The organism is Synergistaceae bacterium (assembly GCA_031272035.1).
In the GTDB taxonomy this organism is placed as follows: Bacteria; Synergistota; Synergistia; order Synergistales; family Aminobacteriaceae; genus JAISSA01.
Genome location: JAISUO010000045.1, coordinates 1 through 43,685, shown reverse-complemented (window position 1 = coordinate 43,685; position 43,685 = coordinate 1). Strand labels below are relative to the sequence as shown.

Here is a 43,685-nt window from a genome sequence, read left to right as displayed (position 1 = left end):
GTGTAACCGGCCTCTCCGTTGGATGTCAAGAGCAGAAATGGCATAACATAACCCCCTTTGTTGCTGATAAATTCTGAGAATTTAACAAATTATATCACGCGACGCGAATTATTGCGCGCGCGAACGTTTTCGTCAGCCGTCGGCCGGCGCGTCGTCTCCAAAATTGAGTTTCAGCTGTCTGTATTCGGCGCCGTCCAGTTCTTCCGCGTTGCTCACGGTCAGCCCCATCAGCCGTATCCTTCGGGTTTCGCCGAAATCCACGGCGCTCAGAAGCTCCTGGCTGACGCTCCAGAAGGCGTCGAACTTTTTTATGCTCTTTGAAAGGGTTTTGCGCTTCGATGTCTCGCGGAAATCGGCGTATTTGACCTTCAGCGTCACCGTGCGCCCCGTGAAGGTGTGGCGGGAAAGTCTTTCCCACAGCTCCCTGGCGATGGCCCGCAGTTTTTCTCTCAGCGTCGTTTCGTCGCTCAGGTCCGTCATGAAGGTATGTTCAGCTCCAAGGGACTTGCGAACGCGGCTGGCCTCCACCTCTCTGTCGTCCACCCCTCTGGCGTTCAGGTAATAGATATGCCCGATTTTTCCGAAAAGGCGGGTCAGCGTGGCTTCGTCGTACTGTTTCAGGTCGTTGCCCGTGTGGATTCCCAGCCGGTGCATTTTTTCCGCCGTGACTCTGCCGACGCCCCAAAATTGTTCTATTTTCAGGGTCTCCACAAATTTTTCCGCCTCCTCCGGCAGGACCACGAAAAGCCCGTCCGGTTTTTTGTAATCGGAGGCGATTTTGGCGAGGAATTTGTTGATGGAGATTCCCGCCGAGGCGGTGAGGCCGGTGGTTTCCCGAATGCGCTGCCGAAGCTCCCGGGCGATGCGCAGTGCGGAGGACTCGCCTTTTTTGTTACGGGTCACGTCCAGATAGGCCTCGTCCAGAGAGAGGGGTTCCACCAGATCCGTGTACTCGAAAAAAATTTCCCTTATTTGATGGGAGATTTCGCGGTAAACCTCGAAGCGGGCGGGGACGAAGATGAGCTGAGGACATCGGGCAATGGCCGTCAGGGAGGGCATGGCCGAGTGAATGCCCCATTTTCGCGCCTCGTAGCTGGCCGCCGCCACGACCCCGCGCTCGGCGCCGTATCCCACAGCGAGGGGTTTGCCCCGATATTCCGGGTGGTCCCGCTGCTCGATGGAGGCGTAAAAAGCGTCCATGTCCACGTGGATGATTTTTCGCAAGGCCGTGGCCTCAGCCGGGCATGGGAAGGACGGGGTCGGCGAGTTTCAGTTTCATTCCGGTGTGCTCCAGAACCTGTTCCACCGTCACGTCGGGAGCCACCTCGCAGAGCTGCATTTCTCCCTCGATTCTGCGCACGACGGCGTATTCCGTCACGATGACGTCCACCACGCCGATGGCCGTCAGGGGCAGAGAGCATCGCTCCACCAGTTTGGGGCTGCCGTTTTTGTCCAGGTGGGTCATGGCCACGTAGACTTTTTTCGCGCCGTAGACGAGATCCATGGCGCCGCCCATGCCGGGGGTTCGCTTGCCGGGGATCCACCAGTTCGCCAGATTGCCCTCTCCGTCCGCCTCCAGTGCCCCCAGCACCGTCGCGTCAAGGTGCCCGCCCCGAATGATGCCGAAGCTCATGTCGCTGGAGATGTAACAGCCTCCCGGCAGGAGGGTGATGCAGTGCCCCCCCGCGCCGATGCAGCGCAGGTCGGGCTCCTCCGGTTTGGGGCCCGCGCCGATCACCCCGTTTTCCGTGTGGACCAGCAGGCTCACTCCTTCGGGCAGAAAGTCGGAAACCAGCGAGGGGATTCCGATGCCCAGGTTGACGAAGCTGCCGTCCTCCAGGTCCAGGGCGATACGTCGGGCGATGCGGTAACGGGCGGTGTTTTCGTCAAGTTCGGGAAGCATAGAGGCCCTCTCCTTTCAGGACCAGAGCGTCGATGAAAATTCCCGGGGTCACCACGTCGTTGGGGTCGATGGCGCCCACGGGAACGATCTCGTCCACCTCGGCGGCCACGTATTTCGCGGCGGTCGCCATGACGGGAGAAAAATTGCGGTTGGTTCCGAAATAAGTCAGATTTCCGACACTGTCGGCGCGAAAGGCGCGGATGAACGCCACGTCGGCTTTCAGGGGCGTCTCCAGAATGTATTTTTTCCCGTCCAGCTCCAGGGTCCGCTTCTTTTCTTCGTACACCGTCCCCACTCCCACGGGGGACAGAAAGCCGGCGATTCCGTAGCCGCCGCAGCGGATGCGCTCGATGAGCGTTCCCTGAGGGACCAGCTCCAGCTCCAGCAGATTTTCGTTGAAAAGTCGCTGAGTTTCCCGATTCAATCCGATGTGGGAGGTGGTGAGCCTGCGAACCTGTCTGTTCACGATGAGCCGCCCCTGCCCGATGCCTTTGGGGTGCTCGTCGTTGACGTAGCAGGTGTCGTCGCAGATCAGATACAGGTCTTTCGTTCCCGCCTCCGCCAGCGCGTCCATGAGGGTATAGGGGACGCCGCCGTAGTTGAATCCACCAACCATCAGAGAACAGCCCGGCGTGACCGCCTTCACCGCCTCCTCCGGCGACAGAACAGGTTTGATCCGTTTTTTAGCCATCTCGAACACTCGTCCTCATAAAATGTATATACGAAACTCTGAAATCCCGTTGAGGATACAATATTGCGGACCAGTTGTACAGTCCGGAGCGTGCAGTCTCAGACGCGGTAAAGGGTCGGAAATAAAAAAGGCCTCCCGGAAGAGTCGGGAAGCCTTTTGGGTGGGGCGGGTTCGTGTCCCGCTAAAAAACGACGGAGGTTCTGAACTGAATGCGATGGTCGTCCGTGTAGCCGGAGCGTTCCGCGTCGTCGTTCCAGTCGGCGTTGATATAACCGAGGCCGAAGGCGACCGCGGGATTGTATTGATACTCAAAGCCCACTCCCCACTGGAGCAGTTTGGCGTCCGCGGAGCGGCCGGAGGCGCTTTCCCCGCCGCTGTCCAGGGTGTGCCCCGCCGCGTAGAGCCAGGTGCGCCATTGATCGTTCCACTGCTGAATCGCTCCCACGCGCCAGATCGTCGTGTCATTGCCGACGAACCCCGCTCCGCCGTCCCGGGTGTTCCAGCGGTCGTCGTCCACCAGGGTCAGGGCGATGTTGCCGTAGGGCAGATAGAAGCCTTCTTCCAGCTTTCCGTACTCCAGCCAGAGGCTCGTAAATTTGAGGGCTTCCTGCCCGACGCTGACGATGGCCTTCCAGGCTCCGGCGCTGTCCGTATTCACGTCTTTCCACGCGCCGGAGGAATTTTCCTCGAAGCTGCTGTCCTGGTGGTAGTAGATGCCGCGAAGCGCGATTTCGGGCCTGAAATTATAGCGCAGGCCGGCGAAAAGGGTCCAGAGGTTGTCAACTTTGCGCTCGTGACTTTCGAAGGGGACGACAGACGAATCGTCGCCGAAGAAGGCCTGAGCGCCGACGTCGAAGCCGATCTGCTCCGTAAACTGGAACTGCCCCAGGGCGATCACCTCCCAGACGTTGAAGGCGTCGTCCGCGGTCCAGGCCGGAATGTCGTCGGGCCGCGCCACGTAAAAGCCCACGGACCCCAGAGCGAAGGATTTGTCGAAGCCGATCCCGTCCACCGTGCGGTCGGTCAGCCAGGCCTCGTTGGCGATGTCGGTCATCCCGCCGGTCTGGAAGCGATAGTCGCCTTCGAAGTCGCGGTCGAAGCGCCCCACGGTCAGAGTGGAGTCCCAGACGAAGGGGGTTTCGACGTAGAGCTTGTCGAAGGTGATCGTCTTGTCCTTCCCGTCCCCGCCGTCCTCCAGCCGGGCGTAGAAGTAAAGGCCCTCGTCCTCGCCGAACCATCGATGCAGCTCCAGTCGGGAGAGGCTGAGGAACGAGTTGCCGTCGCCCTCTTCACTGTCCCAGTCCTCGATGTCCAGGCGCAGTTCTCCGCTGATTTTCCATCCGCCCAGCCGGTCTTCGATTTTCTTCAGACGTCCGTCGAAGGTATCCACCTTCACCCCCAGGGCGTCCAGCTCGTCCTTAAACTCCACCACGAGTTTTTTGAGCGTCTCCGCGTCCTGCCGGGAGGCCTTCGTCATGTCCACGACAGCCAGCGCGCGGGCAATCGCGGAGGCCATCTCGTAGCGGGTCGTCGGCTGCTTCCCCCTGTACGTGCCGTCCGGGTAGCCGGACAGGATCCCTCGGGCCGCCAGAGTCCCGATGGCGTCATAGGCCCAGTGTCCCGACGGAACGTCAATGAAGGGGTTCGTCGCCGCGGGAGATTTTTGAGGGAACAAACTCAAAATGCACAACACGCACAAAACTGAAATCCAAAATTTTTTCACATCGGTCCCTCCATCTTTTTATACAGATTATTCTTATGGATTACCACGTTTGAATCAGGGCATATGGTACTGTATAAAGTATGGTTTGTCAAACATAAAGCAGAGAAAAAAATAACCCCTGAGCGAGGAAGCGGCCGAGGGAGCAAACGTCCCGGAACTTCAGGGAAACAGCACTTTGCGCCCCTGTTCACCCGCAAGGGCGAGTTTCAGCTCATTGAAGGAGGGCTCGGCGAGAAGCATGGGGGTGCAGCGGCTGCGGGAGATTTCTTCGATTCGATGGGCGTCGGACGACCGCACGAGGGTGCGTCCGGCGCAGCGTTTCTTCCAGCCCTCCAGGGCGGCGTGGGAGACGTGAGGGGAAAGCTCGACGGCGGAGCAGGGGAAGGTTTCGGGGAGCTGCCCCAGGACGGCCTCGTAGGAGAAGGAGGGGCGGTCGAGGTGGGCGGGGATGACAATGGCGCCGGCGGCAAGGGCTCGGGCGGCAATCTCATCGATCGTGTACTGCGCCCCCTGAATCAGCAGAATCGGTTCCTGTTCCAGAACGTCGTTTCGAGCGTCGATGACGAGCTGCCAGCCGAAAATCTCCTCCTGGTTGGGTATGGGCGGCATACGCAGCCACAGCCAGTCCTTGAAGGTCTTTGCTTCTTCTTCGCTTCTGAAGAGGGTGACGATGTGGATGTCCTCCATGCTCTGAATCTCCATGCCGGGGAGCACCACAGGGCCTCGGCCGCCCTCAAGGGCCGCGTCTCGCAGGGCGGCGAAGTTTCCCGTGTGGTTGTGGTCCGTCACCGCGATGAGGCTGATGTCCTCCTCGCGGCAGCGGGCGATGATTTCAGGGGCGCCCATGCCCAAATCGGCGCAGGGGGACAGGACGGTATGCAGGTGGAGATCGACCAGGAAGCGGGAAAGTTCAGGAGTTTCCGGCATTGCCTACGCCCAGTGCCCCCAGCCGGCAGCATAGCTCGTAAGCGCCGAGAGGGGTGGTGGCGAGAGCGATGTTTTCCTCGGCGCATTTGGCAGTCAGGTCCTCCTGAGGGGCGCGGTTCGAGGCCAGGATCACCAGCGGCAGCTCCTTCAGCACGGCCACGGCGGCGACGTTCAGGTGGACCTGAATCGTCACCCAGGCCCAGTTCTCTCTGGCCTCCCCCAGAATGTGGCTGAGGAGGTCGCCCACGATCACGTTCTCAATGGGGCGCGCGGGGTCCCCCGGACAAATCACGTTCAGCGCGAGGGCGCTGCAGAGTTCTCCTGTGGTTTTCATTCCTGTACCCCCTCTCTGCCGTCGATTTCATGCTCTCTGAGAGACGTGGGAGTCTCCGGATTTTTGCCGCAGAGTTCGAAAATTTGCGTGCTCAGGTCGGTGATGCGTTCCTTGAGCTTGAAAATGCAGTTTGTGATTTCGCCCTCGCCCCGGGCCAAATCCTCGGCCATGGCCCGGCAGGAAGGATGTCCGCAGGACCCGCAGTCGATTCCCGGCAGGGTCGTGTAAATTTCGTTCATTTTCCTGAGGCGCGTCATGGCCTCCTGGATGTCTCCGGACAGAGATTTCTGTTCCAGCGCCTGTATGGGGGCGCTGAAACGCCACAGGTCGGTGGCGTAGAGCTCCAGAAGCCGTTCCCGCTCTTCTTTGTTCAGGGTCCAGTTGATGTTCAGGTTCTGCAGGCGCACCAGGGACATAAACCGGGATTCGGAGGTAGCCACGCCGCCCAGGCACCCCTGGTCGCACATGCGGCATTCCAGGTATTCCACGCAGCCCAGCCGTCCCAGCTCCAGTTCGTTCAGCAGGTCCTGCACGTTGCGGATTCCCGTGGCGACGATGGAGGTCAGAGGGCGTCCCATCGTGGCGGCGATGTGTCGGGTCTCTCCGCCGTGCAGGGCCCACATCAGCCAGCGTCCGTGGCGTTCGAAGGACCGGGGCAGCTCATTGCCCGCCATGCCCTCGCTGATCAGGGTTCGTATCACCTGGCGTATGATGACCACGTGGTCGAAGTTGCTTTTTACCCGTCCCGCGGGGAGACTCTGGAGCTGGGACATGGCGGGGCAGGGCGCGATGAGGGCGACGCTTTCCCCGCGGCCCGTGGTGTTCCGCCAGTAGTCGATGCCGATCTCCAGCGGGGACTCCACCCCGACGAGGTGGCGGATCAGCTCCGGATGGTTGAGCTGAATCAGGCGCAGGACGGCGGGGCAGTAGGTGGATATGAGAGGAAGCTCCTCTGGTTTGCGTTCGTTGATCTGACGCCCGATTGCCAGAGCGGCTAGGTCGTAGGCGGTGGAAATGTAGTCGGAAATATCCTCGAACCCCAGACGCGTGAGGGAATCCTGCAGAGCCCCTGTCCTGCCGCTGGAACCCGTTTGTACGTAAAAGGAAGGGTCAGCCGTCAGCAGGAGATTCTGGTTTTTTCGAATGGTATCCCAACTGTCCTGCCGGACCTCAATGGCCTTCCAGGGACAGACCCGGATGCACTCTCCGCAGCCCATGCAGAGCTCGTCGTCGACGCGAACCATACCCTGAAAAATTCTCATTGCCCGGGTGGGGCAGCTTCTGATGCATTTCGTGCAGCGCCTGCAGGCGCTGTGTCGTACCGCTATGCCCAGGGACAAGGTTCAACCCTCCTTCTCCTGTTCGAAAACAGGCCTGTTTTTCTTCAGATTTTATTTTCAGGTTTTTTGCAGCAGAATCTCGGATTTCAGGGTTGTTCCCTTTCCCACCTCGGAGGTGAGTTCAAAGTTATCGGAATTGCGTTTTATGTTGGGGAGTCCCATGCCCGCGCCGAAGCCCATTTCCCTTATTTTGTCGGAGGCGGTGGAAAATCCCTCTGTCATTGCCTTGTTGATGTCCGGTATCCCCGGTCCGGTATCCACCGCCAGTATTTTGATGCTTCCGGGCCCCACCTCCAGGGACATGCTCCCGCCTCCGCCGTGGATGACCAGGTTCATTTCGGCTTCGTAGGCGACGATGGCGGCCCTCCGGATGAGGTCGGAGGAGATCCCCAGCATTTTGAGAACAGCCTTGATTTTTGTAGAGGCTTCACCGATGGCGACGAGTTCGTTCCCGTCCACGACGTAGCTTTCCACATATGCGGAGGACACGGGAAACGCCTCTATCGTTTTGGGATGCTGCAGGGAGCGAGTCCGGTGTTATAAAGCCGTCCGGCCGACTCGAACATGCTCATGCAGGTTACGAGAATGGGCATCTCCGCCTCCTGAGCCAGGTGCAGCAGTTCGTCGCAGGGCATTTTCCCCCGGACAAACACGATGGACGGAATATCCAGCATCTGAGCGGTCCTGAAAATCTGTACGTTGGTCAGACCGGTCAGAAGCAGCACGCCGGGCGATGCAAAGGCCAGCACGTCGCTCATAAGATCCGACGCGTATCCTTTCTCGATTTCTATCGCGTCCAGACGTTCCTGCCCGTTAATGACTTCTGCTTCCAAAAGGTCTCTGATTGCACTGAGCTTCAGCTTCATACGCGGCTTCCTCCCCCAAATTATTCAGTACTCGTAGTATCCCAGTCCTGTAACGTCAATGCTGTCCAAAACGAAAAAGGAGCGATCACGAATTTCCAGAATGCTGACTCGACGCCGCAGAGGCCGATGAGTCGTCGGGTCGATGTCCAGCGTCTGATTGCCGAAAGGAATGCTTCGCGCCCTGGAAAGGTTGCGGAGAAGGGCTTTCAGGTCCAGCGGGCTTCCCTCGTTCAGACCTGACAGGGCTCCGGTCAGCCAGAGCACGAGAGCGTTGGCCCGTCCCGCCGCCACAGTGTCCGCGACCGCCACGGCGCTGGAGCTCCAGAGGTCCCGCTTGACCTGCTCGAAACCGCCCCGGGCGTCGAGGTATATGTTCTGGTCGGCGAAAATCATGCCTTTGTAGGAAAGAAAGGATTTGTCCGGCGGTCCGTCGTACCAGAGCCGGTAGGGAGACAGGGTAAAAGTCAGGCCGCGCCAGATTTCCGCGCTGGCCATTCTCCCTGCGCAGCTGATGATGATTCCGTTGCTGCTGTTCTGGATTTCCTGGGACAGCATGTCGAAGGTATCCGAAACGGAGGGATCGGTCCAGAAGGGCAGGGGCTGGAAGTTCGCCGCTCTCAGGAGGTCCAGCGTGATCTGAGCCTCCCGGGCCTCGTTCAGAGTGAAGCGGGCTCCCATTACGCCGATGCGGGCGGAGGGAGGCTGGGTTTGCGCGGCGTAGTCCACAAAGGCCCTGCAACGGTAATCCCGAAACAGGTCCAGCGCAAAAACACTGGGAAAGAGCTGCTTCCCTTCCCAAAGGAAAGCCTCCTCTCCTCCGGCCAGCAGCAGGGGGATGTCCCTGGTCCGCATCTGGGCCGTCAGCAGTTCGTCCGCGGCGGAGGGGGCGAAGCTGAATATCCCCACCGTCCCCTGGGTCAGGGGCGGGGAAAAAATTCCCGTGTCGATGGTGGCTTCGTCAACGGGCGGAAGGAAGATGAACTGCAGATCGTGCCCGAGAATGCCGTCTCCCTCCTCTGAGATCCTGTTCTGATGCCAGAGGAGGGTTTTTCGGATGGAAATTCCCGGCTCCTTCTCCCATCCCTCCTCCGGAGGAACGACCAGAACGTCCCAGGTCCAGGATGCCGGGTCAGCCGCCAGGGCCTTCCCTGCCGCCAGAATAAAAAAACAGACAAAGAAAGCCCTTCCTGCCATCGTTTTTAGAAACGTTTTCAGAAACGATTTTCGCTGGGAACTCCTCATTCCGGACCCCTCCCTGATAAAGCTCATACCTGCTTATAATACAATAATAAAAGGGGTTTTTCTCCGGAACCGGAAAAAACGCAAAAAGAAAACGCGTAATTGGCGAAGTCCCGAAGCCGGAACCGTCGCCCGGTGTTACGGCGTCACTGCCGGTTTGGGGCGGGCCGTTTTATTTGACCGCGGCCTTTAACTGCGCGATCACCTCTTCGGTGATGTCCGTCCCCCCGTAGTAGGCGGCGTCCTTTTCCAGAACCACCGTGATTTTTCTCTTTTTCGCCACGGCGGTGACCGCCTCCAGACACTCTTTGTTGATGGGGGCCATCAGCCGGGCCTCCTCCGCTTTCATGCTCAGAGCGCCCTCTTCCAGAATGCGCCGCCTTTCCTCGGGATCCGTGATTTTTTCCAGGGACGCCCGAAGCTCGGCCTCACGGGTTCGGGCTTCGTTCCCCACTTCATGGGCGACCCGTTCGAAGTTCGGGTGCTGGTACAGGATCTTCTGGGACTCAATCACTCCTACCGTGTCCGCGGCGGCCGCGATTTTCGCCGGGAAAAACGCCGGCATCGCGCAAAGGAAAACCGCCAGGAACAGTTTTTTTGTCCAGTTTCGTTTTAGTTTTAAATCGCTTTTCAGATGTGTATTCAGATTCAGGCTCGATTTCAGAGTTGACATCAAAAGAAAAACCTCCTCAGTTATGGGATGCGACGCGGCCGGAGGGTAAAATTCCCCCGGAAAGAAGCCGCTCCATCAGGGCGGCGATACCGTTTTCCGCTGCCGCGGGAAAAACGACGTCGGCCAGAGCGAGCACTTCGGCGTCCGCGTTTTGGGGGACCGCCGCGATGTCCGCGCAGTTTAGCATCGTGAAATCGTTTTTGTGGTCGCCGGCCGCCACGATAACTTCCGGCCTTTCCGGCAGATCCTCGATAAAACGCTCCAGAGCGGCTCCCTTTGAGACGCCTTTCGGGAGAATGTCCAGAAAACGGTCTCCCCCGGAGAGAACTTCCACTTCGCTGAAAGAGCGGAGCAACCGCGTTTCCACGGCGACCCTGTCACTGGCCGGGAGCCACAGGGCGAGCCGGTAAACGGGGTCCGGGGCAAATGGCTCCTCGATGCAGCGGACGGGCACTCCTCCCTGACGATAAAACGAAATCGTTTCCACGTCCCTTTCGCGGCAGTAAATGACCTCGTCTCCGGCGACCTGGACCTCGAAGGGTTCGTTCCAAAGGCTGCGGAGAAGCGCCGCCGTCAGAGCCGGGTCCATGAGGGTGGAGCGGATTTCCCGTCCGGCGGGGGTCATGGTCCGGCCTCCGTCGTAAAGAAGGGCCGGCTGAGTAACGCCGATGGCCCTCATGTGGTTTTTCGACATTCCGAAGGTCCGGCCCGTAGCGATCATGATATCCCAGCCCGCTTCCCGAAGGCGGGCGCAGGCGCGGCAAACCTCGCCGGAAACCGTCTCTCCCACGGTAAGGGTATCGTCAATATCGGTGACAAACAACTTCATAAAAAACTCCCTCCGCTCGAAACATGAAAAAATAAAGCTGCGCAGACAGGCGCAGCCTTCGATTTCTATGCCGAAACGGTTATCCTGTTATCTCTTTATCTGCTGAACAACGTCCAGAGTGATGTCCAGTCCGCCAAAATAAACCGAGGCCTTTTCCAGCACGATGGTCACCTTTTTGTTCTTGGCCACAACGCGCACCGCCGCTTCGCAGTCCTTGAAGATCGGCGTCATCAGGCGTTCTTCTTCTTTGGAGAGCTCCACCCGCTTGGCCTGGACGACCTGAGCCTTTTTGGAGGGATCCGTCTCCTTCTCCGCCGCTTCCCTGGCTTCGCTTTCCTTCTGCCGGCCGATTTGCTGAAGCTGCTTTGTCACTTCCTCGAACTTGGGGTGGCTTCTGACGATTTCCTGGGAATTGATGACGCCGATCGTGTCCGCCGCCTGCGCCGCGCTTCCCGTCAGGAGAATCAGAAGCGCCGCCGCCGTCATAAGGGAGACTCTCGTCCAAAGCCCGCTCCGCTTCTCCATCCGGTTCGCCATGTTACCAAAAACTTTACCCACTATGAGTTTCTTCATTACAAAAAATAACCTCCTCTGAAAACTGTACGGCAAATTATCGTTCCTCTCACCCTGAGGCCTTTTCTTTTACCGGACGAATTGTATCATACACCCGATTGCCATGCCCGTTTTTTCAGATTGTTTCAGACTCGCCGGTAATCGTCCTCCACCCGGACGATGTCGTCCTCTCCCAGGTATTCGCCTCCCTGAATTTCCACGATTTCAAGCTCGATTTTTCCAGGGTTTTCCAGACGATGGAGGACGTTTTTGGGGATGAATACGCTTTCGCCCTCGTGGATGAACCGCACCTCGTCGTCGAGGGTGACCCTGGCCGTTCCCCGCACCACGACCCAGTGTTCGCTGCGGTGGTGGTGGTACTGGAGGCTCAGGCGTTTGCCCGGCGTGATGACGATGCGTTTGATCTTGAAGCGCTCCTCTTCGCAGAGGATTTTGTAGAGTCCCCAGGGGCGCGCGCTTTCCGGGGCCTGGACGGCCTCTCTCCGTCCCTCCGTCTTCAGCCCCTCCACGAGAGAGCGCACCTTCTGAGACGAGCCCCGCCGTGCGACGAGAAGGGCGTCGGGCGAGTCCACCACGATCAGATCCTTCACGTCGATGAGGGCGGTCAGGCGGTTGCGGGAGTCCACGAGACAATCCGCGCTGTCCTTCAGGATGACGTCTCCGACGGCGGCGTTTCGGGAGTCGTCCTTTTCCAGCAGGTCGTACAGGGCGTCCCAGGAGCCTACGTCCGACCACCCCGCGTCCAGCTCCACCGCGGCCACACGCCGGGCCTTTTCCATGACGGCGCGGTCGAAGGAAATGGAGGGCAGAGCGTCGAAATTTTCCCGGAGCGACTTTCCGCCTTTCTGAAACTCCGCGAAAAGTTCGGGAGACGCCTGGGCCAGCTCTCTTTCGAGGGTCTTGAGGGTGAAAACGAAAATCCCGCCGTTCCAGAGGTACTGTCCGCTTTTCAGGTACTCTTCCGCCTGTTTGGCGTCGGGTTTCTCCACGAAACGCTCCACCTCGAACCCCCCGTCGAGGGACGCTCCCCGTTTGATGTAGCCGAAGCCCGTTTCCGGTCGGGTGGGGACGATTCCAAGGGTTACGACGTACCCGGCGGACGCGGTTTCCACCGCCCTGTCCATGGCCGCGTCGAAGGCGGCGACGTTCTCCACGATGTGGTCGCTGGGGGTGACCACGACGACGTCGTCCTCCATGAGACCCCGCTCCCGCAGGATTCCGCAGCCCAGCAGAATGGCCGGGGCCGTGTTGCGCCCGGAGGGTTCTTCGATGACGAAATCCTCCCGGACGCGGGCCACCTCCCTGGCCTGATGGGCCACCAGGGCGCTCCACCGGCTTCCCGCCACCGCGTAAAGGGACGGGAGCGGCACGGCTCGCAGCATGCGCGTCACCGTTGACTGCAGCAGGGTGTCGTTGTTTCGCAGGGACAGAAACTGCTTGGGCAGTTCCTCCCGGGAGCGGGGCCACAGCCGAACGCCGCTGCCTCCCGCCAGAATGAGCCCGTAAATATTGGACATTTCCTTCTCCTTTACGATAGCGAATCGGCGCCGCTTTACAGCTCCAGGAGGTCCTCCGTTCCGTCCCGCACGAAGCGGATCCCCCGTTCCAGCGCGGCGCTGCAAAACGCCTGATCTTTCATCATGCGGCGGACGGTGCACTCCCAGACGATAAGGACCCGGATTCCCCGCGTCTTCAGCTCTTGCAGCACCTCCAGATCCCGCCGGCGGTTCCCCTCCAGTTTGGGCAGCCAGAACTCCGGACGGGAAGAGGGAGTGTACGCGTATCTGCAGCCCGGATGCCGGTGCCAGTAACATCCGTGGACGAACACCGCCACCCGGCGGCCGGGGAAATACAGGTCGGGCTTTCCCGGCGTTTCTTTGAAGTTCGCCCGGTAACGCAGACCCCGCCTGTGAAAATGGGAGCGAATGAACATCTCGGGCGCTGTCCGTTCGCTTTTGATCCTCGCCATGTTGCGGCTTCGAGCTTCCACAGATTTTATATCCATTTCGGCCATCCTTTTTCACAGCTGTACTCAATCATAGCATTGTTTGCCGCGGCATGGTTTGCGGCAGGGTTTTTCACCGGGGGAATTTCCCCGTTATTTTTGATTTTTCACATTGACTTTGACGTTGACGTCGACTTTTACGGCGCTGTATTTGACCCGTCCGTCGGGGAGGACGTCCACCCGCATGTAATGGTGGAACGAGGCGGGAGTGCCTCGGTCGTAAAGGCCGCCGCCCCCTCCTCCCGTGATGATAAAGGGCGTTTGTCCCCATCTGCCGGTGTAAAACGAGTGGATGTGCCCGGTGAAAATCATTGTGACGCCGTATTTGTCCGCAAGCGCGTTCAGGCGGCGGACGTTCTCCGGTTTGCCGCTCATGTCGTGAAGGTTTTTTCTGTTGGGCCTGGGATCGGCCAGGGGGCGATGCATCATCAGGAAACGGCGGGCGGAGGCGCGGGATTTTTCCAGCTCGCCCTCCAGCCAGAGGAACTGCTCTTCCGTGAGGGACCAGTCCTGGCCGTTATCCAGCACGATGAAAGAGGTGCTCCCCACCTGAAAGGCGTAATAGTGGGGGGAGCCGAAAAGCCGGGAGTAGAGCGCCGCGTTTTTGGATTTGAAGTGATCGTGATTGCTGGCGCAGGTGAGGAAAGGCAGAGAAAGTCCCCGGACGTGGCGGAAAAAGGTGTCCTCGTACTCCGCTTCCGTGGCGTAGTCCACCAGATCTCCCAGGTCGAAGGCGAAAAGCAGGTCCTTTTCTTTCAGAATTGCGGGAAGCACTCTGGGAAACTTCGAGTTCGGCCCCTGGGTGTCCCCCAGGACGACAAACGAAAAGGCCTCCCGATCCCTGGGAATCCGCTCCAGATTTTCCTCGTTCCACGCCGCCTCGCCGGGGGCGGAAAAGAGCGTGAGGCCGGCGAAGAGAAGGACAAAAAGGAAAAAAACAACAGGAAGCGCCGCGAAGGGAAAAAATTTCGCGGCGCGGATTTTACTTCTGCCCGGGCGTCGAAGGTTCACTTTTCGGCCGCCGCCGGAGTTTCTCTGTAAGTCAGGAGGCTCACCAGAACGATAAGGACGCCTGTGATCACGAACGAGGGCGGTCCCTGGTGCAGGCCGAAGAAGGGCTTGCCTCCGTTATACCAGAGGAAAGTGATGATGGAGCCGCCCAGGATTCCTATCAGGATTCCCTGATGCGTGGTCTTTTTCCAGTAGATGGCCAGGATCAGCGCCGGCCCGAAGGAGGCCGCGAGCCCGGCCCAGGCCAGCTGGTTCAGGCTGAACACGGAGTCCACCTCCATGAAGGCCAGAATGAACGCCACGACGCCGAATATCCCCGTGCAGAGCCGGCTGAAGTTTTTATAAAAGGCCTCGCTCTTCACCACGTTTTTGAAGAAGCCCTTCCGCAGCACGTTGACGGAAATCTCAGCCGTGCCCTGAAGGAGCAGGGAGGAGTTCGTCGACATGATGGCGGCGAAAACCGCGGCCAGCATCAGCCCCCCCATGAAGTTGGGGAAAAACTCGTAGATGAACGTGGGCGTGGCCAGCTCGGCGTCCGGCATGGCGGGGAAGAGGATGCGGCAGCAAAGGCCGAGAATCAGCGGGAAATACTGCCGGATGGTGTTGAAAAGGATGGCGATCAGCGCCGCTCCGGGTATTTTTTCTTCGGACTCGATGGCGATGAACTTTTGCAGACCCTGAGGCTGTCCCAAAAAGCCGATGGCCACTCCGCCCCAGAGCCATAGCGCCGCGAAGAGCGGCCACCCCATTTTCCCTCCGGACCAGGAGACCAGCAGGGGATCAATGGAATGCAGCTTGCGGATGAACTCGCTGACCCCGCCCAGATGGGTGACGGCGGCTATGGGCATCAGGAGGCACATGCCCACCATGAGCACGCCCTGGAACGCTTCGGCCCAGTAGGCCGCCGTCACGCCTCCATAAACCACGTAGAGCATCACGAGAAGCGAGGAGCCGATGATCGCCGTCATGTAGTCGATCCGGAGGGCGATGGCCGCCTTGCCCGCCGCGATGATGTTGGAGCCCAGGTAGGCGAACATGAACACGGAGACGATGAGTCCGCTGAGGATGCGGATGAGCCCCGTGGGATCTCCCCGAAGAGAGGCCAGAAGGTCCACCGTGGTCATGGACTTGTGCTTCGTGGACAGCCTCTTGACCCTGGGGGCGATGAAGCGCCAGCAGAGGAAGTCGCAGAAAGGCGCCAGAATGGCCTGGTAAAGGGACAGGAAGCCCATGTGGTAGCCCAGCCCCACCAGTCCGATGAAGGCGTAGCCGCTGGCCAGAGTGGAGGCCGTGGCGAAGCCGCTGACGATGCTCCCGAAGCCCTTCCCCACGATGTAGTCGCCCTGGCTGTCGATGGGACGCATACGGTTGGAAAGGTAGCTGATGCCGATGGTGATCGCGAAATACAGAATGAGTCCAACGACGACGCCGCTCATTTATCGGTCCCTCCTTTTTTGCTGGTGAGGAACCAGTAAATCACCAGCAGCGGTGGAATCAGCGGACCGATGAACACCACAAAATACTCGCCGAAACCCAAAAGCTCCATAACCCGTCACTTCTCCTTTCTTATCTTAATTTTCCTTAATTTTAATTATGATCACGATTATTCACCGGAAGAGCGAAGGGGATGCGCCCCGCTCTTCTGGAATTTCCGTCAGTCGTCCAGGTGAAGCTGGATGACGCTTTTGCCTCCGATGCTGATCCCCTCCGGAAACGTGATGGTGATGTCGTTGTTCCCCTCGGGAATGACCTCGCTGCCCTCGATGCGCAGGCGGCAGTCGTGTCCCGGCAGCACGTACCGGGCGATGCTTCGGACCTTTTCGATGCTCTTCCGGCTCACCTCCGCGGCCTGGGTCATGCCCACGCTTCCCGTCCTGAGCTCCGCGCGGTTTTTGACGGCGTCCCCCGATATGACCGTCCGCCCCTCGGGGTTGTCCACCACCAGCGAGCCGCAGCCCGGAGTGTGTCCCGGCGTGTGACAGAACGTAACTCCCGGCAGAATCTCCTCCCCGTCCTTTTCCAGAAGGACCTTCCGGAATACCCGCAGCAGGGGCAGGACACCCTCCTGCACCACGGGATCCTGCGTGGTGTTGGCGTAGTCCCACTCCACTTTTCCGGTGTAGAACGTGGCGTGAGGAAACAGTCCGACGCTGGCGATGTGGTCGAAATGCAGATGGGTCAGGAACACGGAGTCGATGTCGTCGCAGGAGAGATGCCGTTCTTTCAGCGCCTCCAGAAGCCACAGCCGGGCGCCGTGTCCCCCCGTGTCCACAAGGCACAGGCGATCCTTTCCCTTCAGAAGGGCGATTGTGCTCCACCCCAGAAAAGTGTTGCTGGCTTTCCCCGGAAAACCGTAGTACAAAACGTCAATTTCCACCAAAACCATCAAGCCCCCTGTTCCATTTTAAAGTTATGTTTTGTTCAGAATGCCCGCAATTCTTTCGTCGATTTTGGAGGGAGTGAAGTCGATCAGCTCGTACTTTGAAATGCCGTTCAGGTAAAACGGATCTTTCTTCATGATGGCGTCCACTTCTTCGGCACTGTTGACGTTGAAGAGGATGACGCCGCCGATGGGAGGCGTGCGTCTGCCGAAGAGCACGATCTGACGGGATTCCATATATTTTGTCAGATACGCCCGATGCTCCGTCACGAAACGTTCCACTTCTCCGATGGGTTTTACGTAGGACACAACGACAAGAATCATGGACATTTCCTCCTTTGAATTAAATAATAATGATACGATATAAGAATAATGAACTGTAGAGGTTATTATAATACAGACGGCGTTAATTGGCCTGTGATTGTCCTGGACATTTATACAATCCGGCGTTCGCACAAAAATACAATGTGCTTTTCGCGGGGAAAACGTACACTTTTCGCGATGGATGATGGCGCTGCCGATGAATGGCGACGATGCTGACGATGATGAAAAAGGAAACGGGAGGAGTGTCCGTCGTGAAAATGTTTTGGAAAAAGATGAATAATATAGATTGGGAAAGGCTGTTGCTGGCGATTATTTTTTGCGTCGCCGTGATATTCTGCCTGCTGGAACCGATGTGGGACGTTCTGTGATTTACGGAAGCTGAAAATCAGGGGCTGAAATCAGGAGGAGGAAGTGTCTCGTGAAAACCATAAAAAGGCTTTTCGTTTTGCTTATCATAGCGGGGATTGTGGGAGGCGGGGTCTGGTATCGTTTTTTGAGAACTCAGCCCTCCCGTTACGTCTGGATAACGCAGCCCGTGACCCGGGGGAGCATCTCGGCCACGGTAAGCGCCACAGGGCGTCTCAACGCCGTGGAGATGGTGGAGGTGGGGACGCAGGTGTCGGGGACGATCCGGGAAATTTACGTGGACTACAACAGCTCCGTCAAAAAAGGCCAGGTGATCGCGCTGCTGGATCCCGACGTCCTGATGTCGCAGGTCGAACAGGCGAAGGCCAGCCTGACCCTGGCCGAGGCGGGGGTGACGAGCTCCCGGGCCTCCGTCACGGATGCCACCCGCTCCTGGACGCGCAATAAAGAGCTCTGGGGCCGTAACCTCATCGCGAAGAGCGAGCTGGACGCGTCGGAGACGGCGCTGACCCTGGCGAAGGCGAACCTGGCGGAGAGTTCGGCGCGGGTGGTTCAGGCCAAAGCCCAGCTTCGTCAGGCGGAAACAAACCTCGGTTACACGAAAATCGTCTCGCCGGTGGACGGAGTCGTCATCTCCCGTCAGGTGGACGTGGGACAGACGGTGGCGGCCAGCCTCCAGACGCCGACGCTTTTTTCCATCGCCCGGGATTTGACCCAGATGCAGATCGAGGCCAGCATCGACGAAGCGGACATTGGACGCATTGCGGAGGGGCAGAAAGCCGAGTGCCGGTTCGACGCCTGGCCGAAGCAGACTTTCGAGGGGACGGTGACGCAGGTGCGCCTGAACCCCGAAATCGTCTCGAACGTGGTGACCTACGTGGTCGTTCTGAAGGTCAGCAACGAGGAGATGAAACTGAAACCCGGCATGACCGCCAACGTCACTGTCGTCACGGAACAGCGCGACGACGTTTTGAAGGTGCCCGCCGCCGCCCTCCGCTTTACCCCGCCCTCCGACGCCGTAGCCGCCGGAGATCAGAAACAGGAAAAGGACGCCGGGGGAGTGGCTTCGCCTCTGGGTATGCCGCGTATGCCTCCCCGGGGAGGCCGGGGACAGAGCAAAAACGATGAGGTGATGGTCTGGGTCGTGGAAAACGGGCGTCTCGTGGGCAGCCTGCCGGTGGGGACTCAGGGAATCAGCGACCGCACCTGGGTGGAGCTGGTGGATACAAATTTAAGGGAAGGGCAGGAGCTGGCGGTGGCCTTCAGCAAAGAGGAAGGCGCTTCCGGAACGGCCCTGGCGGGAACAAAATGACGGATGAAATGACCCATACTCAGACGCAAAATCGGACTCAGCCCCCTCTGATCGAGGTGCGGGACCTGGTGAAAATCTATCGCACAGGGGATGTGGAGCTTCACGCGCTGGACGGAGTTTCCTTTTCCATCGATTCGGGGGAGTTCGTGGCGGTGATGGGACCCTCCGGCTCCGGCAAGTCCACGACGATGAACATGCTGGGCTGTCTGGATTCTCCATCGAGGGGCGAATACTGGCTGGACGGGCAGGATGTGGCGAAGCTGTCCGGCGATGCCCTGGCGGAGATCCGCAACCGCAAGCTGGGGTTTGTTTTTCAGGGGTTCAACCTTCTGCCCCGTCTCGACGCCCTGAACAACGTGGCGCTTCCCCTGGTCTACTCGGGGGTCTCCGCCGCGGAGCGCCGGAATCGGGCCAGAGATGCCCTCGAACGGGTGGGGCTGGGGGATCGCGCCCATCATCGCCCCAGCCAGATGAGCGGCGGACAGCAGCAACGGGTGGCCATCGCCCGGGCGCTGGTGGGACGGGCTCCTCTGATTCTGGCCGACGAGCCCACGGGCAATCTGGACACGAAAATGAGCGAGGAGATCATGAACCTGCTGGTCGAGGTCAACGACGAGGGCAAGACGGTGGTCCTGGTCACTCACGAGCCGGATATTGCGGAGTACGCCCGAAGGGTGCTTCACTTCAGAGACGGAAAGCTGGTCTCGGACGAGCGGCGGTCGGAAGCGCGGCGGGGTCGGACGATGCCGGCGGGGGCGAAGGAGGTCGTGTGATGTTTGAGATTCTGCGTACCGCCGTTTCCTCCCTTCTGGCGAACAAGACCCGTTCCCTTCTGACGATGCTGGGGGTCATCATCGGGGTCAGCGCCGTCATCGCAATGATCGCCATCGGTCGAGGCGCCAGCATCCAGATGGAAGGGGTCATCTCCGGCATGGGAAGCAACATGATCATCCTGCGCTCCGGGGCTCCCCGCACGGGGGGCGTAAGGCAGAGCGCGGGCAGCGGAGCCGCTCTGACTCTGGCGGACATCGACGCGATTCGGGACGAATGCTGGTCCGTGCAGGAAATAGCCCCTCAGGTAAGCGTGGGGACTCAGCTCATCTATGAAAATCAGAACTGGCCCTCGCAGGTGACGGGGACGACTCCGGGTTTTTTTGCCATCCGGGGGCTTTCCGTGCGGCTCGGGCGTCTTCTGGATGAAGAGGACGAACGAAGCGCCGCCAAGGTCTGCGTCATTGGACAGACGGTGGCGGAAAATCTTTTTGGAACGGCCGATCCCGTGGGGGAGGTCATGCGGATCAACCGGATTCCCTTCGAGATAGTGGGGGTTCTGACCGCGAAGGGGCAGTCCTCCATGGGGCAGGATCAGGACGACACCGTCGTGGTGCCCGTCACCACGGCCCAGCGCCGGCTGGTGAGAAGCGCTCTGGCGGGCTCCGTGAGCATGGCCTTCATTCAGGCCAGGGACGCCAGCATGATGGACAGCGTGATCTCGGAGGTCTCCGCTCTGCTGCGTCAGCGTCACCGCATCGAGAACGGCCGGGAGGACGACTTCGAGCTGAGGAATATGACCCAGATGCTGGAGTCCCTGGCGCAGTCCACTCAGGTGATGTCGCTTCTGCTGGGGGCGGTGGCCTCGATTTCCCTTCTGGTGGGAGGAATCGGCATCATGAACATCATGCTGGTCTCCGTGACGGAGCGGACCCGGGAGATCGGCATCCGCATGGCCATCGGAGCCCGGGCCTGGGATATCCGGATGCAGTTTTTGCTGGAGGCCCTTCTGCTCTCTCTGGCGGGGGGTTTTCTGGGCATCCTCCTCGGCTTTGGCGCGTCGAAGGGCATTACGGCTTTTCTTCAGTGGCCCACGTCCGTTTCAACGGGGGCCGTCGCCCTGGCCGCGGGGTTTTCCGCCTGCGTCGGGGTCTTCTTCGGCTTCTATCCCGCCTGGAAGGCCTCTCTGCTGCGACCCATCGACGCCCTGCGGGCCGAGTGACGCCAATTTGGGTTGATGCCCTGAGGCTCAGTTTCCCTCGGGCTCGCTGACCAGGTCGATGATCGTTACCTCCGGAGGGGTGAGAAACCGGAGAGGGGGTCCCCAGAACCCGACTCCGTTGCTGACGTAGACGGCGCTTTTCCGTTCGGACCGGCCTTCCGCGTCAGGCGGGGCTGAATGGAACGAAAGATGCTGAACGCTTTTGTTGAGCCGCGCGGCGAGATAACCGAAGGGCCAGATTTGACCGCCGTGGGTATGTCCCGAAAGCTGCAGGTCGAACAGACCGATGGTCTCCGGCAGAACCTGAGGCCGATGTTTCAGGAGAAGCACAAAGGGCCCTTTCGGAAAAACAAGCCCCTCCGGCAGGCGTTCCCCCTGGGTTATGCCGATGCCGGATCGCGCCGGATCGTCCAGCCCCATCAGGGTGATGTCCCCCGCCATGACGGATTGCCCGCGAAGAACGGTCAGCTTCGCTTTTTTCATGAAGGCCAGCGCGCGGTCAATCCCCGAGTAGTAATCGTGATTGCCGGGCACGATGAAGGCCCCGTATCGGGCTCCGTTGGAGGCCAGCTCCGCCGCGTCCGCGTCCCGTCCGGCCATGTCGCCGTCCACCAAATCTCCCGTTATCACCAGCAGGTCGGGTTGGGCGGCCCGGACGATTTCCATCAGGCGCTTCAGCCGTCCCGATCCGTGAAGTCCCCCCAGATGAATATCCGTGAGGTGAACCAGCCGCAGGCTTTTTTTCTCGCCGGAAGGAGCGGGTTTTGAAGGAAGGGGTTTCGACGTGGTCAGGGTCACGTACACGGGGCGGACGTTCCAGGCTTCGAAGAAACTGTACCCCACGACAAGAATGACGAGAATCAGCGTTCCGGGAACGCGTCGGGCGGGGATGAAAAATCGGGCTGTGAAGGTCGTGCCGGCCAGAGCGTCGACCAGGCGCGAGAGCAGGGAGAGCAAATCCGTAAAAAGAAAAATCATGCAGGCCATGCCGACAATGGCGACCCAGGTGAAACCCAGGGAGAAAAGAACCTCTCCCCATCGACCGCTGGTCACTCTTCCCGATCGGGTGATGAAAGGAAGAACTCCCCAGGCGACAGCCCACAGGAGGTAAAAAAGATTCCACCGTCCTCCTCCGAACCCCGAACGCAGCTTCAGGTACAGATAGAGATTGGTGAGAACGATGAAAATGATGACGCCCCGAATCAAAGGGATTTCCGCCCTGAAAAGTTTCGAAACCTACCGGGGAAAGCTCAGAGCTTCGTCCAGACGGTCCATGAACTCGTCGAAGTCGACGCTGCCCTCGGCGGGGTCGAAGGCCACGGTGCCGTCCCGTACCGAGACGCTGCCGGAAAAGCCCTGGATCTGCTCCTGAACATGAGTCTCGAAGGAGGCCAGCTTGCCCGCCACTTCCCGCCCCATGTCCAGCGGAGTTTCGGGCATGGAAACGAGAACGTCCCTGGGTCCCACGAGACAGGGGGTGTCCGATTCCCGAATGTTGGCGCGGATGAAATGGCACCAGGCGTTAAAGATGGCATCTTCTTTATCGGGTTCTTCTTTCACGCCTTCGGGATAGCTGAAGGTCATGCGCATCAGCGTGGCCGACAGAGGACGCTGGTAACGCCGGGCCCGATACAGATCGCCGCCCACGTTTTTGACGGCGTAGGGCCGGGTGTACAGCGAGGTGTCCGGGTCGATGAAGGCGGCGGGGTCCTCTCCTCCCGTGGAGACGGTGACGCTGGCGGCGGGCGCTTCTCTCTGCTCCACCAGCAGATAACAGCGCCGGCTCTCCTCCATGGGAGAGTATAAAATTTCCCAGTTTTTCCCCTGGAGTTCAATATTTTTCTGATCCTGGGGCAGCAGGTATGAAATCTTTTTTCCTTCCGCCTGTTCCCGGATTCGCCCTTCCAGCTGCAGCAGAGCCTCGCTGACAAAAAGCATGGTCCCCGTGTCGTCCGTTATGGCGAAGGCGAAGGGCAGCGCCGCCAGTTCCGGGGTCACCTCGTAGAGCATGGAGCGAATATGACGATGGTAGACCACCAGCAGGGAGACCACCCCGCAGATGGTCATGGTCACTCCCAGCCACTCCAGCCGCGAACCCAGAACCAGAGACAGGGGAACCAGAAGAAGACCCTGAGAGCAGACCTGCACGGGCAGCAGCCCTCTGTAAAATTCCGTGTGGATGAAAATGCCGTAAAGAATGGAAAAAACGACAAATAGAAGCAGAGTGAGTCCCCAGAGAGAGGGATTCACCTCCATCGGCTCGTTGCCCTGCGTCCATCTCGCGATAATAAATGTGAACACCGCCACAAACGGAGGCAGAAAAACCCACTGGATGGATATGTTGTGTTCGCTAATACTGACTTTACTCATTGTCACACACTCCGATATCGTCCGGCAGATCGCTGAGTCCTCTTTTGTTACGGCGATAAATTTGACGCATAATATATGGACGCATAAAAACGACCTCCTGTCACTTCGGTGGAAAACGTTTCTATCATACAACAAAAGCCTGCAATAGAAAAACGACATCCGGCACGAAGCCCCCATATTTTGCTTCAGCAATTACGGAAAGAGCCGCTTTTGCTTTTAGCCCTGGCATGAGGTAACATCTGTATCCGAATAATTGTGAACAGGAAGAAAAGGTTGTCCCGGTGTTGTAAAAATCCCCTGCGAAGCCGAAACTGAAGGGTAAGGGTGACGTTTTCGGGACATCCTGAGGGGCGTTTGACGGAGCTCATGAATTCTGGTCGCAGCAGGTTCCGACGCGTCCTTTACGAGTGCGGACGGCGGGGTGGAGGAGGAAAAATGGAAATGAAAATGACGGAAGACGAAGGGGACGGAACCCGTAAGGTCGGGCTGGGGTCCGACGTTCGGGAGGAACGTTCACGTCGTTCCGTGAAGTGGCATCCCTGGGGAAAAGAAGCCTTCGATGCCGCGGCGGAGGAGGATCGGCCCGTTTTTCTCTCGATCGGCTCTCCGTCCGATCACTGGGGCAGAGTCATGGAACGGGACTGTTTCAACGACCCGGAGGTGGCCGATCTTTTGAACGACACCTGCGTTTCGGTTCGAGTGGATCGTGAGGAGCGCCCCGATCTCGCCGACCTGTTCACGGAGATCTGCCGCATTCAGAACGGCAGCGCGGGATGGCCCCTCAGCCTCTTCCTGACCTCGAAGGGGGAGCCTTTTTTTGCCGCCACCTTTCTGCCCAAGCGGACCACAGGACAGGTTCCGGGGCTGGCGGACATCGTCCCCCGGGTGAAATGGCTCTGGCTGATGCAGCGGGAAGACGTCGTTCGCGGCGCGAAGAGCCTTGTGGATACGATTTCGGCGAAGTTCACCTTTGCTTCGGGAGGGCGTATCGGGACGGTTCACGTTCGCAACGTCATGAAGGAGCTTAAACGAACCAGCGACGCGATTTGGGGGGGGTTTGGACCGCCTCCGAAACGGCATTGCGCTCCCGCCCTGCTCTTTCTTCTGGAGTACGCCAGAAAAGAGTCGAACCTCGACCGGGACGAGGCTTTAGCCATGGTGGACACCACGCTGCGCAAAATGTGGAAGGGCGGCATTCACGATCACCTGGGCGGAGGGTTTGCCCACAGCGCCGCCGACGAGCGGTGGATGGCCCCCCATTTCGAAAAACTGCTTCGGGACCAGGCCATGCTGCTGCGAGTGGCGGCTGTCGCTCAGGAGGTTCATCCTGACGAGTTCTACCGAAGTTTTGCCGAGGATATCGTCACCTGCGTCACCCGGGATTTCACCTCTCCGGAGTCCTGTTTCCTGACCTCCATCGCCGCCGACAGCGAGGGGGAGGAAGGGCGCTTCTATCTCTGGACGGACGAGGAAATCCGCTCCGCGCTGCCTTCGGGAGACGCAGGTCTGTTCTGTGCGGCCGGCGGCATCCTGCCCGGAGGAAATTTCTGCAACGAGGTTTCCGGCGTTCAGATGGGGCGCAACGTGATTTACGAGGCCCTCTCCGTCAGCGATCTGGCGCGGCGTTATGGCATTCGCGCCCCCGAAGTGGCCAAACGTCTGGAAAACGATCGACGGGCGCTTCTCGAAGTTCGAAGCCGCCGACCCGCTCCCGAGGTGGACTCCCGGGTTCTGATGGAGGACAATGGGCTCATGATCGGAGCTCTCGCCCGGGCCGGACGGGTGTTCGAGAGGAAGGAATGGATCCTTGCCGCGGAACGGGCGGCGCTTTTCCTGCAGAAGGTTCTCGTGGACCCCAAGGGCCAGTGGCGTCGTCGTTACCGCCGCAAGGAGGCCGCCGTTCCCGCTCTTCCCGGCGACTACGCCGCGCTGATGTGGGGCGTCATGGAGCTCTGCGAGGCCGCGGAAACGGATCGGCAGAAAAAAGACTGGACGAAATACGTCCTTGACCTTGCCACGGGGCTGGAGATCCATTACCGGGACGGGGAAAAGGGCGGATTTTTCCTCTCCGGAGAGGACGAATCCTGCATTTTTTTCAGGCGAAAAACCGCCGTGGACGACAGTTTTCCCTCGGCCAACGGCATGGCCATGATGGCGTACGTGGCCATGGCCCGGGTTTTCGACGACAAAAAATACGCCCATGCGGCAGGTGAAATCGAGTCCTGCTTCGCTCGCATGGCGGTTCTTCAGCCCATCGAACACGTTTCCGTCGTCACGGCCTCGATGCTGCTGCGGGATCTGAAATACGTAAAAGCTCCCAAAGATGCCGCTCATGAGGATCCGGATCAGGAAAAAACTCAGGACAAACACGAACTCGACGGGTTGGAACCGAAGAACCCCAAAGATCGAGAAGAGCCGGCAAACCTCAGAGAATCCCGCTATCGCCGGGAACGCAGAAGCCCCAGAGACGGAGCGGGAGGCTCCCGCCGGGTCATACACCGGGAGCAGTGAAACGCAGGACGGCGTGAGCGCGTAAAATAAAACGACGCGACAGCCGAAAAGTAAAAGAAAATGACGAGTTGCGACGGGAGGTTTTTTGATGTGAAAAAGACCGGGATGCGAAAGACCTGTAAAAAGGCTCGAATAACGGTATGGGCGTCTGTTCTTCTGATGATTTTGTTCGCGGCGGAGTGCCGGGCGGATTATCAGTTCGACGATCTGTACGGACCCAGCGGAGTGGGCGCTCAGTGGATGGCCGTCACCACCAGCATGACAACGGGGGGCAACGCGACGTTTCGCGCGCCTCTGGACACTGAGGGGAATCTCGCGCTCTCGCGCGCGTCCGTGTACCTCACCAACGGCAGGGGCCTGGCGAGCTCTCCCAATGGCGACGGATGGGGGATTCATACGCTGTTTCTGGTGATGCCCGGCAACAATGGCAGTATGCGGGTGAGTTTCGACTGGCTTCCGCGGGTTCCTTCACCAGGGGAGTCCTTCACTCAGGATGTTCTGGTGGACAACGCCTCCTATCAGGTGGTGAAGACCCCTCTGACCCAGTCCAGCGCGCCGGACAAACTCTTCGACCTCTCCTTCCTCAAAACCGTCGACGCGGGGAAGTACGGCAGCGTTCGGGGGAATTTCATCTTTCACCAGAACCCCAACGACCTGCCCTCTCAGACCCTCCAGGTCCCCTTCATCGTCGCCAACGTCTACGATGGCACGGCGGAGGGAAACCCCCTGCTCTTCCGGTCCACCATTCGGGAAACGGCCACGGGAACCGGAAATGGAGACATCGTCGCCCATGATCGCTTCACCTGGAAGGTTGTGGATGACCTGACTGTCGGGACGGACACGGACTGGGTCTTCGTTCCGATCTCGAAGCTGCCCGTGGACAGCAATGCCGTCAACTATCGCATGAGCACGGAGGTCGTCAACTACACGGGCATCCGCTACGCCATGCAGCGGTACGATGGCTACGTCTGGAACCCCATGTACCCGAGCCGGTGGGCTTTCGACGTTCCCGCCCAGACCGACGTCCCCTCGACTCTTTATCTGGACGAACTCAGCCATATCCCGCCTGGACTGGTCACAACCTACAACCAGAGCTTTAACGTCGTCAGCGGCGTTCGTGAGACCATGCACATGTATCCCGTGGACCCCGCCTCCGGATTCCGCAACCTCACCATTTCCCACCGCTCCATCTTCGGATTGGACCTGGGGACGGGCAGAGACTCCGCGTCGCCCCACGGGTACAGCGTGACGGGATTCAGCCTGCTCTCCGCCGGAACGAATTTTCTGTCCAATGTGGCCAGTGCGCTGGGCGTCTCAGAAGCGCAGATGCCCGAGGGGACCGACGGCGTCATGGGGGGCGCCGTGAGTTACGCCTGGGTGGGAGGGGACGCCATTGGGTCCTTCTCCGTGAGCGCGCCCGTGCCGGGACGCCTGAGCGGCGCGAGTCGGGCGGGAATTCTGCCGCTCCACGTCACGTTCAATCTGCCTCGCTCGAACCAGCTCGTGTACCCGAAATGGGATGAACTGCTCAAAGAGTGGCGCGAGACGGGCGAGATTCGAAATACCTTCATTTCCTCCTTCGGCCTCTATATGCAGGACGCCTTCGGAAACAACCTGGACCTGACGGACTGGCTGAGAAATCAGGGAGCCTACACCAAAACGGTGAAGGTCTTCCTCGACGAACAGCGGAGCGTCCTGACGGTCAGTTTTATCGTTTTGCTTGCGGATGGGCCGAGATCGGTGGTGCGCCTCGTGAACGACACGACGACGGCCACCAGCAACAGCTTTATTGTAGCGATGGACGGCAGCGGCGACAACAAATGGGAGATGACGTTCTTCGTCGCCTCCAACGGATACGTGTCGACGGACCGTCCTCAGTCGAAAAGCAGCAGCGGCGGCGGCTGCAACACCGGGTCGGCGGGGTTTGTTCTACTGATGCTGCCGGTCTGCATCCCCGTGATTGTGAAACGGAGGGGTAAAAAATGAAAAAATTTCTTTTGGCGTGCCTGCTGGTCGCGGCGCTTAGTGACAGTGCTCACGCGGCGACGGCGGTTGGAACTGCGGCGGATCTTATTGAAGCCGTTACGGGAAGCGGTCCCACCTGGCTTACGCCTCAGCCGGCCATTGAAATTACCGCACCCATTACGCTTACGGCTCCCTTGACTGTTGCCGACCCGATTGTTTTTACCGTCAGCGGAACGGGATCTCTGAATGCGACGAGCGGAGGTGGGCTCAACATTACGGGCTCCGGAACCGTGGCGTTCAATGGAGTTCCCTTTCATGGCAGCACGGGCGCGACAATCGTGACTGTCGGGAGCAGTGCGGGGACGGTCACTTTTGGAACCGGCACGAGCTTTCAAAATAACACGGGCGCCTCCGGAGCAGCAGGAGCTGTAAGGATTGACGGCGGAAAAGTAACCTTCACCGGAACCTCTTTCACCAATAACACGCTGGCGACAGGCGATGGAGGGGCCGTCAACGTCAACGGAGGGGAGGCCACTTTCAACAACGTCACTCTGACCAACAACTCCGCCACGGCAGGCAACGGCGGCGCTGTCCATGTGGCGGCCGGCGCAAAGGCGACCTTTACCGGAACACTGAGCGCCACGAACAACAGTGCGGGCGCATCGGGAGGCGCGATCAATTCCGCGGCGGATATTACTCTTCCAGGGGGAACCTTCAGAGACAACACTGCCGGCGCTTCAGGTTCAGGAGGGGCGGTCAACGTCGTCGGGAATCTCACCGTTACGGGAACCCCCACGTTTACGGACAACAGTGCCGGGACTTCGGGAGGGGCCGTCAGCGCCACGGGGACGCTGACCCTGGCCGGAGGTTCGTTCAACACGAACAGCGTCAGCAACGGCAGCGGCGGAGCCATCAACGCCAGTTCTGTCACCGCGTCGAGCGGCGTCACCTTTGCGGATAACACGGCTTCTGTCAATGGCGGAGCGATTAAAGCGGGTTCTGTCACTCTTTCGACAGGGACGTTCACCACGAACAAGGCGACGGGAGGCAACGGCGGAGCTATCGACGCGTCTTCCGTCACCGCCACGGGCTCTGTGACTTTCACTGGAAATGAGGCGGGGACAACATCGGGCGCGGGCGGAGCGATTAATTCGACCGGGCCCGTTTCTCTTGCCGCGGGAAGTTTTCAGGACAACAAAGCGAGCGGGGGAGCTGGCGGGGCCATCAACGCGGGAAGTACCGTCACCATCACGGGAGCCGCCTCCTTCGTAAGCAACCTGGCGGGAGCCGGTTCGGGCGGGGCCATCAACGCGCCTTCAGCGACGGTGACTCTTGCGGGAGGAACTTTTACCACGAATAGGGCGACGGGCGCGGCGAGCGACGGCGGAGCCATCAACGGCAAGATTGTCAACCTGACGGCCGCCGGAACATTCAGTCAAAATACCGCCGGACAGAACGGCGGAGCGATTACGGCCAATGACAGCGCCTCCCTGTCCGGCAGCGCCTTCTCGTCGAATACGGCGGGGCAAAACGGCGGCGCGGTGTATGTCGCGGGAACCGTAACCCTTGCCAACGGCGCGAGTTTTGTGGACAACAAAGCGCAACTGGGAGACGGAGGCGGGATCTGGACCGGAGCCGGCATCGAACTGCCCCAGGGCGCCGGAGTGACCTTCACGGGCAACAGCGCCGATGGAACAACTGCGGCGGGCGGCGACGGCGGCGCTGTTTATTCCGGGAAGAAGATTCGATTTTATGGAGCGGTGTTCAAAAACAATCGCGCCCTTGCCGGCAGTGGAGGCGCGACCAAGAGCGGTGAGGACAGTACGTTTGTCGATTGTATTTTCGGCGGAACCGCCCCGACGGATATAAACACCGCGGAACTGTCCGGAGGGGCGGTGGCCAGCGATGGAGGCGTCATCGCGGATAACTGCAATTTCATCGGCAACACGGCAAAAGAGTTCGGCGGAGCCGTTTATTTCCAGTCCGGCACGAACAATCGTTTTGACAAATCCTATTTCGAAAAGAACCAGGCCGGTAAGGACGGAGGCGCCGTTCATATGGGCGCGAACAATACTTCCGTGGCCTTCAGGCGATCCCTGTTTACCGGAAATTCATCCCTTGACGGCACTTCGAGCGGCGGCGGAGGCGGCGCTGTTTTCGTCCTCGGCCCAGCCACCTTCGACAGTTGCACCTTCACTCTGAATACCGCCACGGCTGCCGCGAACTCCACCGTTGACATCAAGGGCGGCGCGGTTTACGCGGTGGGCAATGTGACCTTCGCCTTCACCAACTGCACCTTCACCCGGAACGAGGCCCGAAGCTCCCAGAGAAACAGCCTGGGCGGCGCGATTTACGTTTCAGGCGAGACCAGTATGCTGTACTGTACCGTGACCAATCAGAACTCCGCCACCTTCAGCGGCGCCAACAGCAACGGCCTGGGCGGCGGCATCTACATCGCGGGGGGGACATTTTCCATTACCGCCAGCGCCGTGGCGGGCAACGCGGCCAGTTTCGGAGCTGACATCTTCCGGGTGGGCGGCGTCACCATCAACACCGGCGGATACAACCGCCTGGGAGAGTACGGTATTATCTCTCAATCCCAGCCCACCAATTATCCCTGGGCATCCGACAGCAACGTTCGGGGGAACAATAAGACGCAGGACCAGACGGGCGTGTCGCAGAGCTCCATGTTCGGCAACGGCGCTCTTGCGGCCAACCCCCCAACATCGAACCCCAACGACATCATCATTGGAGCCGCGGGAGCCACTCACGATCTGCTGACCGTCGCGCTGGTGACGGGAACGGCGGACAACCCCGCGCAGGACCAGATTCCCAATCGGGAGGGAAACCTTTTCAGCTCCCGGGTGGACCAGCGCAACCTGGATCGTCCTCAGCCCAACCCCAACGGCCTTTTCGACGTGGGAGCCTATGAGGCGGAGCAGGCCGGCGGAGGCGGGCCCACCCCCGATCCCGACCAGTATTATGTCGAGTATGTCAAAATGAGCGGCATCCCCAACACGATGGTGAAAATCGGCCAGACCTGCAGCCTGACCGCGACGGTCTACCCCACCCGGGCCACACAGGGAGTCACCTGGTCCAGCAGCGACCCGACCGTGGCCCGCATTGACCAGTTTGGCAACCTCGTTTCCCTGAGACGGGGGACGACGACGATTGCCGTCACCTCGGTGGGCATCATGGCGGACGGCAAATTGGCCACGGATTCCGTCGTTCTGGTGGTGACGGACGAAATGTCCTACACCAACGTTCACCCTGATGTCTGGATCCGGCTGGGAACTTTCAACAACAGTCTCCAGCCGTACAACGAACAGGTTTACTTCGTGGACGCCAATCCGGCGACCGTGAACGCAGCCTCGTTCCAGACCACTTTTAAAGCCGCTTACGGCGTGGAATCGACGCAGGTCACGGAGCTCCAGAACGTGAGCGTGATCACCTTCGACTCGAAGTCCACCTACACGGGAAGCAACTGGGTTTCCACGAAGCCCTCCATCGGCGTTTCTCTGGCCGCTCTGTCCTCTTCCGGCGGGTCTGTTCTGCCGCTGGAGTATACGTGGAACCTGGACTGGGACGAGGTCAGCGGCATCCTTGGCAAAACGGTGACCACGGTCGACAACGCGACGGAGCTTTTCCAGAGGCTGAAACTGGTTTTCGAGAGCGTGAACGGAGCGACGACCCCTGTGGTGGACGCGGACGGAGAGTATGGTATTGCCGCGTCGAAGGCCGTTTCCAGCGGAGCTCTGACGATGACCAACGGCAACAACGGCCTGACCCTGAAGCTGAAGGTTCTGCCGGGTGATGTGGCAGGTAACGGTAAAGCCGCCCTGATCGACAACACGCTGGTTGTGGCGGATGGCGTGATGGATGGGACGATCAGCGGATCCATGTGGCTTCTGAAGCGAACCGGAAGCTCCGTCAATGGCGGCGGCGGCTCTTCGGGCGGCGGCTGCAGCGCCGGATGGGGCGCGGTATTGCTGCTGCCGGCGGTTCTTTTCGCCCTCAGAAGGAGGTATCGGTAAACGTGAAACGAAATTCGCGTTTTTCAGCCTTCGCGTTCGTTTTGGCGCTGGTGCTGTGGACCTCCGGCGCGGCCTCGGCGGCGTCCACCAATCCCTATCATTTCTCCTGGTACCAGCTGAGAGACGTCAGCGGCGAAAAGGACGGGCATACCGTCGCCGGGTCCCAGTGGTTTGCCACGGTTACGGACTGGCACTGGGTTGACAGCGCCTGGGTCGCCTACAGAGATACCGACGGAGGCGAGGCGCCGGAGGCCCCCATGGTCACTTCAGCGGACCTGGTGTCGGACTTCAACGGCGTTTACCTCAAAGACCCTCAGGATGAACTGGCCTGGGGGGACGACGTCAGCTTCGACCCCATCGAGTCGGTCTGTCTCGTCATCACGGAGGGACGGGGTGAGCTGAACGTCAACTTCGGCAACAATTACGCGCATCATATGCCCTACGGCACAAGTGAGCCCGCGATGGAGGACGTTCTGCTGTCGGTTCCCGACTACGTCACGCGGGTGACTCCGGATACCCCGACGCTGGTTCCGGGCGGAAGCTGGCTGGAGACGAACATGAGGCTGCAGTCCGAATCCCCCCAGACCTACGGCAGTTCTCTCGGGTATCTGACCTTTCGTCAGTCGGCCAGCTTCGACACGGCCTTCACGGGGTATCGCGAGTCGATAAAAATTCCGCTGGTGGTGGCGAACGTTTTTGACGGTCCGGCTTCCGAGGCGGGAAACGAGCTGTATTTCGACATGACGGTGCTGAATGGAACCGAGCCCGTCACCCGCCAGAAATTCCGCTGGGGCGCGGCTCAGAACATGACCCGCGACATGGGCACTTTTTTCATGATCCTCGCGTCCAGCGACGCGGCCCCCCGATACGCTCTGAGGACGCGGGTCACCAACAGAACGGGGGTTCGTTACCGTGTCCAGCGCTATGATAACATCGGCAGCGGAGGATACGAAGAAATCTGGCCCCAGTACTGGATGTACGACCTGACTCCGGATCTTTACGCGACGCTGCCGGCTTCCTTCGAGCTGGACCCTCAGAGCCAGATCGCGCCTGGCCTCATCACCACCTACAACAGTTCGATGGATATGACCTACGGCTCCAGCGAATCCCTGAGACTCTATCCCTACCAGGGGGCCGCCGCGCCCAGCGACCTGCGCCTCACCTTCCGCAAGGTGGGGGGGATGCTGCGACAGGGGACGAAGAGCACCACGGGAGCGACGGTGACGGCCTTCAACATGACTTTTGCCGACGTGGCTGAGAACAGCGACAACACGAGGGCGGAAATCGCCAAATACGCGGGGGGATCGCCCTCCATGCCTGTCGCCAGCTTCGATTTTTCCGGAGTTTACGATCGTTACATCAAGGCCGACGCGATTTCGTCTTTCCAGATTTTCGTCGATATGCGGGATCCCTCGGCGGATGTCACCGCGTCCGGAGACGTGGTGAGCTCGAACGACGTGCCCGCCGTTTCGTCCGGCGTTGCGCTGCTGCCCGTCCATATCCGGATGCGCGTCTCCCGGAAGGAAGCCCCTCTTGTGAACCAGTGGGACGCCATCGAAAACGCCGACAGCGTCATCAGCGCCCTGGCCAACATCTGCGCGGTGTGGGTGAGGTCGGACGCCACGGCGGAGCGGGACATGAATCTGTTCACGACCCTGCGCAACAGGGGATACAGCGTGGAAAGATGCGTTCAGGCCTTCACCTATGAAGATTTTGTTTACATCGATTTTATCGTCCTTATCGCGGACGCGGTCAGCCAAAATACCGGAAAAACGGCGTTCTGCGAGGTCGTCCAGGACGACGGCGTTCCCTACATCCTGATTGGCGACGGGGCGGCGGATGGAAAGATAGATCTGAGCTTTTTCGTGGCCCCCGCGGGAGAAGCCCCGTCTCTGGATGACCCCGCGACTCCTACCACCCCTGTGTCTCCGGGGTCCGGGGGAGGCGGCGGCTGCAGTGGAGGCATCCCGGCGGGCGCGGTTCTGCTTCTGCCAGTTCTAAGTACGATCCTTCGCAGACGTCGAAAGTAACTTTACGCCAAATTTGAGTAGTAGTAAAAAGCGGCAGCTGCCTGACTGCGGGCGGCTGTCGCTTAATTTTTATTCGTATATCAAATATTCTGTTATTTTGTGTTTTAAATAAATTCTGCAAAAACTGCTATAATGCAATTAGTATTCGTTCAAACATTACAACGATTCAAAGAATCAGAGGAAAGGTGTGAGTTCAAAACAGAGGGCGGTATTGAGGTTTTCAAAACTGGATTCAGGTAATTGGACACAGGAGTCACACACAGAGAATAAGGAGGCAATACCTGCAATGAGAGAAGTGAAGAGAGGACTGACGGGAATGAGGGGCGCGCTGTTTTCCGTGCTGCTGCTTTGTCTGTCGCTGCTGCCCCTTGATGCCGCAAGAGCTTCGGAATACGTGACGGTTTATCCCAACGGTGTATTCAGCGAGCTCACCACGGCCAATTATCTCAAAGATTCGGCGACCAGCAATATTTCCCTGGCTTACAGCACACAGGACGGCCTCGTGGAGTTCGACCGGTTTGGATACCTTATCCCCTGTATCGCAAAGAGCTGGGAAATTTCCGATGATAACCTCACCTGCACCTTCCATCTCAGGGACGACATCAAATGGTACACGTGGGAAGGAAAGGAATACGCCCCTCTGGTGGCGCAGGACTTCGTCGACTCCGCGAAGTGGATTCTCACCAAGGCGAACGCTTCGTCGCAGAGCAACACGATCTACACGTCCATCAAAAACGCCCGCGAGTTCTACGAGGGCAAAATAACGGACTTTGGAGAGGTCGGGGTCAAAGCCCTGGACGACCACACGCTTCAATACACGCTCCTCAAGCCAATTCCTTACTTTATCAAACAGCTTTCCTTCACGGCGTTTTTCCCTGTGAACGGCAAATTCCTCGCGGAGAAGGGCGATCGTTTCGGGTCGTCGAAGGAGAATCTGCTGTACTGCGGGGCCTACCTGCTGACCGAGTTCGAGCCCCAGCAGCGAAGGATCCTCACGGCGAACGACGGGTACTGGAACAAAGAGGCCAACGAAGTCGAGGAAATGGTTTTTATCTACAACGCCGAGGCGTCGGCCCTTGGGCCGGAGCTGTTCCTTCGGGGAGAGATCAATGACTTCGTCCTTCCGGGCAGCATCGTTGACGAATGGATGAAGGATCCGGCGAAGAAGGCCATGATGTACCCCAATAACCTCACCAACATGTCCTATTTTCTGGCTTTCAACTTCGAGCCGAAGTACGAGGAACAGTACGCGCCCGCCGACTGGGCCGTGGCGGTCAATGACCTCAGCTTCCGCAAATCGCTTTTCCACGCCTTCGACCGGGAGGCCGCCGTTCTCACCGTCGAGCCCTTCAACCCCAAACGCAAACTGCTCAACACCTTCACCCGCAGAGGGCTGGTCAGCCTTGCCGGCGTGGACTACACTCAGCTGGGCGGGTTGAAGGAATATTCGGATAACGAGTCCTTCAATCCGGAAAAGGCGCTGGAGTACAGAGACAAAGCCCTGGAATCTCTCAAAGGGCGGGTGAAATTTCCGATCAGGGTCGTGATGCCCTACGCGACAAACAACGTGGACACGGCCAACCGGATGCAGATCATCGAACAGCAGATGGAAAAACTGCTGGGCACGGATTACATCGATATCGTTCTCGTTTCATATCCGGCCACCGGCTATAACCAGGAGGTCCGCGTGCCCGGGAAATTTTCGATGATGGAGAGCGGCTGGGGGCCTGACTTTGCCGACCCTTACGGCATGATGGTCCCTCTTATGGCGGCCAGCACGAATCGCTGGTTCAGAACGGACAGGGCGAAGGACCTGCAGAGCGCCGACGGCCATTACAGGCTGGAAACGATGTTCGAGGAAGCCGCGTCCGAGGTGAAGGACATGAAGCGCCGCTATGAGCTTTTTGCCGAAGCGGAGAAGCTGGCGCTGGACAACGCCGTTCTGATCCCGTTTTACACGTCGGGCGGCGGATATCGGGCTTCCCTCCTCGACCCGTTTTCGGGGCTTACCGGACAGATGGGGCGTTTCGGCGCCTTCAAGATGAAAGGTATTAAAATGCTGGAAAAGCCGGTGGGAATGGACGATTATCCCAAAGCCCTGGAGAGATACGAGAGCGAAAGAGCGGCCGCGGGCGCTGCCTTGAAATAGGCCCCGCTTTTTGTGGCTCGTCATGCCGGACGTTTCCGTTCCAGGACCATGTTCTGGCGGGGCGTCCGGCTGATTTGCCGTTAATTATGGAGACTGTGATGTGATATGGTTAAGTACGCGTTGACGAGACTGCTGCAATCCCTTCTGACTCTTGTTGTCCTTGCTGTCGCGATTTTTTTCCTTATGCGGCTGATGCCCGAGGAAGGCTACTTCGGAGAGAACTTCGACAAACTCGACAAAATCCAGATCGAAGCGGCGCTGACCCAAATGGGCCTGCGGGACCCTCTTCACACTCAGCTGTATCGGTTTTTGAACAATATCCTTCACGGCGACCTGGGGGAGTCGATCATTTTTCGCCCTCACGTTCCCGTGCTCGAAATCATTGCTCCTAAAATTCACTGGTCGGTGTACTTTGGCCTCGCGTCCATCGCGTTGTCCCTGGCGCTCGGCATCCCGATGGGGATGATGATGGCGCGTTTCAGGGGAAAGTTTCCCGACAGCGTCGGGTCGGGTTACGTGGTGCTGGTCAAGGCCGTGGCTCCGGCGGTCTGCTATATTTTCCTCCAGCTTTACCTTTCGTCCTGGCTGAAGATCCCGATGCTCTTCAACCAGAGGAAACCCATGAGCTGGATCCTGCCCGTGATCTGCATGGCCCTGGGGAACATCGCGAACTATGCCATGTGGATGAGGCGCTACATGGTGGACGAGCTGAACCGGGACTATATCAAACTGGCGCGGGCGAAGGGCATGCCCAACGCGAAAATCATGACGCGCCACGTTCTCCGAAACGCCTTCGTGCCCATGGCGCAGCTTCTGCCCACCAGCATTCTGCTCACGATTTCCGGATCAATCTACGTGGAGTCCCTTTTTTCCATTCCCGGAATGGGCGGGCTTCTCGTCAACGCCATTCAGAGGCAGGATAACACGCTGGTTCAGGCTCTGGTGCTCATTTTTTCCAGCGTTGGCATTCTCGGGCTGTTTCTGGGAGATGTCCTGATGGCGATGGTGGACCCGAGGATTCGGCTGGAGAACAGGGGAGGCGCGCGATGATGCTGCAGGGCAGGGCCGATCGGGTCTGCGAGAACCTCGACCGGCTGAATCAGGATCTTTTCCGCCCCGCCGTCGTGGACGCAACCGTCGGCGAGCGCGTCGGCTACTCCAATTATTCGTACTGGCACTCCACCTGGAAGGTGTTCATGCAAAACAGGGTCGCGGTGTTTTTTATCTGCCTGCTGCTGGGGCTGCTTCTTTTCACGTTCATACAGCCGTTTTTGCCAAATCAGAAAAGCGCCACGGAGATTTTCACCGACGGAGGGGGAAAACAGCTGAGAAATATCCCTCCCGGCGGGGAATTTCGTTTTGGAACCAACGCCATCGGGCAGGACCTGTGGGCGCGAATCTGGAGCGGGACCCGCACCTCGATGTTCATCGGCATGGCGGTGGGGCTCTTCAACGCGCTGGCGGGGGTCACCATCGGGTCCATGTGGGGATACGTCCGGAAGCTGGATCGCCTCATCACGGAGCTCTACAACGTGGTTCAAAATATCCCCGAGACCGTCATCCTCATTCTTGTGGCGTACATCCTGCGGCCGGGGATCGTCACCATCATCTTCGCCATGTGCATAACGGGATGGCTTCCCACGGCCCGCTACGTGCGCAACCAGATCATCATCATCCGCGACCGGGAGTTCAACCTGGCCTCCCGCTGCCTTGGAACGCCGGTGTCCCGCATCATTACGAAGAACCTCCTGCCGCAGCTCGTCTCGGTCATCATGATGAGGACCGCTCTGGCGATTCCTCTGGCCATCGGGCACGAAGTGTTTCTCACCTACATCGGGCTGGGTCTTCCGGTGAGCATTCCTTCCCTCGGCAACCTCGTCAACGAGGGCCGAATCGTGATGATGAGCCCCGCGCTGCGATATCAGCTGCTCTACCCCTCTCTGATTCTGTCGCTCATTACGATCTCGTTTTACATCCTGGGGAACGCGTTTGCGGACGCGGCGGACCCCAGAAATCATGTTTAGAGGGAGGGCGGACAGATGACGGATGCAGAACGGGAAATCGTCCTCTCGGCGGAGGACGTGGTCGTTAAATTCAAACTGAGGGGCGAGGTGCTGACCGCGATTCGCGGGATCTCCATGACGCTGTACAAAGGAGAGAGCTTGGCGATTGTGGGGGAGTCCGGTTCGGGCAAGTCGGTTTTCACAAAAACTTTTCTCGGGATGCTGGACGCCAATGGCTGGGTGGCCAGCGGAAGAATTCTGTATAAGGGAGAGGACCTTGCCCGGTTCAGGACGGAGCGGGAGTGGCTGAAGATCAGAGGTCGGGAGATCGCGATGGTTTTTCAGGATCCGATGACGAGCCTCAACCCCCTTAGAACCATCGGCCGCCAGATCTCCGAGACCATCGAACTTCACAGAAAGGTCAGCCGGGCGGAGGCGCGCAGACTGTCGCTGGAAATTCTGGAAGACGTGGGAATCTCCGATCCTGAGCGGCGTTACGGACAGTATCCCCACGAATTTTCCGGCGGTATGCGCCAGCGCGTGGTGATCGCTATTGCGGTGGCGTGCAACCCGAATATCCTGATCTGCGACGAGCCCACCACCGCCCTCGACGTTACGGTGCAGGCGCAGATTCTGCAGCTGCTTCGGTCCCTGCAGGAAAAATACGGGCTGACTCTCGTTTACATCACTCATGACCTGGGGGTTGTGGCCAGCGTGGCGGACAGGGTCGCGGTGATGTACGCGGGGGACATCGTCGAGTATGGAAAATGCGACGAAATCTTCTACAACTCTCAGCATCCCTACACCTGGGCGCTGCTCTCCTCGCTTCCACAGCTTGGGGTCAAAGGAGAGCCGCTGTTCGCGATCAGGGGGACTCCGCCGAATCTCCACACGGAGATCAAGGGAGACGCTTTCGCGCCGCGCAGCCCTTATGCCCTTGAAATCGACTTTGTGGAGCGGCCGCCGTACTTTGCCGTGAGCCCGACGCACGCCGCGCGGACGTGGCTTCTGGATCCCAGAGCGCCTCGGGTCACGCCTCCGGACTCCATCCTGCGGGCACGTATGCGCTGGAAGGAGGAGGCGTCGAATGGCTGAGAGCACGGGAGAAAAAGTGATGGGGCAGGAAAAAATAATAGAAAAAGAAAAACTGCTGGAGGTAAAAAACATCACGGTTCAATTTGGATCCGGACGAAAAAAGTTCACCGCGGTCCGTGACGTGAGTTTCGACATATACAAGGGCGAGATTTTTGGTCTGGTGGGAGAGTCGGGCTCGGGCAAGACCACCATCGGCCGCGCGATTATACGGATCAACGAGGTGAGCGGCGGCGAAATTCTCTATCGGGGAGAGCGGATCAGCGGAAAAATTCCAGCCGACGTGGACCGGCGGGTCGTCAGGAACATCCAGATGATTTTCCAGGACCCTATGGCCTCCCTCAACGAAAGGGCCAAGGTCGATTATATTGTCTCCGAGGGGCTGTACAACATCGACCCGAACGGCAGCAGCGAAGAGCGCCGGAAAAAGGTCGCTCAGGCGCTTCTGGACGTGGGGCTTCTGCCCGAGTTTGCCGACCGGTTCCCCCACGAATTTTCCGGAGGGCAGAGACAGCGCATAGGAATTGCGCGGGTTCTGGTGATGGAGCCGGAGCTTGTCATTGCGGACGAGCCGATTTCAGCGCTGGATGTGTCGATTCGGGCGCAGGTCCTCAATCTGATGTCGGCCCTTCAAAAGAAAAAATCCCTTACCTATCTGTTCATCGCCCACGACCTGTCCGTGGTGCGGTTCATCACCGACCGTACCGCCGTCATTTACAGGGGGACGATCGTTGAACTCGCCGGGACGGAGGAGCTTTTCACCAATCCGCTGCACCCCTATACACGGGCGCTTCTGGCCGCCATTCCCCAGCCGGACCCCCGCGCCGGGCGCGGCAGAAAAGTTACGGTCTATGACCCTGCCCGCCACCGCTGCGAGACCGACCCTCCTCAGTGGACGGAGATCACGCCGGGACACTTCGTTTCGGCGAACGCAGCTGAGAGGCGGGAGTACGAGGAGATGCTCAAAAAATGAAAATTGCGAAACGTGAGAATTTCGATGTGAGGGAATACGACGCGCTGATCATTCCCTTCAGCGGCGACGCATTTCACGTCGTTCTTCCGGAGGCGCAGGACAGCGCCATTCGGTGCGTGCTTGGGTCCGGCCGGTTCAAAACCGCGCCGGGAAGCCTGTTCGATCTGACGACCTGCGTCGACGGAAAGGTTCTTCACATCATTATGCTGAGAATGGGAAATTTCGCGGAGAGTTCGAATCGTGAAATTTTCCTGCATTTCGCCGATGCTTTCAGAAAATGCCGGAAACTTGAGCTTTCGCGTGTCGCCGTGCTGCTGGACAACGTTCCTGAGCTTCTGAAAAACACGCTGGAAACGAATATCGCGGCGCGGCACGGGCTGCTCGAAAAACTCTGCGAGCTTCCCTGGCTGGCCGCGTACACCTTCAGGGCCTACAAAACCTCGGAAGCTCCGCCGGAGATGGACAGCGTGGACTACATCACGGGCGCGGCCCTGGACGACGTCGTCGAGGAAGCGTCGATTTGCGGTGAAAGCGTGAGGCTCGCCCGGGATCTCGTCAATCATCCCTCTGTGACGATGACGCCTGAACGATTTGCCAGGGAGGCCGAGCGGGTTTGCAACCAGTGCGGCGTCGAGATCGCGGTGTTCGACCGCGCCGGAATCGAAGCGCGGGATATGCGCGCTTTTCTCTCCGTTGCCCGGGCGACAGGCGACGAACCCCGCCTGATCGTGATGCGATACCGGGGCGGCAGTCCTCAGGACGGCACGCTGGGTCTGGTGGGCAAGGGGATCATTTTCGACAGCGGCGGCTATACGATCAAGTCCTCCATGGCGACGATGCATGACGACATGGGAGGGGCGGCGGCGGTTCTCGGGGCCATGCGGGCCATTGCCCTTCGCGGGCTGCGCGTCAATATCGCGGGTATCCTTCCGGTATGCCGAAATATGATTTCTCCCGACGCGTATGTTCCGGGAGACGTCATCGGCTCGAAGTCGGGACGTACGATCGAAGTGCTCAGCACCGACGCCGAGGGGCGGCTCATTCTTGCCGACGGCATAACCTGCGCGATTCGTGAGGAATCCGCCGATACGATCGTGGACATCGCAACGCTCACCGGCGCCGCCAAACAGGCGGTGGGCAACAGGAGCGCGGTCGTCACCTCGACCAGCGAAAAATTGTATGATGAAGCTCGTTTGGCGTCCCTTGCGTCCTGCGAAAAAATCTGGAGGCTGGACCTCGACGGCGAACTGCGTCACGTCATCGACTCTCACGTGGCGGACATCGCGAACAGCCGCCCAGGCAACACTGCGGGCGCAGGGGCGATCATCGCGGCGCTCTTTTTGCGGGAGTTCACGGAGGGACGCCCCTGGCTGCACATCGACATGGCGTCCGTCAACTGGGCGGCCGAAGACGGAGCGTATTTTCAGAAGGGAGCGACCGGTTACGGAGTCTCTCTGCTTTATCGTCTGGCGGAGATCAGATCGCGGGCTAACTAATGCCTGTTTGGGAGGGAGAATCGGTCTGCTCCTGGAGTTTCGCGATCTCTTTTTCGATACGGGCAAGAAACTTTTGTTTTTTCGATGCGGGAAGCTGTGACAGTTTAGGGTCCGTTTCGATACGTTCCCGTTCCCGGAGCAGCATCGACAAAAGAGCGGCGCGCTGTTCTTCCAGCGTTTGGGCTTCGAGGCGCGCATTACGTTCTTCATCCTCTCTGACGAAGGCTCCGCTCACTTGTGATCTCTCCTTTCACCGGATCGTTCATATCGTCGTATCTGTCCCCCCTCGCTATGCCCCTGCTTCTGCTGAAATCAGGGAAGACGGGCATAGCGGGACGGACATGAGCAAATTCGATACCACTGCGATAATGATACCACTGCGGGCGACGGTCAGCCGACGTCGCGGGCTGTAATTAATGAAAAATTTTAAACTGCGGGAGGGGCGAGAAGCGTACCGGTCTCGAAGTGAGACAGGGAACTTTTCAGATCCGCCGTGGACCGGGAAACGTCGCGGGCCGCCGTCATGACCGAGTCGCCGATGCCGGCCGCCGTGCCGCTCAAAGTATTCAACTGAGACATCATCTTCGCGATCTTTTCAGTGCTTTTATTGATGGCGTCTATGGCCTCCGAGATTTCAGTGCTGGTTGCGGCCTGTTCCTCCGCGGTGGCCGCGATGGATTGCATCGAGTCGTTGACGCTGGTGACCTCCGAGAGGGAGGTGTTGAGCCCGCCAATGGTGGAATCGGCCATTTCCATGATTTCTTTCACGGTATCCACGGTGATGGCCGTGGCGCTCATTACTTCGTCCGTATTTTTGCTCAGAGTCGAGACGAGTTCCTCAACGCTTTTCGAAGCATGGCGTGAATCTTCGGCAAGTTTACGGACCTCTTCGGCGACGACGGCGAAACCCCGTCCGGCTTCTCCCGCGCGAGCCGCCTCGATTGCCGCGTTGAGTGCCAGAAGGTTGGTCTGATCCGCGATAGACGCGATAACATCCATAAAGTTCGATATTTCGGCCACCGAGCTCAGAAGCGCCTGCAGCTTTTCCTGATTTGCGGTGGTTCTTTCGTCCACGATGTTGATATTGCTGACCAGACGGCTCACGGAATCCGCGGCCTCCCTGGATAATCTGGTTGTTTTCGACAGGGATTCCACTCCGGCTTCGGACATTTTGGCCACGGACATGGTTCCTTGGACCATCTCGGCAATGCCCAGCGTCCCCTGAGCTACGGCCTCGGAATTTCGGGTACACAGGCCCGATACCTCTTCTATGAGGGATTTTGTGGAGTTCATGGCCTCGTTGTTTTGTCGGGACAGCTCGGTGAGGGTAACCGTTTGTTCCGATATGGAATCGGAATTTTCCGTGACCTTGATAAGGACTTTATGTTGAGTCAAAAGCATGGAAGAGATTGCGTCCACCAGCGCTTTCAGTTCCCCGCCGCCATTGTAGGCGAAGTCTTCACGGGTTATGGAAAGATCGCCTTCCTGCCCTCTTTGGGCAAGCTGGACAATGCGGGCGAGAGGTCTGGAGATCCTTTTTGCCAGCAGCCAGGAGATCACAAAGGCAAGGACGAGAGTGCAGACGGCGGCAATGATGAACATTTTCAGAATATTTGCCGACATTATCCGCTCTTCGTCCAGGGGTTTTTCCGTCAGAAACATTCCGATGATCTCTTCGGAGCCCGGAGTTTTGATGGGGGCGTAGTGCGCATAGTATTCCCTGCCCGATATCATGACGTTTCCCTCGTAGTCGAGGCCTTTTTCCAGAACGGCTTCCACCGCTTCCCGTGGCGCGTCGCTGCCCGTGAGCCTTTTTCCGTTGTTGATCAGAGTCGTGTTGATCCGCGTCTGGCGGTCGTATATCGTCGCCTCCATTTTGAATAACTGCTTTACGTTGTCCACCAGCTGGGTGTCCCTCAGGGAAAGAGCCGTCCTCAGCATACCCACAATTTTACCCTCGTAAACGACAGGGGCGCTGGCGTAGTAGCCCAGTCCCTCCGTGGAGGTGGGGCCAAAGCTTTCGTATGTCTGGCCTTGCAGAGCGACCTGCACGTTCCGGCTTTTGCCGATGTTGTCTCCCACGCGTTTTTTGTCGTGCGGCCTGGCCAGAACCGTCCCCTCTGAGTTCGTCACGGTCACGAGCTTCACTCCCGACGCCTCCATGAGAGGGGTCAGAAAGTTATAGAGCCCCTCGCTGTCCCCCGCAAGAATCAGACGCCCAAGTTCAGGTATGTGCACCAGTTGATCCCGAAAGAACCGGGTCTCGTTCATCGAGTTGGTAAGAATTCTCTGAAATCCTTCAATAGAGGACTCTGAGGCCCCAATGAGTTTCTTTCGGGAGTAGCTGCTGAAGTTGTGTCTGCTGATCAGAAGGCTGCTCACAACGGATACGAGGACTAAAACGAAGGAAACGGAGATGATTTGATGACCGATTTTCATGTTTTTAAACACTTTGTAAACACACCCGTCATTCTATGTTGCTGTCTGCTCACGCAGAAGCCTGTAGCCGACAATTTCCGCAGATGAAGTTCCACGTGCTGCGGAGAGAAAATGTTCGAAACGCTCTCATGTTA

General features: G+C 59.0%; 37 protein-coding genes. 14 read left to right on the top strand and 23 right to left on the bottom strand.

Features of this window, described 5'->3' with window-relative positions:
- Nucleotides 1-132: 132 nt before the first annotated feature.
- The 19 genes from dinB to LBR61_05340 form a co-directional block, all read right to left on the bottom strand.
- Nucleotides 133-1,224 carry a DNA polymerase IV gene (gene dinB, locus LBR61_05430; protein ID MDR1731517.1) on the bottom strand — a complete coding sequence of 364 codons (1,092 nt, stop codon included), beginning with the start codon at nt 1,222-1,224 and terminating at the stop codon, nt 133-135.
- 10 nt (nt 1,225-1,234) lie between these two features.
- Nucleotides 1,235-1,903, bottom strand: coding sequence for a 3-oxoacid CoA-transferase subunit B (locus tag LBR61_05425; protein ID MDR1731516.1), 669 nt, complete (start codon nt 1,901-1,903; stop codon nt 1,235-1,237).
- Nucleotides 1,887-2,594, bottom strand: a complete 708-nt coding sequence (locus LBR61_05420) for a CoA transferase subunit A (protein MDR1731515.1) — start codon at nt 2,592-2,594, stop codon at nt 1,887-1,889. Before LBR61_05420 ends, LBR61_05425 begins: the two co-directional genes overlap by 17 nt.
- Before the next feature lie 181 nt (nt 2,595-2,775).
- Nucleotides 2,776-4,317, bottom strand: a complete 1,542-nt coding sequence (locus LBR61_05415; protein ID MDR1731514.1) for an S-layer homology domain-containing protein — start codon at nt 4,315-4,317, stop codon at nt 2,776-2,778.
- A gap of 159 nt (nt 4,318-4,476) precedes the next feature.
- On the bottom strand, nt 4,477-5,244 hold the full coding sequence (locus LBR61_05410) for a histidinol-phosphatase (protein ID MDR1731513.1): 768 nt from the start codon (nt 5,242-5,244) through the stop codon (nt 4,477-4,479).
- Entirely contained in the window at nt 5,228-5,578 is a 351-nt protein-coding gene (locus LBR61_05405) for a serine kinase (GenBank protein ID MDR1731512.1), read from the bottom strand. Before LBR61_05405 ends, LBR61_05410 begins: the two co-directional genes overlap by 17 nt.
- Entirely contained in the window at nt 5,575-6,918 is a 1,344-nt protein-coding gene (locus LBR61_05400; protein MDR1731511.1) for a 4Fe-4S dicluster domain-containing protein, read from the bottom strand. Before LBR61_05400 ends, LBR61_05405 begins: the two co-directional genes overlap by 4 nt.
- A gap of 57 nt (nt 6,919-6,975) precedes the next feature.
- Nucleotides 6,976-7,407, bottom strand: coding sequence for an anti-sigma regulatory factor (locus tag LBR61_05395; GenBank protein MDR1731510.1), 432 nt, complete (start codon nt 7,405-7,407; stop codon nt 6,976-6,978).
- Nucleotides 7,408-7,418: 11 nt separating this feature from the next.
- Nucleotides 7,419-7,778, bottom strand: a complete 360-nt coding sequence (locus tag LBR61_05390) for a transcriptional regulator (GenBank protein MDR1731509.1) — start codon at nt 7,776-7,778, stop codon at nt 7,419-7,421.
- A 30-nt stretch (nt 7,779-7,808) separates the two neighbouring features.
- Nucleotides 7,809-9,026, bottom strand: coding sequence for a hypothetical protein (locus tag LBR61_05385; GenBank protein MDR1731508.1), 1,218 nt, complete (start codon nt 9,024-9,026; stop codon nt 7,809-7,811).
- A gap of 169 nt (nt 9,027-9,195) precedes the next feature.
- Nucleotides 9,196-9,696 carry an OmpH family outer membrane protein gene (locus tag LBR61_05380; protein ID MDR1731507.1) on the bottom strand — a complete coding sequence of 167 codons (501 nt, stop codon included), beginning with the start codon at nt 9,694-9,696 and terminating at the stop codon, nt 9,196-9,198.
- Nucleotides 9,697-9,712: 16 nt separating this feature from the next.
- Nucleotides 9,713-10,525 carry a Cof-type HAD-IIB family hydrolase gene (locus LBR61_05375; protein ID MDR1731506.1) on the bottom strand — a complete coding sequence of 271 codons (813 nt, stop codon included), beginning with the start codon at nt 10,523-10,525 and terminating at the stop codon, nt 9,713-9,715.
- Nucleotides 10,526-10,612: 87 nt separating this feature from the next.
- Nucleotides 10,613-11,098, bottom strand: coding sequence for an OmpH family outer membrane protein (locus tag LBR61_05370; GenBank protein MDR1731505.1), 486 nt, complete (start codon nt 11,096-11,098; stop codon nt 10,613-10,615).
- Between the two features lie 125 nt (nt 11,099-11,223).
- Nucleotides 11,224-12,615, bottom strand: a complete 1,392-nt coding sequence (locus LBR61_05365; GenBank protein ID MDR1731504.1) for a mannose-1-phosphate guanylyltransferase/mannose-6-phosphate isomerase — start codon at nt 12,613-12,615, stop codon at nt 11,224-11,226.
- A 35-nt stretch (nt 12,616-12,650) separates the two neighbouring features.
- Complete coding sequence (locus tag LBR61_05360; GenBank protein MDR1731503.1) at nt 12,651-13,103, bottom strand: very short patch repair endonuclease; 453 nt, start codon at nt 13,101-13,103, stop codon at nt 12,651-12,653.
- A gap of 93 nt (nt 13,104-13,196) precedes the next feature.
- Complete coding sequence (locus tag LBR61_05355; GenBank protein MDR1731502.1) at nt 13,197-14,114, bottom strand: metallophosphoesterase; 918 nt, start codon at nt 14,112-14,114, stop codon at nt 13,197-13,199.
- Nucleotides 14,111-15,550: a sodium/proline symporter gene (locus tag LBR61_05350; protein MDR1731501.1), complete on the bottom strand. Its 1,440-nt coding sequence runs from the start codon at nt 15,548-15,550 to the stop codon at nt 14,111-14,113. Before LBR61_05350 ends, LBR61_05355 begins: the two co-directional genes overlap by 4 nt.
- A 218-nt stretch (nt 15,551-15,768) precedes the next feature.
- Complete coding sequence (locus LBR61_05345) at nt 15,769-16,491, bottom strand: MBL fold metallo-hydrolase (GenBank protein ID MDR1731500.1); 723 nt, start codon at nt 16,489-16,491, stop codon at nt 15,769-15,771.
- 33 nt (nt 16,492-16,524) lie between these two features.
- Nucleotides 16,525-16,818, bottom strand: a complete 294-nt coding sequence (locus tag LBR61_05340) for a YciI family protein (protein MDR1731499.1) — start codon at nt 16,816-16,818, stop codon at nt 16,525-16,527.
- Between the two features lie 200 nt (nt 16,819-17,018).
- Between LBR61_05340 and LBR61_05335 the strand changes: the two genes are divergently transcribed.
- Genes LBR61_05335 through LBR61_05320 form a run of 4 tightly spaced genes read left to right on the top strand, consistent with a single transcriptional unit; the run spans nt 17,019 to nt 20,489 of the window.
- Nucleotides 17,019-17,186, top strand: a complete 168-nt coding sequence (locus tag LBR61_05335; GenBank protein MDR1731498.1) for a hypothetical protein — start codon at nt 17,019-17,021, stop codon at nt 17,184-17,186.
- Between the two features lie 50 nt (nt 17,187-17,236).
- Complete coding sequence (locus tag LBR61_05330) at nt 17,237-18,496, top strand: efflux RND transporter periplasmic adaptor subunit (GenBank protein ID MDR1731497.1); 1,260 nt, start codon at nt 17,237-17,239, stop codon at nt 18,494-18,496.
- Nucleotides 18,493-19,269, top strand: a complete 777-nt coding sequence (locus tag LBR61_05325) for an ABC transporter ATP-binding protein (protein MDR1731496.1) — start codon at nt 18,493-18,495, stop codon at nt 19,267-19,269. Before LBR61_05330 ends, LBR61_05325 begins: the two co-directional genes overlap by 4 nt.
- On the top strand, nt 19,269-20,489 hold the full coding sequence (locus LBR61_05320) for an ABC transporter permease (GenBank protein MDR1731495.1): 1,221 nt from the start codon (nt 19,269-19,271) through the stop codon (nt 20,487-20,489). Before LBR61_05325 ends, LBR61_05320 begins: the two co-directional genes overlap by 1 nt.
- Before the next feature lie 27 nt (nt 20,490-20,516).
- Here LBR61_05320 and LBR61_05315 read toward each other — a convergent pair whose 3' ends face one another.
- Nucleotides 20,517-21,695, bottom strand: a complete 1,179-nt coding sequence (locus tag LBR61_05315) for a metallophosphoesterase (GenBank protein MDR1731494.1) — start codon at nt 21,693-21,695, stop codon at nt 20,517-20,519.
- 30 nt (nt 21,696-21,725) lie between these two features.
- Nucleotides 21,726-22,859, bottom strand: a complete 1,134-nt coding sequence (locus LBR61_05310) for a hypothetical protein (GenBank protein MDR1731493.1) — start codon at nt 22,857-22,859, stop codon at nt 21,726-21,728.
- A 441-nt stretch (nt 22,860-23,300) separates the two neighbouring features.
- On the opposite strand from LBR61_05310, the gene LBR61_05305 reads away from it, so the two are divergent.
- The 10 genes from LBR61_05305 to LBR61_05260 all read left to right on the top strand — a co-directional run bounded on the left by LBR61_05305 (nt 23,301) and on the right by LBR61_05260 (nt 41,112).
- On the top strand, nt 23,301-25,370 hold the full coding sequence (locus LBR61_05305) for a DUF255 domain-containing protein (GenBank protein ID MDR1731492.1): 2,070 nt from the start codon (nt 23,301-23,303) through the stop codon (nt 25,368-25,370).
- Between the two features lie 90 nt (nt 25,371-25,460).
- Nucleotides 25,461-27,356 (top strand): hypothetical protein, encoded by a 1,896-nt coding sequence (locus tag LBR61_05300; protein MDR1731491.1) that lies wholly within the window; start codon nt 25,461-25,463, stop codon nt 27,354-27,356.
- Complete coding sequence (locus tag LBR61_05295) at nt 27,353-31,369, top strand: Ig-like domain-containing protein (GenBank protein ID MDR1731490.1); 4,017 nt, start codon at nt 27,353-27,355, stop codon at nt 31,367-31,369. Before LBR61_05300 ends, LBR61_05295 begins: the two co-directional genes overlap by 4 nt.
- A gap of 2 nt (nt 31,370-31,371) precedes the next feature.
- Entirely contained in the window at nt 31,372-33,399 is a 2,028-nt protein-coding gene (locus LBR61_05290; protein MDR1731489.1) for a hypothetical protein, read from the top strand.
- Between the two features lie 286 nt (nt 33,400-33,685).
- On the top strand, nt 33,686-35,548 hold the full coding sequence (locus LBR61_05285) for a peptide ABC transporter substrate-binding protein (protein MDR1731488.1): 1,863 nt from the start codon (nt 33,686-33,688) through the stop codon (nt 35,546-35,548).
- A 105-nt stretch (nt 35,549-35,653) separates the two neighbouring features.
- Nucleotides 35,654-36,598, top strand: a complete 945-nt coding sequence (locus tag LBR61_05280) for an ABC transporter permease (protein MDR1731487.1) — start codon at nt 35,654-35,656, stop codon at nt 36,596-36,598.
- The gene (locus LBR61_05275; GenBank protein ID MDR1731486.1) at nt 36,595-37,572 is read left to right on the top strand and encodes an ABC transporter permease; all 978 of its coding nucleotides are present in this window, start codon (nt 36,595-36,597) and stop codon (nt 37,570-37,572) included. Before LBR61_05280 ends, LBR61_05275 begins: the two co-directional genes overlap by 4 nt.
- A gap of 15 nt (nt 37,573-37,587) precedes the next feature.
- A complete protein-coding gene (locus LBR61_05270) occupies nt 37,588-38,646 on the top strand; it encodes an ABC transporter ATP-binding protein (GenBank protein ID MDR1731485.1) in 1,059 nt (352 codons plus the stop codon).
- Nucleotides 38,639-39,616, top strand: a complete 978-nt coding sequence (locus LBR61_05265) for an ABC transporter ATP-binding protein (GenBank protein MDR1731484.1) — start codon at nt 38,639-38,641, stop codon at nt 39,614-39,616. Before LBR61_05270 ends, LBR61_05265 begins: the two co-directional genes overlap by 8 nt.
- Complete coding sequence (locus tag LBR61_05260) at nt 39,613-41,112, top strand: leucyl aminopeptidase family protein (GenBank protein MDR1731483.1); 1,500 nt, start codon at nt 39,613-39,615, stop codon at nt 41,110-41,112. Before LBR61_05265 ends, LBR61_05260 begins: the two co-directional genes overlap by 4 nt.
- Here the strand turns inward: LBR61_05260 and LBR61_05255 are convergent.
- Complete coding sequence (locus LBR61_05255; protein MDR1731482.1) at nt 41,105-41,347, bottom strand: hypothetical protein; 243 nt, start codon at nt 41,345-41,347, stop codon at nt 41,105-41,107. The genes LBR61_05260 and LBR61_05255 overlap by 8 nt on opposite strands.
- A 191-nt stretch (nt 41,348-41,538) precedes the next feature.
- Nucleotides 41,539-43,551 (bottom strand): methyl-accepting chemotaxis protein, encoded by a 2,013-nt coding sequence (locus tag LBR61_05250; GenBank protein MDR1731481.1) that lies wholly within the window; start codon nt 43,549-43,551, stop codon nt 41,539-41,541.
- Nucleotides 43,552-43,685 lie beyond the last annotated feature (134 nt).

Bases quoted from the DNA above. Each gene is read 5' to 3' on its own strand.
- LBR61_05425 (MDR1731516.1), bottom strand. From the start codon at position 1,903: ATGCTTCCCGAACTTGACGAAAACACCGCCCGTTACCGCATCGCCCGA.
- LBR61_05420 (MDR1731515.1), bottom strand. From the start codon at position 2,594: ATGGCTAAAAAACGGATCAAACCTGTTCTGTCGCCGGAGGAGGCGGTG.
- LBR61_05410 (MDR1731513.1), bottom strand. From the start codon at position 5,244: ATGCCGGAAACTCCTGAACTTTCCCGCTTCCTGGTCGATCTCCACCTG.
- LBR61_05405 (MDR1731512.1), bottom strand. From the start codon at position 5,578: ATGAAAACCACAGGAGAACTCTGCAGCGCCCTCGCGCTGAACGTGATT.
- LBR61_05385 (MDR1731508.1), bottom strand. From the start codon at position 9,026: ATGAGGAGTTCCCAGCGAAAATCGTTTCTGAAAACGTTTCTAAAAACG.
- LBR61_05380 (MDR1731507.1), bottom strand. From the start codon at position 9,696: ATGTCAACTCTGAAATCGAGCCTGAATCTGAATACACATCTGAAAAGC.
- LBR61_05375 (MDR1731506.1), bottom strand. From the start codon at position 10,525: ATGAAGTTGTTTGTCACCGATATTGACGATACCCTTACCGTGGGAGAG.
- LBR61_05370 (MDR1731505.1), bottom strand. From the start codon at position 11,098: ATGAAGAAACTCATAGTGGGTAAAGTTTTTGGTAACATGGCGAACCGG.
- LBR61_05365 (MDR1731504.1), bottom strand. From the start codon at position 12,615: ATGTCCAATATTTACGGGCTCATTCTGGCGGGAGGCAGCGGCGTTCGG.
- LBR61_05360 (MDR1731503.1), bottom strand. From the start codon at position 13,103: ATGGATATAAAATCTGTGGAAGCTCGAAGCCGCAACATGGCGAGGATC.
- LBR61_05350 (MDR1731501.1), bottom strand. From the start codon at position 15,550: ATGAGCGGCGTCGTCGTTGGACTCATTCTGTATTTCGCGATCACCATC.
- LBR61_05340 (MDR1731499.1), bottom strand. From the start codon at position 16,818: ATGATTCTTGTCGTTGTGTCCTACGTAAAACCCATCGGAGAAGTGGAA.
- LBR61_05335 (MDR1731498.1), top strand. From the start codon at position 17,019: ATGGCGACGATGCTGACGATGATGAAAAAGGAAACGGGAGGAGTGTCC.
- LBR61_05325 (MDR1731496.1), top strand. From the start codon at position 18,493: ATGACGGATGAAATGACCCATACTCAGACGCAAAATCGGACTCAGCCC.
- LBR61_05320 (MDR1731495.1), top strand. From the start codon at position 19,269: ATGTTTGAGATTCTGCGTACCGCCGTTTCCTCCCTTCTGGCGAACAAG.
- LBR61_05310 (MDR1731493.1), bottom strand. From the start codon at position 22,859: ATGAGTAAAGTCAGTATTAGCGAACACAACATATCCATCCAGTGGGTT.
- LBR61_05305 (MDR1731492.1), top strand. From the start codon at position 23,301: ATGAAAATGACGGAAGACGAAGGGGACGGAACCCGTAAGGTCGGGCTG.
- LBR61_05295 (MDR1731490.1), top strand. From the start codon at position 27,353: ATGAAAAAATTTCTTTTGGCGTGCCTGCTGGTCGCGGCGCTTAGTGAC.
- LBR61_05285 (MDR1731488.1), top strand. From the start codon at position 33,686: ATGAGAGAAGTGAAGAGAGGACTGACGGGAATGAGGGGCGCGCTGTTT.
- LBR61_05280 (MDR1731487.1), top strand. From the start codon at position 35,654: ATGGTTAAGTACGCGTTGACGAGACTGCTGCAATCCCTTCTGACTCTT.
- LBR61_05275 (MDR1731486.1), top strand. From the start codon at position 36,595: ATGATGCTGCAGGGCAGGGCCGATCGGGTCTGCGAGAACCTCGACCGG.
- LBR61_05270 (MDR1731485.1), top strand. From the start codon at position 37,588: ATGACGGATGCAGAACGGGAAATCGTCCTCTCGGCGGAGGACGTGGTC.
- LBR61_05265 (MDR1731484.1), top strand. From the start codon at position 38,639: ATGGCTGAGAGCACGGGAGAAAAAGTGATGGGGCAGGAAAAAATAATA.
- LBR61_05260 (MDR1731483.1), top strand. From the start codon at position 39,613: ATGAAAATTGCGAAACGTGAGAATTTCGATGTGAGGGAATACGACGCG.
- LBR61_05250 (MDR1731481.1), bottom strand. From the start codon at position 43,551: ATGAAAATCGGTCATCAAATCATCTCCGTTTCCTTCGTTTTAGTCCTC.